The sequence below is a fragment of the Clostridium brassicae genome (assembly GCF_026738875.1).
GTDB classification, from domain to species: Bacteria; Bacillota; Clostridia; order Clostridiales; family Clostridiaceae; genus Clostridium_H; species Clostridium_H brassicae.
In genome coordinates this window covers 56,309-113,979 of record NZ_JAPQFJ010000012.1, presented here as the reverse complement: position 1 = coordinate 113,979, position 57,671 = coordinate 56,309, and the positions used below count along the sequence as shown (strand labels likewise).

Annotated in this window: 38 protein-coding genes and 1 pseudogene; 33 read left to right on the top strand and 6 right to left on the bottom strand. The window is 28.5% G+C overall.

Translation table 11 applies throughout. The features are described 5' to 3' along the window. The first annotated feature begins 148 nt into the window (after positions 1–148). From OW729_RS12210 to OW729_RS12145, 14 genes and pseudogenes are all read left to right on the top strand, one after another. Complete coding sequence (locus tag OW729_RS12210) at positions 149–1,453, top strand: efflux RND transporter periplasmic adaptor subunit (RefSeq protein WP_268061801.1); 1,305 nt, start codon at positions 149–151, stop codon at positions 1,451–1,453. Then, complete coding sequence (locus OW729_RS12205; RefSeq protein ID WP_268061800.1) at positions 1,450–4,551, top strand: efflux RND transporter permease subunit; 3,102 nt, start codon at positions 1,450–1,452, stop codon at positions 4,549–4,551. Before OW729_RS12210 ends, OW729_RS12205 begins: the two co-directional genes overlap by 4 nt. 142 nt (positions 4,552–4,693) lie before the next feature. After that, the gene (locus tag OW729_RS12200; protein WP_268061826.1) at positions 4,694–6,151 is read left to right on the top strand and encodes an MBOAT family O-acyltransferase; all 1,458 of its coding nucleotides are present in this window, start codon (positions 4,694–4,696) and stop codon (positions 6,149–6,151) included. Positions 6,152–6,262: 111 nt separating this feature from the next. Then, on the top strand, positions 6,263–7,312 hold the full coding sequence (locus OW729_RS12195) for a hypothetical protein (RefSeq protein WP_268061799.1): 1,050 nt from the start codon (positions 6,263–6,265) through the stop codon (positions 7,310–7,312). A gap of 302 nt (positions 7,313–7,614) precedes the next feature. Further along, positions 7,615–12,015 (top strand): DUF5050 domain-containing protein, encoded by a 4,401-nt coding sequence (locus tag OW729_RS12190; protein ID WP_268061798.1) that lies wholly within the window; start codon positions 7,615–7,617, stop codon positions 12,013–12,015. Positions 12,016–12,337: 322 nt separating this feature from the next. Beyond that, on the top strand, positions 12,338–13,198 hold the full coding sequence (locus OW729_RS12185) for an SLAP domain-containing protein (RefSeq protein WP_268061797.1): 861 nt from the start codon (positions 12,338–12,340) through the stop codon (positions 13,196–13,198). Next, the gene (locus OW729_RS12180; RefSeq protein ID WP_268061796.1) at positions 13,188–13,889 is read left to right on the top strand and encodes a hypothetical protein; all 702 of its coding nucleotides are present in this window, start codon (positions 13,188–13,190) and stop codon (positions 13,887–13,889) included. The genes OW729_RS12185 and OW729_RS12180 overlap by 11 nt, the downstream gene beginning before the upstream one ends. A gap of 114 nt (positions 13,890–14,003) precedes the next feature. Continuing rightward, complete coding sequence (locus OW729_RS12175) at positions 14,004–14,495, top strand: hypothetical protein (protein ID WP_268061795.1); 492 nt, start codon at positions 14,004–14,006, stop codon at positions 14,493–14,495. Positions 14,496–14,717: 222 nt separating this feature from the next. After that, positions 14,718–16,691: a glycoside hydrolase family 10 protein gene (locus OW729_RS12170; protein ID WP_268061794.1), complete on the top strand. Its 1,974-nt coding sequence runs from the start codon at positions 14,718–14,720 to the stop codon at positions 16,689–16,691. Between the two features lie 727 nt (positions 16,692–17,418). Next, positions 17,419–18,639: a hypothetical protein gene (locus tag OW729_RS12165; RefSeq protein WP_268061793.1), complete on the top strand. Its 1,221-nt coding sequence runs from the start codon at positions 17,419–17,421 to the stop codon at positions 18,637–18,639. A 63-nt stretch (positions 18,640–18,702) separates the two neighbouring features. After that, positions 18,703–22,860: an Ig-like domain-containing protein gene (locus OW729_RS12160; protein ID WP_268061792.1), complete on the top strand. Its 4,158-nt coding sequence runs from the start codon at positions 18,703–18,705 to the stop codon at positions 22,858–22,860. Between the two features lie 1,281 nt (positions 22,861–24,141). Further along, positions 24,142–24,402 (top strand): hypothetical protein, encoded by a 261-nt coding sequence (locus OW729_RS12155; protein WP_268061791.1) that lies wholly within the window; start codon positions 24,142–24,144, stop codon positions 24,400–24,402. Positions 24,403–24,578: 176 nt separating this feature from the next. Next, the gene (locus OW729_RS12150) at positions 24,579–28,076 is read left to right on the top strand and encodes an immunoglobulin-like domain-containing protein (RefSeq protein WP_268061790.1); all 3,498 of its coding nucleotides are present in this window, start codon (positions 24,579–24,581) and stop codon (positions 28,074–28,076) included. Positions 28,077–28,206: 130 nt separating this feature from the next. Continuing rightward, positions 28,207–28,299 (top strand): annotated as a pseudogene (locus OW729_RS12145) (AAA family ATPase); the annotation flags it as partial. A 361-nt stretch (positions 28,300–28,660) separates the two neighbouring features. Here the strand turns inward: OW729_RS12145 and OW729_RS12140 are convergent. After that, positions 28,661–29,575: a chemotaxis protein gene (locus OW729_RS12140; protein WP_268061788.1), complete on the bottom strand. Its 915-nt coding sequence runs from the start codon at positions 29,573–29,575 to the stop codon at positions 28,661–28,663. Positions 29,576–30,034: 459 nt separating this feature from the next. Here OW729_RS12140 and OW729_RS12135 point away from each other — a divergent pair, with 459 nt between their 5' ends. Continuing rightward, the gene (locus OW729_RS12135; protein WP_268061787.1) at positions 30,035–31,699 is read left to right on the top strand and encodes a SulP family inorganic anion transporter; all 1,665 of its coding nucleotides are present in this window, start codon (positions 30,035–30,037) and stop codon (positions 31,697–31,699) included. Positions 31,700–31,721: 22 nt separating this feature from the next. Here the strand turns inward: OW729_RS12135 and OW729_RS12130 are convergent, their stop codons facing one another. Continuing rightward, positions 31,722–31,847: a hypothetical protein gene (locus tag OW729_RS12130; protein WP_268061786.1), complete on the bottom strand. Its 126-nt coding sequence runs from the start codon at positions 31,845–31,847 to the stop codon at positions 31,722–31,724. Positions 31,848–32,042: 195 nt separating this feature from the next. Then, on the bottom strand, positions 32,043–33,923 hold the full coding sequence (locus OW729_RS12125; protein ID WP_268061785.1) for a hypothetical protein: 1,881 nt from the start codon (positions 33,921–33,923) through the stop codon (positions 32,043–32,045). Positions 33,924–33,942: 19 nt separating this feature from the next. Here OW729_RS12125 and OW729_RS12120 point away from each other — a divergent pair, with 19 nt between their 5' ends. From OW729_RS12120 to OW729_RS12100, 5 genes are all read left to right on the top strand, one after another. Beyond that, on the top strand, positions 33,943–34,188 hold the full coding sequence (locus OW729_RS12120; protein WP_268061784.1) for a hypothetical protein: 246 nt from the start codon (positions 33,943–33,945) through the stop codon (positions 34,186–34,188). A gap of 1,184 nt (positions 34,189–35,372) precedes the next feature. Continuing rightward, the gene (locus OW729_RS12115) at positions 35,373–37,235 is read left to right on the top strand and encodes a PAS domain S-box protein (RefSeq protein ID WP_268061783.1); all 1,863 of its coding nucleotides are present in this window, start codon (positions 35,373–35,375) and stop codon (positions 37,233–37,235) included. 223 nt (positions 37,236–37,458) lie between these two features. After that, a complete protein-coding gene (locus tag OW729_RS12110) occupies positions 37,459–37,839 on the top strand; it encodes an ATP-binding protein (RefSeq protein ID WP_268061782.1) in 381 nt (126 codons plus the stop codon). A 50-nt stretch (positions 37,840–37,889) separates the two neighbouring features. After that, entirely contained in the window at positions 37,890–39,881 is a 1,992-nt protein-coding gene (locus OW729_RS12105; RefSeq protein ID WP_268061781.1) for a methyl-accepting chemotaxis protein, read from the top strand. 201 nt (positions 39,882–40,082) lie between these two features. Then, positions 40,083–40,361, top strand: coding sequence for an STAS domain-containing protein (locus OW729_RS12100; RefSeq protein ID WP_268061780.1), 279 nt, complete (start codon positions 40,083–40,085; stop codon positions 40,359–40,361). A 136-nt stretch (positions 40,362–40,497) separates the two neighbouring features. Here OW729_RS12100 and OW729_RS12095 read toward each other — a convergent pair whose 3' ends face one another. After that, on the bottom strand, positions 40,498–41,319 hold the full coding sequence (locus tag OW729_RS12095; protein ID WP_268061779.1) for a hypothetical protein: 822 nt from the start codon (positions 41,317–41,319) through the stop codon (positions 40,498–40,500). A gap of 67 nt (positions 41,320–41,386) precedes the next feature. Then, positions 41,387–42,247, bottom strand: a complete 861-nt coding sequence (gene xerA, locus OW729_RS12090) for a site-specific tyrosine recombinase/integron integrase (protein WP_268061778.1) — start codon at positions 42,245–42,247, stop codon at positions 41,387–41,389. Between the two features lie 737 nt (positions 42,248–42,984). Here xerA and OW729_RS12085 point away from each other — a divergent pair. The 10 genes from OW729_RS12085 to OW729_RS12040 all read left to right on the top strand — a co-directional run bounded on the left by OW729_RS12085 (position 42,985) and on the right by OW729_RS12040 (position 52,732). Further along, a complete protein-coding gene (locus OW729_RS12085; protein ID WP_268061777.1) occupies positions 42,985–44,577 on the top strand; it encodes a S41 family peptidase in 1,593 nt (530 codons plus the stop codon). Positions 44,578–44,936: 359 nt separating this feature from the next. Then, positions 44,937–45,098, top strand: a complete 162-nt coding sequence (locus OW729_RS12080; protein ID WP_268061776.1) for a hypothetical protein — start codon at positions 44,937–44,939, stop codon at positions 45,096–45,098. 78 nt (positions 45,099–45,176) lie between these two features. Continuing rightward, the gene (locus OW729_RS12075; RefSeq protein ID WP_268061775.1) at positions 45,177–45,728 is read left to right on the top strand and encodes a manganese efflux pump MntP; all 552 of its coding nucleotides are present in this window, start codon (positions 45,177–45,179) and stop codon (positions 45,726–45,728) included. A 70-nt stretch (positions 45,729–45,798) separates the two neighbouring features. Continuing rightward, positions 45,799–46,185, top strand: a complete 387-nt coding sequence (locus OW729_RS12070; RefSeq protein ID WP_268061774.1) for a single-stranded DNA-binding protein — start codon at positions 45,799–45,801, stop codon at positions 46,183–46,185. 292 nt (positions 46,186–46,477) lie between these two features. Beyond that, positions 46,478–46,942, top strand: a complete 465-nt coding sequence (locus OW729_RS12065; protein WP_268061772.1) for a Fur family transcriptional regulator — start codon at positions 46,478–46,480, stop codon at positions 46,940–46,942. Between the two features lie 250 nt (positions 46,943–47,192). Next, the gene (locus OW729_RS12060) at positions 47,193–47,588 is read left to right on the top strand and encodes a DUF6762 family protein (protein WP_268061771.1); all 396 of its coding nucleotides are present in this window, start codon (positions 47,193–47,195) and stop codon (positions 47,586–47,588) included. Positions 47,589–47,690: 102 nt separating this feature from the next. After that, positions 47,691–49,490: an oligoendopeptidase F gene (gene pepF / locus OW729_RS12055; protein WP_268061770.1), complete on the top strand. Its 1,800-nt coding sequence runs from the start codon at positions 47,691–47,693 to the stop codon at positions 49,488–49,490. Between the two features lie 33 nt (positions 49,491–49,523). After that, a complete protein-coding gene (locus OW729_RS12050; RefSeq protein ID WP_268061769.1) occupies positions 49,524–50,582 on the top strand; it encodes an HD-GYP domain-containing protein in 1,059 nt (352 codons plus the stop codon). 265 nt (positions 50,583–50,847) lie between these two features. Continuing rightward, on the top strand, positions 50,848–51,810 hold the full coding sequence (locus OW729_RS12045) for a rhomboid family intramembrane serine protease (RefSeq protein ID WP_268061768.1): 963 nt from the start codon (positions 50,848–50,850) through the stop codon (positions 51,808–51,810). 214 nt (positions 51,811–52,024) lie between these two features. After that, positions 52,025–52,732, top strand: coding sequence for a beta/alpha barrel domain-containing protein (locus tag OW729_RS12040; RefSeq protein ID WP_268061767.1), 708 nt, complete (start codon positions 52,025–52,027; stop codon positions 52,730–52,732). Positions 52,733–53,170: 438 nt separating this feature from the next. Here OW729_RS12040 and OW729_RS12035 read toward each other — a convergent pair whose 3' ends face one another. Further along, the gene (locus OW729_RS12035; protein WP_268061766.1) at positions 53,171–54,913 is read right to left on the bottom strand and encodes an ATP-dependent metallopeptidase FtsH/Yme1/Tma family protein; all 1,743 of its coding nucleotides are present in this window, start codon (positions 54,911–54,913) and stop codon (positions 53,171–53,173) included. Between the two features lie 316 nt (positions 54,914–55,229). On the opposite strand from OW729_RS12035, the gene OW729_RS12030 reads away from it, so the two are divergent. Genes OW729_RS12030 through OW729_RS12020 form a run of 3 tightly spaced genes read left to right on the top strand, consistent with a single transcriptional unit; the run spans position 55,230 to position 57,295 of the window. Next, on the top strand, positions 55,230–55,403 hold the full coding sequence (locus OW729_RS12030; protein ID WP_268061765.1) for a hypothetical protein: 174 nt from the start codon (positions 55,230–55,232) through the stop codon (positions 55,401–55,403). A 48-nt stretch (positions 55,404–55,451) separates the two neighbouring features. Then, positions 55,452–56,495, top strand: coding sequence for a YkvA family protein (locus OW729_RS12025; protein ID WP_268061764.1), 1,044 nt, complete (start codon positions 55,452–55,454; stop codon positions 56,493–56,495). A gap of 29 nt (positions 56,496–56,524) precedes the next feature. Continuing rightward, positions 56,525–57,295 carry a ribonuclease H family protein gene (locus OW729_RS12020; RefSeq protein WP_268061763.1) on the top strand — a complete coding sequence of 257 codons (771 nt, stop codon included), beginning with the start codon at positions 56,525–56,527 and terminating at the stop codon, positions 57,293–57,295. Positions 57,296–57,671 lie beyond the last annotated feature (376 nt).

Genomic DNA, 57,671 nt, shown 5'->3' with positions numbered 1-57,671 from the left:
GATCGTGACATAATCTTAAGAGATTATTATAAAGTAATTAAATGAATTATTAGGAAAAATTGTGATCTGTCCCCATGAAATTGATAGATCATAATAAAAAATATGGTATAATAACTTATTAAATACTCTAATCTAAGGAGGAACTTATATGAGAAAAAAAACATTTAAAGTGTTAATTTATCTAGTGTTGGCAGCAATATTTTTTACTTCTTGTGGAACTAAAAAAGATGCTACTGATACTTTACAAAGTCAAAAAGAGTACATACCTGTAGAAATAGGGGTGGCTAAAAAAGACGTTATTTTTAATTCAACTATAGTTACAGGAAAAATAGCTGGAAAAAATGATATAGCTGTATCACCTAAATTTGCAGGTAAAATTATAGATATGCCTATAAAGGTTGGAGATGTAGTTAGTGAAGGGCAGGTTCTAATGGTATTAGATCAAAGTGATGCAAATGAAAGAGTTAAACAAGCAAAAGCAAGTTTAGAAGGTGCAGAAACTGGTGTTGAACAAGCAAAATTTGGGGTAAATCAAGCAAATGACGTGGTAACTTCAGCAAAAGCTAATTATGATTTGGCAAAAGCAAATTATGATTTAAATTATGAAAAAATTCAGAATGCAAAGGTTAACTTGGAAAGAAGTAAAAAATTATATGAACTTGGAATTATATCAAAGGCTGAATATGAACAAGCTGAACTTGCGGCATCAGATAAGTCTATAAAAACACTTGAAGCTCAGCTATACCAAGCAGAAAAAGCTTATAAGCAATCAGAAAATAGTATTAATCAAGCTAATATTGCCATTAAACAATCAGAGTCAGGATATAATCAAGCTAAGGCAGCATATGAACAAGCTTTAAAAGGTGTACAAGATATGATTGTTACATCACCTGCAAGTGGAGTAATTTATAATATAAATGTAGAAAAAGGGGAAATGGCATCTAATGCTCAGCCAGCTATAACTATAATTTCTTTGGATAAGGTTTATGTAAAAGCTGATGTAACAGAGAAGCTTATAAATAAGTTTAAAAGTGGAAGTTCAATAGAATTAACAGTACCAGCAGTAGCTGATAAAAAAATCACTGGTAAGATTTCTTTTATAAATCCAGTTGCTAACCCTCAAACTAATTTATATTCTATAGAAATAGAGATTAACAATAAAAATCATAAAATTAAGCCAGGTATGTTTGCTAAGGTTGAATTTAATACAGATTATAAAAAAGATGTGTTGGTAGTGAAGAGTGAAGCCATTATTGCAAATGATGGTGATCCTATTGTGTATGTTGAAAGTAATGGAAAAGCTATTGAGAAAAAGGTAGAGTTAGGATTAGATAACGGACAGTATGTTGAAATTAAAAAAGGATTAAATATTAATGAAAGAATAATCGAAAAAGGTCAAAATTACGTTAAAAATGGTACAGTAGTAAAGGTTGTTGGAGGTAATAAGAAATGAATTTAGCTAAAATATCTGTTAAAAGACCAGTGACTATATTTATGGCTGTACTTGTAGTTATATTACTTGGGGTGGTGTCACTTACAAATTTATCTGTAGACTTACTTCCAGATATAAATATACCTATAGCAGTTGTATCAACAGGATATCCTAATGTTGGACCAGAAGAAGTAGAAAAACTAGTCACTAAGCCTATAGAACAATCTATTGAAACTACACCCAATATTAAAAATGTAAAATCAATAAATTCTGAAGGATCTTCTGTAGTTATAGCTGAATTTAATTCAGGTACAGACATGGACTTTGCAACTTTAGATATGAGAGAAAAAATTGATATGGCTAAAAGACTTTTACCTAAAGGGTCAGAGGAACCTATGGTTTTAAAAATAGATCCTAATGCTCAAGCGGTTATGATGATAAGTATAACTGGAGGTAAAAATTTATCACAACTTCAAAGTTTTGTAGAAAATAATATACAGCCAGAAATTGAAAGAGTAGCTGGAGTAGCTTCTGCCAAAGTTAGTGGAGGACTTCAGAATGAGATAACAGTATCATTAAACCAAGAAAAGTTAGAAGGGTATAAATTAAGTATAGATTATATATCTGATATTTTAACAGCAGAAAACTTAAATTTACCTGGGGGAAAAGTAAATAAAGGAAGTCAAGATTTATTAGTTAGAACTATGGGTGAATTCAAATCAATACAAGATATAGAAGATATATCGATACCTTTAAAAACAGGAGGAGTAGTTTTACTAAAGGATATTGCAACAGTTCAATTAGGAAATAAAGAACAAAATTTAATAGCTATAGATAATGGGAAAAATTGTATTAGTATAAATATTCAAAAACAATCAGATTCAAATACAGTTCAAGTTTCTAAAAAAGTAAAAAAACAAATTGAAATTTTACAGGGAAAATACCCTGATACAAAGATAAAAGTTTTGTTTGATCAAGCAGATTATATAAATAGTTCTATAAAAAATGTTGAAAATACTGCTGTATTAGGTGGAATACTTGCCGTTTTAATTTTATTTGTATTTTTGAGAAATATAAAAAGTACTCTTATAATCGGTACAGCTATACCAATTTCAATAATAGCAACTTTTGTACTTTTATATTTTGCAGATATTACATTAAATTTAATGACATTAGGAGGACTTGCTCTTGGTGTAGGTATGCTTGTGGATAATGCTATAGTTGTTTTAGAAAACATTTATAGATTTATTCAAGAGGGACGTACAAGAAAAGAAGCGGCAGTTAATGGTGCAAGTGAAGTAGGAGCTTCGGTAATAGCATCTACATTGACTACAGTAGCTGTTTTTCTTCCAATAGCATTTACTTCAGGAATTACAGGGGAACTTTTTAAGGATTTAGCATTGACTGTTGTATTTTCTCTTGTAGCTTCATTAGTTGTATCTCTTACTTTTATCCCTATGTTAGCTTCTATTTTATTAAATGAAAGTAAAATAATACATGAAAATGATATTATGTCTGATGAAAATAAGAAAGTTAAAATAAATGGAATTTTTCATAGAGTAGAGTCTAGATATAGAAAGATTTTAGATTGGAGCCTATCTAACAGAAAGAAAACAATTTTTGTGGGTATGGTTATATTCATTATAAGTATGGTATGTTTAAGTAAAGTTGGAGCTGAATTTTTCCCGGAATCAGATCAAGGTATGTTTACTATAAATGTAGAACTACCGGATGGGGCTAGTATTAATGATACTAGAGATATAGTTAATAGAATAGAAAAGAAATCTGAGAAGATTAAAGAAATAGACACTTTTTTTGTTAATATAGGCGAAGGAGATATGTCTTCTGGTAGTGGAAACAAAAAGAATACAGCACAAGTAATTGTAAAATTAAAACCATTAAAAGAAAGAGAATTAGATGTTAAGCAAATAATGGACAAACTAAGAAAGGAAAGTAAAGATATTGCAGGAGCAAAAATAAGTTTTAAAAACAGTAGTGGCATGAGTGTAAGTGGTTCAGCACCTATTTCTATAGAAATAAAGGGTGAGAATTTAGATACATTAAAAGAGATATCAAATAAATTTAAAAACACTATAGAGTCTGTAGCAGGAACAAGAGAAGTCGAGAGTAGTTTAGGTGATGGTAAACCAGAACTTAGGATTAAACTAAATAGAAAAATTGCATCTCAATATAATCTTACAGCCTCACAGATTTCATCACAGATACATGGAACTATATCAGGTAAAACTGCTACAACATATAAATATAAAGATGAAGATATAGATGTAGTGGTAAAAGGTGATGAAATATATAAGCAAAGCGTAACTAATCTTAAAAATATTATGATTCAATCACCCACAGGAGCAAATATACCTTTAAATCTAGTAGCAGATGTAGAAATTAAAAGAGGACCAGCAGCTATAAATAGAAATGATCAAGTTAGAGTTGTAAGTGTTACAAGTCAAATTTTAGGCAGAGATTTAAAAAGTGTTGCTAAAGATGTAGAAAGTAAATTACAAAAAATTAAGATGCCATCAGGTTATACTTATAATATAGGCGGGGAAAATGAAGATATGCAAGAAGCGTTTATAGATTTATCAAAGGCTTTAGTTGCAGCAATAATACTAGTATATATGGTGCTTGCTGGACAGTTTGAATCTTTATTAAATCCTTTTGTAATTATGTTTTCAGTTCCGTTAGCTTTAGCTGGAGGTGCATTAGGACTATTTTTTACAGAAAGAAGCTTATGTGTACCAGCTTTTATAGGAGTAATAATACTTGCTGGTATAGTAGTTAATAATGCTATAGTTTTAATAGATTACATAAATATTAGAAGAAAAAGAGGAGAGGATAGGAGAGAAGCGGTATTAGCAGCAGGACCTATAAGATTAAGACCTATACTTATGACTGCATCTACCACTATTTTAGGTCTTGCACCTATGGCGTTTGGAATAGGTGATGGAGCCGAAATTCAAGCTCCTATGGCTACTGTTGTTATAGGAGGACTTCTTTTCTCAACAATACTAACACTTATATATATACCTGTTCTTTATACTATTTTTGAAGATTTAAAAAATAAAATTATAAAAAAAGAAAAACAAGTAATTGTTAAAAATTAATAAGAATTGTGACACATCCTATAATGATTCCCCTATAATTCACCTGTGTATGGTAGAAATATGGGGGAATATGAGATTAATTGAAACTATTAAAATTAAATGGTATTATATTTATGGATTTAAGTTACAAGGTGGTGCAGTTATGTTATTTAATTCTTTTAAATTTATTATATTTTTTCCAATAGTAGTATTTATATATTTTATTATTTCACATAGATATAGATGGATACTTTTGCTTGGGGCTAGTTACTATTTTTATATGTGTTGGAATCCTAAATATATAGTTCTAATACTTACTACTACTTTAATATCTTATCTATCAGGTATATGGATAGAAGGCACTCAGAATACAAAAAAGAAGAAAATATATTTAAATTTTAGTATCTTATCGAATATTGCAATTTTGTTTTTATTTAAGTATTTTAACTTCTTTAATGATTCTTTTAGACAAGTGTTTACTCATTTTAATTTAAACTATACAGTGCCTAGTTTTAAGTTGCTACTTCCTGTTGGAATATCGTTTTATACATTTCAAAGTTTAAGTTATTCTATAGATGTATATAGAGGAACTAAAAAAGCAGAAAAACATTTTGGGATTTTTGCTCTTTATGTTTCATTCTTTCCTCAATTAGTAGCAGGACCTATAGAAAGGTCGGATAGATTATTACCTCAATTTTATGAAAAACATAAATTCGATTATAAGAGAGTTACAGATGGCCTAAAACTTATGGGAATGGGATATTTTAAAAAAGTAGTAATAGCTGATAGATTAGCTATTTTAGTAAATACTGTTTATAATAACCCAAGTTCATATAAAGGAGTACCTTTAATAGTTGCTTCTATATTTTTTGCTTTCCAAATTTATTGTGATTTTTCAGGATACTCTGATATTGCAGTAGGTTCAGCTAAAGTTATAGGGTTTGAACTTATGGAAAATTTCAAAAGACCGTATTTTTCAAAATCTATAAGTGAGTTTTGGAGAAGATGGCATATATCTTTATCCACTTGGTTTAGAGACTATTTATATATACCACTAGGAGGAAATAGGGTTAGTAAAGGAAGATATTTTTTAAATAACTTAATTACTTTTTTAGTTAGTGGATTATGGCATGGAGCTAGCTGGACATTTGTAGTTTGGGGAGGACTTCATGGAGTATATTTAATAATAGGTTCTATTACTAAAAGCACTAGAGAAAAACTTGCAGAAGGCATAGGTCTTGAAAAAATTCCTAAAATTTATAAATTAATTAAAGTTTTAATTACATTTATATTAGTAGATTTTGCATGGATTTTCTTTAGAGCGAATTCAATCTCAGATGCTTTATATATTATTAAGAATTTATTTAATGGTTTAGGTGATGTACAAGGGCTAAAAAACATTCTTTTAAATCTAGGGTTAGATAAAGTTTCATTTATTGTTGGAGTAATTGCTATAGTAGTTATGGAAATAGCTCATTTAATTGAAGAAAGGCAAAGTCTTATAAAGTTTATTAGAGAAAAACCGGCGTTAATTAGATGGACTTTCTACTACGCATTGATACTAACTATAATGATTTTCGGAGTTTTTGAACAATCACAATTTATCTATTTCCAATTCTAAAAAACAATATTTTAGGTTTGATCCAATTGTATGATTACATAATTCAATACTGGGCTTTTATTTTTAATTTTAAATTGTGCAATTTCTTCAATTGGAAAACGAGGTGTATTTATGAGGAAATTTATAAAAAAACTATTTTTCTTATTGCCTATACTAGTAATATTAATTTGTACAAATTATTTTATTGATCCTGGCAATATATTTTATAAACATGGTGTTTATGAAAAAGGGATTGCTGAATTATTAATCAAAAATAAGAATGTTGAGAATTTAACTAATTATGATGAAAGATTACTTCAAAAATTTTATGTAGATAAAATCAGTGATTCTAAAAATTTAGTAGTTCTGGGTTCGAGTAGAAGTATGCAAATAGATTCAGATATTTTAAAAGAAAAAAATATGTTTAATAGTAGTGTATCGGGAGCTGCCCTCGAAGATATAATGGCTGTATACGGAATATATAGAGAGAAGAATCATATACCTAAAAGAATTATAATAGGTCTTGATCCATGGATATTAAACAAAAATAACAATCAAAACAGGTGGAAATCTATAAATAATAGCTACTTTTATATTCAAAATGAAATAGGAATTCAGGATAAAACTAACAAAAAATTAGATGAAAAATATTTAGAATTAGTATCATTATCCTATTTTCAAAGCGCACTAGATAGTATTACTAAAGCTAGTAATGTGACATATAGTTCAACGGATAAAAATTATTCTAAGACAAACATGAAAAGATCAGATGGAAGTTTAGTGTATAATGAAGAAATTAGAAATAGAACAGTACAAGAAGCCAAAAAGCTTTCAATAAATTATGTATCTGAAAAACCAATATATTGCCTTGGAAATTTTGATAAAATAGATGATTCTTATAAAAAACAATTTGAAAAATTTATAAATTTAATCCAGAGAGATGGGGTTGAAATAGAATTTTTCTTATCACCATATCATCCCTATGTTTATAAACAATTAATGAATTCTTCTGAATATAGAATTGTAGATAAAGTAGAAAAATATTTTATACAATTTGCAGAAAGCAAGAAAATTAAAGTATATGGTTCTTATGATCCTGTTACTATAGGGTGTACTGAAGATGATTTTTATGATGGAATGCACATAAAAACTTCAGCTGTGAAAAAAATATTCAATGGTTAAATGGCTTTATAAGCTTTTTAAGATACAGTTTAATAAATTATTGAGTACACATGATTTTGAAAATATTAAGGTTTGTCTTGAATTGTTAGCAGGTTTTGTAGTGGTGGACATACAATATGATATAAATTATAATGAATGTATTCAATAGAAAAAATGAACTGAATATAAATAAAATAGTATAAATAACAAATTTAAGTATAACATTTTTTTATATTATTACGAAGATAGTATTAGAATGGTTAGACATTGACAAACCAAGATTAATAATTAAGGTGATGAAAAATCAAATGGGGGGAAGAGTTTTGAAAGAGAGTTATAGGAAGGGAGCTGCGGCGTTAGCTGTTTTAGCCACCCTTATGTGGATTCCTAATGTTAGTTTAGGAGTTACTAAAGATAAAGATGATGACAGTAAGTATGAGGTTAGATATAGCAAAATTCCTGTAGAAGAGAGGAAATCATGGAAGATAAAATTCAATAAAGAGTTAGACTCAGGAAGTATAAATAGCACAAATATAATAATTGAAGATGAAAAAGGAAATAGTGTAAGTGCAGATATTTCTTTGGACAAGGATGATAAGCAAAAAAAGACTGTACTGGTTAAGCCTTATTCAAGCCTTAAACAAGGTGAAAAATACCATATGATAATAAAAGGTGATGTTAAATCTAAAAATGGTAGAAAGATAAGAAAGCCTGTAAAAGTCTATTTCAATACAAAGAATGTGTTTGCAGGATTACCTTGTGAAGAAGGGTTAATTATTGTAGGGGATATTGCTTATTCTATAGACTATTTAGCTCAAAATGCAAAACTTAGAAATGAAATAATAAATGAAGAGTATTATATTTATTATTGTTATAGCCCAACAGAACAAAAAATTAAAGATATATTTAAAGACGAAGAGTTGAAAAGTAAGGATGTAAATAGGCGTTATGATACAATGACATATATTAATGAAAATGGAGATAAGGCTATATATGAATGGAGTTATAAGAACTCAGAATATGAACTACTTACTCCAGGAGTAGATGTTAATATAACCGCAAATTCAAATGCGAAAGTTGTAACTGTTAAAGTAAACAAGGTTAGAGGCGTTGATGATGCTACATACTTTAAATTAAGTTCTAGTAACGATATGAAAAAAATAGGGGAAACTTTTGTATTTACATCTGCGAATATGAGTGAAAAAATATATATTTTAAATTCTAACAAAAACATAGTAGCTACAGGAAGATTACTTGTATCCTTTAGTAATAGTGGATATAAAACTCTTAAGATAATTACAGATAGCAATAAAGGAAATACAACAGGTAATATAAATAATAATGGATATGCTGCAGAAGATAATGATGGATATTTATTCTACAATAATACAGGAGACAAAAACAGTCTATATAAATTAGATACTAATGGTATGTTTAATAATGCTATTGCTTATGATAATGCTCAGTATATAAATGTACTTGATGAGTGGGTTTATTACTCAAATTACTCTGATAAAGGAAAATTATATAGAATAAAAACAGATGGCACAGGGAAACAAAAACTAGCTGATGATATGGCAGCTTATACTACAGTTTCAGGAGATTGGATATACTATTCTAATCATTCAGATGGAGGAAAATTATATAAGATTAGGCCTAATGGTAAGGATAGACGTCAAGTAAATTCTGCTCTTAACCACGAAGTTGCTTATATAAATGTATTAGGAAGTTGGATTTATTATACAGATAAAACTGATAAACATACACCTTATGTTACTAATTTAGAAGGTAGTTATGTTTCTAAATTAAGTGAACAATGGGCAGATTCAATACAAGTTGTTGGAGATTGGATATACTATACATCAAGCACAGGGGTTTTAAGTAAAGTTAAAAAAGATGGAAGTGGAGAGATAATTCCTATTCAAGGACAAACAAGAGAGTTTGATAAGGGATTTCACTTAAATGTAGTAGGAAGTTGGATATACTATAGTAACTATCTTGATGGTGGAAAGTTGTATAGAGTAAGAACTGATGGAAGTGGAGAAAAATTAAAACTTACCAATGAAACTGTAGGATATATTAATATTGTAGCAGATTATATTTATTACACATCAAGTGGAAAATTATATAGACTTCCTATTGATGCTGATGGGAAAATAAAAGGCGAATTAGTTACTAAAGGGTCCGGTGATAACAAAATAATTCAAATGGATGATTTAAAAGTAACTGTTCCATATTATGATGTAGATATGAAACTTTCAGATATAGAAAATAAATATCTTCCTAAAAAAGTTCCTGGAATTAAAGATGATAATACTATGAATCAATTTTCTGTTACTTGGGATAGAGATAAAGTAACTGTAAAAAATGGAATTAGAGTTTATACAGGAGACATAATTGGATACAATAGAAAAGTTAAATTAGAACTTGAAATTCCATCTGAAATGCTTAATGAAACTAATACCATAACAATATACAACAACCCAGATAAGTCAAATGACATAATTGAAATTAAGAATATAGCTAGTAACGATAGATTATCTGTTCCTAAAAAGTTAATCGTAGGGGATATAGTTAATGTATATGACAGTGAAGATTCTACTAGATCATTATCAAAAGCTACAGTTGTAAATGATGGGAAATATAATAAAGCTGTTTTACAAAGGCTTGACTTAGATACTTTCCCAGACAAAAATGTATGGATTAGTGTTATAAGAAAAGACAAGTCTGAAAGTAGACGTACGAAGGTTAAGCTTACAACTATTCCTTTGATAAGAGAAGTAAAAGATGTTGATGACATTGGGCTTGGTAAGAAGATAAGTGGAAAGCAATATGGAGTTGATGGAAGGGACTTTAAGATTTGTGATTGGGAGTCAGTATCTGATTTAAATTCTAGAGATTATGATATATTTATACTTCCATCAAGAAATAAACTTGACTTAAGCACTAAAAATACTACAAATGGTATTAAAAATTTTGATAGTATATCTTCAGGAAGGTCCACTTGGCAAGGTTCAAGAGGACAAGATAACGATAGTAAGCAAAACCAGCTTAAAGGTGGAAAATATGATATTTTTGTAGCAGGGGAGTATACTACAACTGGTGGAGAAGATGCTAGAGGAAAACGTCCAGATGTTATAGGATATGTATCTAGTAAACCAGCTACAATAGATGTAAAGGAAGAAGTATTACCAAATCAACCAAGTATAAAAGCGCAAAAAGTTAATAGTATGGGAGTAATCACTTTAGATAAAGCACCAGCTCCAGGAGAGACTGTTTGGTTAATACCATCAGATAAAGTGGACAGAGTTGTAGGGTATACAGAAGAAGACAAGGCTTCAAGACCATGGCCTAGTTTTGCAGATGGAGAGGCTACTTTCTTAACAGGAGATGGTACTAGTAAAATAATCACAACTCCAAGAGGAGACGATCCAAGAAATCCAAGTTATCAAGATAAAACTTACAGATTAATTGCAGTTAATAATGTAGGAGCATCACCTATATCAGCTAATATGGTTACAGTTGATAATCAACCGCCAGTAATTGTAGATAAAGAAAGATTAGTTACTATACTTCATCCAGAAGATAGGTTAGGAATAAAAGTCAAAGAAAATGCTGATTTATATATAGTAAGACATGAAGATGATTATGGTAGTAAAGAGAATTTGGAAAATGCTGTTAAATTAAAAACAGGTAAAGTTAAGAAGTTTGTAGGAGGTAACTACAATTATCTTGATTTTTCTGGATTAAAAGCTGGAAAGAATAATGTAGTACCTAACTATAGAATAGTTGCTGTGGATGAAGCTGGAAACATAGCTGAACCTATTGACTTAACTATATATGTAAATATAGATAATTTAAATGCTTTAGTTGAAACTGCAGACAACCATATTAGACAACATGATTTAACTGAAACGCAACAGGCTCAATTAGAGGTAACATTAAGAAAAGCTAAAGATACTTTAGATGATTATGAGAATTTAACACAAAGAAGTATTGATATGATGACAGCAGAGCTTAGAAAAACTCTATTACAAGTTGGTATTGTACCACCATCTTCTTCAGTAGGAGAAATAGTTGAAGCAGAAACGAATGGCTTATATTTAATGGATATGGATGGAAAAGAAGTAGTAGATAAAGAAAATATTATAGAAAATTTAAAACTTGTATCTCAAGGAAGATTTGATAGACTAGTTAGAATTGAATGGCAAACTTCTGATTCTAGTGTTATAAATATTTCGGGTGAAGTTGGCAAGGTTAATAGAATGGTTGACAAAGATTCTGTAGTTACTTTAACGGCCAAAGTTACTAAGGAAGGGGTATCTAAACAAAAACAATTTAGAGTATTAGTTAAAGGAATAAAGTTGAAACCTTATTTAAGAAAAGCAGATGGAGCAGATGGAAAGATATTTATAGACTTTAATGGTTCTGAAGAAGAAGAAAGAGCAACTAAGTACAAAATAGTTTTTGTAAAGAAAGATGAAAATTATAAAGGAATTACTCCAGAAGAAGCTAATGCAAAACAAGGCATAGATGTTAATAAGACAGGGGCGGGATTATATTCTCAAGAAATAAACATAGCTGATGCTACTACCAAAGATGTTAATGGTGAATCATTAGTAGTAGACCAAGTTTATAAGGTATTTATATTAGCAGAAGGTAAGAATATAGAAGGCAATGATATATACTCCTTATCTGATGGAAAAGAAGTTACAATAAAGTAAAGCTAATATGAAGTTTTGGTAGAATGTAAAAATTAACATTTTGTTAAAATAATCTTCAAGTAAAACTGATAAATATAAAAAGCTAATGGATATTTTAAATTGTCCTTAGCTTTTTATATTTGATTTATTGGGAATTTATATGGAAACAAACGTATTATTAAGTAATTATTGATATAATAAATATTTAAGATTTCACATATAGGTTGTAAAAATAGGAAGTGGATTACAGAAAAAGTATTATTAAATGTATATCAAATATGATATACTTATGATGTACATTATTAGAAATTGGCTAACTTAATAAATGCGGAGGGAAAATATCATGAAGGATAATTCAAAACAAGGCAAAATAGTAGATACAGAAATCTCAATTCATCCATCTATGGAAGATAGAATTTCCAAATTTCAAAAAGAATGTTTAGTTGAAGAAGCAGAAGCACTTCCACCTATAAAAGAGGGCGAGGTTGATGTAAATACAGATTTTATATTTGATTTAGGAGACAAGTATGAGGTAAGTGTTTTTATAAGAAACGGATTACCAAAACCAGTGAACTTAGAGAAAATTCCTTTTAAGGTGGTAAATAAAAAAGAAGAAGTTCTAGGAAGTAAAATATTTGATTTAAGAGAAATGGGACAAATTCCTCCAAGGACAGTAAGACCATGGAAAGTATATTTTGATAAGGAAGATATTAAACTTGGAGAAAATGATCTTAAAGATTTAAGAATTATTTTCGATACTAGATTAAAAGCAGAAAGAACAATTAATGTTACTTTTGAAAATCTTCCACTAGGAATTAAGGGAGAACATAGAAGAAAGTACGAAAAATTCCTTCAAAGTCTTCCTTTACTAAGGTTAGGGCAAGTTTCTATGACTGCATATAAGGTAGAAAAAACAAAAGATGATGGGATTGCTGTTGAGGTAGTAATAAGAAATGGCAGAGCTAATGGTATAGATGTGGAGAGAATACCTCTATCAATTTATGATTCAAAAGAAAATTTAGTTGCCTCAGGTATATTTTATTTAAAAGATGTAAAGGTTAGTCCTTTTAAAGCTAGAATATACTCATTTACTTTTTCAAAAGATGAATTAATAAGAGAAGACATAAGATTAAATGAGTGGAGAGTAGATTTTAGATTAAACAAAAATATTTCTGCAGGAGATGAAGTGGGACATGAAAAATAATAACACAAATAAAAAGAATAAAGCAGCTAAGATTATAATTTTTATAGTTGCGTTAACTATGATAATAAGTACTTTTGCAACTTTCTTTGCAGGCAAAGGTGGTAAAAAAGATAACACTAAACAAGTTACAGAAGAAAGTTTAAAAAACGATAAAAACAATAATAAATCTCAACCAGCTAATAATGATAAATCTAAAGCAGCAGCTGATAATAAAGCAAACTCACAAATAACAGATGGACTAAAAAAGGCTATGGCAAGTGCTGAAGTTAAAGTTGATAAGAATAAGGTTATAAGTAATATTAAGGTAAATGAAGATGTAAATAAAATACAAGCTGATAAAGTAGTAGAAGAGTATTTAAAAAGTATTAAAGAAAAATACAAAGGAAAAGATATACAAATTAATGTAATAAGTAAAGGAAAAAATGTTACAACCTCTAATGTGTACGATAATATAAAACAACCAAGTGATGCAACTTTACCAACAATGTCTTTAAGAATAGAACCAGCTATTACAAATATGGACAGGCATGTTGTTGTAACTCTTAATACTAAAACTCCAGAAAAATATACAGTAAAAGTTTTAGGAAAGGCGTGTAGATATGCTAAGACTAAAGGGTTTTTCCATACAGTAGTAACTACAACAGATGAAGCTGCTATTAAAAAAGGTATTCAAGTTGTTTTAAATAAATAGAATGTGCTTTAAAATATTTGCTGTTTAAAATTTATTTTAAAATTGTAAATGTAAGGTTTATAAGTAATAAATGAAATAAACAAATAAATATATGAATGAAAGGGTGGTATATTAATGAAGAAAAAAATATTAACTTGTTTAGCTGTTGCTGGACTTATTACTATGGGTTCAACAGTTAATACATATGCAAAGACAGATGCTTATCTAATAAAGGATTCTAAATCTGGTGTTTTATATCAATATGATTTAGAAACCTTAAAAAATAGCTTTTTAGATTACACAGAGTATGGAAAAGCACCTTTCTATGAAGAATTTATAGGTAAAATCCAATCATTTGGTGGAACTTATGCTTATCATGATAGTACAAAAAAATATGTAAGTTTTGAAACTGTAAGTGAGGCATTTTTAAATGCTCAAGAACAAGGAAAAGGTTTTTCACTTGGAGATTATACAGAATCATCTGAAGCAAAAGCTATGACTGGTATACCAGAAACTGTAAAAAATCTTAAAGTAACAGATGGTAAAGCAGTATATGAAGATATGAAAACTGATGGATCATCTACTCCAGAGGAATCAGAGGATTTAGAAGTAATAAGCATAGAGTAGCTATTGTTTAGTTAGGTATTAGTTATAGATTAGATACCTAAAAAAGCAGCTAATGAAAATTTAAATTTTCATTAGCTGCTTTTTTATAGTGATTAGGATTAAAAACAAGAAATCTAGGGCGGTTATCAAAAAAAGTAGAATAATATATATAATAGTAGAAAAATTTGATATAATTACATATATTGAAAAAATTCATATAATAATGTAGTGGGGGATGACAAAGTGAAAAAATTTATGAAGCGGGGACTTCCAAAGATTATGTTTATGTTACTATTACTTTTAGGTGTAGAAGCAAAAGCTGCAGATAACCCTATAGTAGATAAAGATAAAATCTGGAAAATAGTTTTTAGTAGTGAAATACGGTATGATGAAAGAACAGTAAACTCAATAAAAGTTTTAAATGAAAAATCAGAAAAAGTGGATGTGAGAATTGAATTTGGAAAAGATAAAAAAACTATTTTAGTTAAGCCACCAGTAAGAGGATATGTTGAAGGAGAAAGTTATACTTTAAATGTAGGAAAAGAGATATACTCAAAAGAAGGCAATAAACATTTAGGGACAAATAAAAAATTTAAATTCTCAATAAAAGCTAAGAATCCTTTTCAAGATATGATTACCATAAAATCTGGAGATGAAATAAAAGCAGAAAAAGATAAACAATATGTATTCAATAGAATAGATAAACTTTTAAGTTCAGAGGAAAAAACAGCAAATGATAGTGGATGGAATTTAAAGATTTTTAAATATAATAAATTAAAAGATGTAAGAGTAGCTATAGAAAATAAGGAAGAAGCAAAAGAATTAAAACTTCCAGCAAAACTAGATGGGTGGTTAGGAGTTTATATTGGATATCTTAGTGATACAGAAGAATTTAAAGTAAGCTGTAATAACAAAGAAGGGGTATTTAAAAATTATAGTAAAACAGATAGAGCAACAAATATTAATGAAACTTTTATGTTTGCAGATGATTTTAAAGATGGAGTTGTAACAATTAGTCCCATTAAAGGTAAAAAGGCTAATATAACATATATAAAAATCGTATCATTAAATGAAGAGCAAATTAAAATATATAATGAAAAAGATGAAAATAAACAATATCCAAGAGTTGTGTATGATGATGATGGATATACAGATTTTTTTCTAGAAAGATTTCCAAATGTATCTAGTTTGTCAGAATTTCCTGTAAATTTAGTTTCAAAAGCAAATGTAGGAGAGTTAAATTGGACATTAGGAACTACAGGCTTATTGAATTACAATAGCTTATATGCAGGTAAGGCTTTTGAGGATTTTCAAAAATATGAGTATGATGTAAGAGAAGGAGATAAAAAGGCAAGAGATCAAATACTAAATATACTTGATTCTGGAAAATCTCCTTTAGAGATAATCGCAAATAAAAGTAAAAATTTAAACCTTAAAGTTAATGCATGTTTAAGAATGAATGCTTTTTATAGTGAAGGATTTACTAAATTTTTAAATGGAGCGATGTATAAAGAATATGAAGATTGTCTTCAAAATGAGGGAGCCAATCTAAGTTATTATTATCCTAAATATAGAAATTATATTTTAAATGTACTAAAAGAAGCTTCTAAGCCAAGTAATGTGAGTGGAATTACTTTAGATTTTTGTAGATACCCACAAGTTATGGGAAGCGAAGCTACATATGAAGAAAAAGTAAGTATAATGAATTATTTTATGAGAAAAGTTAGAGAAGAAATTCCGAATAAAAAAATAACTGTAAGAATCCCATATTTAAATCATAAATCTTATGGTCTTGATGTGGAAAATTGGTTTAAAGAAGGATTAGTAGACAGGATAGTACCTTCAGTTATAAGTTATGAAGAGTTTTATAATTTAGACAAATATGTAGATATGGTAAAAGGAACAAATGTAGAGTTATATATAGGAATTTCTGCTAATTTATCAGGAGGAGATCCTACTCCAGAAACAGAAGATGATATAGAGAATGGAAAATTTATAATGAACAGATACTTATCTCAAGAAGAGTATTTGTATAGAGCATATGAAGCATATAAAAATGGAGCGGATGGAGTATTTTTATTTAATACATTAAACAATTTAGATGTAGCTAAAGATGATGTCCCATCAAAATTAAAATATTTAGGAAATAAGACTGCTGTTGAAAAATGGTACAAGCTTGAATATCCTGCATATAGAGTAAACTATAAAATTGATTAGAGTAAAATTCTGCTTTGAGTCAAAAGATATCTAGTAAAAATAGTATTAATAACAAAAAAATTCATTTAAAATAAGAAAAAATTTGATTTAAAACAATAATTTTTAATAAATTCCAAACATATTTTCTTATAAATTATAAAAAAATTCACTAAAGGGCATAAGAATATTTTAAAAGTTACGAAAATAGAATATAAGGAAATAAAGCATAAGGAAATGATATATAATAAAATGGACAAGTATAGATATGTAGTTATATATAACTACATATGGAAATTATACTGGAAATATAAAAAATATACCATAGTCTATTGCATTTTATAATGAAATAGTTTAAAATCAATTCGATAAGGAAAAATTTATGAAAAGGTAATTTTATATAGTTATATATATAAAATATTTTTACTTATGTGTATGCTTGGACAATTAAAATGAAACCTATTCTAACATTTACCATGGATGAATTATTGATTTTTTGTTGATAAATAGGACAAAAACCTATATAATGATAATTATAGTAAACATGGTAATACATCATAAATTTGTTATAATGATAAATTTTAGTTTACTTAATAAAAAATTATATCAATATAAATTAATTATTGAATTGTAACATGAAGGAAACATGTATCACTATTTATATGTTTCCCCATTTTACATAAATTATTCACTTATTAAGTTAATAATTAAAAATTATAAAAATAAAATATCAAAATGGGAGGGAACAAAAGTGATTAAAAGAAAAATGAGTTTACTTCTAGCAGCTGCAATAGTTGCAACAGGAGTAGGAATGGCGAAACCAGCATTTGCTGATCAAGCTAAAACAACATTACCTGCTATAACTTATATAGCACCACAACACACTCTTGCAACTGATAATGTACCATTTACTTTTGCATTAGAGGCAGCAAATTATGAAGGGGATGTTCAATACAGAATATTCGTTCAAAAAGATGGAGGAGCTTGGACAGAGTTAACTAATGGATATACTGAAGCAGTAAATGCTAAAGTTCCTTATATACCATCTGTAGCTAAAAACTTAGAAGCAGGAAAATATAAAGCTTCTATATGGGTAAAAAGAGCAGAAGTTAAAGAAGGCGCTAATAAGAATGTAACAGGATCTTACGATACTTATTACGTTAAAAACTTCTCAATAGGAACTGCAGAGTCATTAAAAGAAAGAGCTGACTTAAGTGGTTTAGGAATAAAAGATACTTATAAAGTAGGAGAAAAAGTTACTATATCTGGAAAAGAAGGATATCAATATAAATTACACATTTATGATCCATCAGCACCAGTAAGAAGAGAAGGTTGGACAATAGATAAAACTTATGAAACAGCTACAGATACTTCTTATACATTCACAAAACCAGGAAAATATTTAGTAGATGTTTGGGGAATGACTTCAAATCCATCAGAAGCTATTAAAACACAAGGTTATGATGGATGGATGTTAAAAGTTGTTACAGTTGAAGATAAGACTACAGAAGAAGTAACAGCTAAAGTTGAAATCAAAGATGCATTTGACCAATTCAACAAAACAGTAGTAGTTACTTTAGAAGGAACAGATCATCCTGAAAACTACAAAGTAGTAAGTAAAGTATCAGGAAAAGAATTAAAATACTATGAAACTTCTAAAACATTCAAAGAAGTAGTAGCAAGCACATTAGCTGAAGAAGCTGCAAAAGCTGAAAACTACACTATAGTAAACACTAAAGTTGATGTTCCAGCAGTAAAAGATGTTAAAGTTACAGATGCATTTGATCAATTCAATAAAACTGTAGCAGTTACTTTAGATACTGATAAACCTGAAAACTTTAAAGTAGTAAGTAAAGTATCAGGAAAAGAATTAAAATACTATGAAACTTCTAAAACATTTAAAGAAGTAGTAGCAAGCACATTAGCTGAAGAAGCTGGAAAAGCTGAAAACTACACTGTAGAAGTTAAATAGTTAAAATAAAAGGCAATATAAAATAAAAACTTAAACTCAAATATTAGGGAGGTAAAAATAGTTATGACTAAACAAAAAAAAGTTGTTAGTGTTCTTTCAACATCAGCAATATCAGGATTAGTTGCATCAGCATTAATGACATCTCAAGCGTTTGCAGCAGTAGATGCATACACAGTAAAAGTTGGTGGAGATGTATACCAATATAGTAAAACAGAATTAATGGAGTCTTACTTAGATTCTACAGAAGGAACTAAAGCACCATTATTCGAAGATTTCCAAGCTAAATTAACAGAAGCAAAATCTGTATATGCTTACCATGATGATAAAAATGGATATGTTACAGCTCAATCAGTTTTCGATAAATATTTAGAAAACGAAAAAGGCTTTAACTTAGATGAATTCACAGAATCTAAGGAAGCTAAAGTTGTAGAAGTTCCTACAGTTAAAAAGGCTGTTGTTAAAGACGGAGAAATCAAATACGAAGATCAAAACAACAACACTGGAGAAGATGACAAAGTTAAAGTTACATCAGTAAGTGCTATTAACCTTAAACAATTAAAAATAGAATTTGCTAGCCCAGTAACTGATTCAGATCTTAAAAAAGATATAGAAGATGTAGATAACTATACTTTAGAAGATAAAGATGGCGATGAAGTAGATTCAGATATGATTAAAGAAATTAAACTTGATGATAACAAAAAATCAGCTACTCTTACATTCGCAGATAAAGTAGATAGTAAAGGTAAGTATTTAATAGAAAACCGTGAAAAATATAGTTTAGTAATAGATGAAGATGTAACTGGAGAAGAATATAGGAAAGAGTTAGTGTTTGAAGACAAAGATTTACCTGAAGTAGAAAAAGTTGAAGCTGTTGGTGTTGATACAATCAAAGTTACATTCTCAGAACCAATTAGACCAAACAATATTGATAAAATATCTGATGATAGCACTATTGCACCAATATTAGATGATGATGACTTTGAAATCAATGATGGAGATTTATCAATAAGCAGGGTTGAACTTGTTAACAATAATAAAGAAGCTAATATCATAGTTGGAACTGATTTTAAAGATGGAGATAAATTAAAAGTAAGAGTTAAATCTTCAGTAACAGATTATGCAGGTCTTGCAACAATGTCTCCAAATAAAGAAACAACAGTTAAAGAAGATAAAAAAATTCCACAAGTAGTAGGATTTAAAGATGTTGATACTGAAGACATTAATTCAGTTACTTATGAAAAAGTTACTTTAATATTTGATAAAGATATTAAATTCAAGAATATGGACAATAGCAAAATAGATAATGCTAAAGATTTAGAAAATTACTATCATACTAGTGATAAAACATCTAACAGAGCTAAATTAGTTAAAGTTGATGGTAAAGAATTAACTCTTTACTTTGAAGATGATAGTTTTACTAATGGAACAACTAATATTTATATAAAATCAGGAGCTATTGAAAGTAGATGGGAAGTAGAAAATGAAAAAATTTCTACTAGAATTGAAAAAGAAGTAGATAATACAGCTCCAGAAGTTAGAAAAGTTGAACAACATGAAGACTATAATAACAAAATAAAAATAAAATTCTCTGAAAAAGTTAAATGTTCTAAAGACACAGATGATGGTTCTGCTACAAAGAAGAAAAATTATACATTGAAGGATTCAGACGGTAAAGAATGGAAGATAGATAAAGTTGAAAGAGATGGCACTAGCGAAAAAGAATTCATCATAACTACAATTAAAGATTTAGATGCTGATTTAAAATATAAATTAACTGTAGAAAATATAGAAGATAAAGCAGGAAATGCTATTAAGAAAGTTACAAAAGATCTTGATGTTAAAGACAATGATGGTGTAGCTGAAGGAGATATAAAAGTTAAAGTATATTCAGCTGGAAGTAGTAGCCAAAAAGTAGTTGTTGACTTTGATAACAAGATGCTAATGGATGGTAGTAGATATTCTGCTAAAGATCTAAGCAAATATACATTAGTTGCTAAACAAAAAGTAGTAACAGGAAAAGATAAAGATGGTAATGACATAATTACAGAAGTTCTAGCTGACGTATTTGATGGAAAATCATCTATAAATATGTCAGATATGTATAAAGCAGATATCAAATCAGCTAAAAATGATAAAGCTGTAGAAATAACTCTTCCAAGTAAAAAAGAGAAAAACGAATTAAAAGATAAACAATATCATTTAGGTGATTTATCAACAGATAAGATTAATAATGATGATGTAGTTTTATATCTTCAAGTTGATAGAGTTGAAGATGCTAATAAGAATGTAACTGAAAGAAATTACTCAATAAAAATTAATAAAACTGATTTCTTAGGCAAAGGTGAAGAGGGTTCTATAGCCTTTGATGATGATGATGATTTTAAACCACAAATACAATCACCAGAAGACATATTCTTTGGATTTGAAGATAAGGTTGATTTTGATGTTAAAGATATGAGAGTTATAACTGCTCCTGATTTAGACACTGCACAAAAAGCTGCCGATTCATTCGCTGGTGTAAAAGATGACAAAGATGCTGAAAGTAAGGTAACACAATTGTCTATAGCTTCTCATAAAAAAGGTACAAACGATGGTAATACAACTGTTAAATTAACTATGGATAAGAAACATGCCAATGCTAAATATGATGATGATGATTTTGATCACATATTTAACTATAATGGAACATTCTCAGGAAACGGACAAAAAGTTTACATTTTTGCAGTTCCTAATAAGACAGTTGGAAATACACCTGTTACATCTACTAAGAATGACTATGATGAGACTTTACAAATAGGTGCAAAAGGATTAGTTTATGTAGAAGATAAATTAGCTCCTGCTATAGTAGATAATAATATACTTATTGATACAGCTAAGCAAGGTCTTAAAGATGGTAAGAGAGCTACAAATGACGATGAATTAGTACAATACTGGCAAAAAGGAACAAATGCTGCTATAGTATTAACATTTGAAGAAGAGATTGATGGAACAACTTTATCAAGATCAACATTTGAATTAAATGATGATGATTTCTGTGATGCTAAGATAGATTCTATTAAAGCTTATAATAACAAAGTTGTTATCATGTTAAGTGAAGTTAAAGATGGTAATGATTCAGTTAATATAGGAGACGGATTTGAAATACTTCAAAAAGCTCCATTTGAAGATATACATGAAAATAAAGCAGAAGATATGAAACTTCAAGTTGGAGATTTTGATAAGTTAACAGGAACTGAGATGACTAATATACTTGGTTCAGATGCAACTGAAGATATGAAAAATGAAGAGAAAGATGAATCTAATCAAAAAATAGCTGATGCTAAAAAGGCAATTACAGCATTAAGTCTTACTTGGGATACTGACCTAAATACAACAATAACTAAAGCTAATGAAGCAATAACTAAAGCTAAAGAAGAAAATAAATTAGCAAAAGATGTAACAGCAGTAGCTGAAGCAGGAATAGATGCTAATGCAGGTAATGCTGTTATTAAAATCACATATGGTACACAAGAAGATAAATCAATAGTAATTGCTGCACCAGTAACAGCAGCACCAATATTAGCAAATGGAGTAAGTTTTGCAGATGCAATTGGAAGTGGAAAAGATGGCAATACAGTAATTACACTAGGAGCACCAAGTGTAGCAGGAAACACATTTGTATACAAAATCTCAGATGATGCTAATGCAGTGCCAACACCGAATGTTGGAGATGATTTAAGTACATGGACAGCAGTAGCAAATGGAGCTGAAATTACAGCTGCTAACGGAAAACACATAGGTGTAGCAGAAGTGGATGCAAGCAAGAAAGCAGTACAATTTAGCGATGCTACAGCAGTAACAGTTGACTATACAGTAGCAACAAAAGCAGTTAAGACAGCAGATGCTGATTTAAAATCAAATGTTGCATTTGACACAGCTACTAAAATAGTTCTTAATGGTGAAGATGTTGCATTAACTAAAGTTAAAGCATTAGGAACAGCTTATGATGCAAAAGCTAAAAAAGATACTCTTGCAGCAACACTTTTAGAAGATATCAATGCAGTACCAAGTTTAAGTGGTAAATTCACAGTAACATTGAATGGAGATAAATTAGTTATTAGTTCAGTAGATACTGGTGCAACAGAAAAAGTTGATTTAACTGGATCAGATGTAACAACAGGAGCAACATTACTTGGATTTACAACATTAGATGCTGTAAATGGAACAAACGCAGCTAACTAATAAAAGTGCGAAACGTTGACCTATAAGCAATATGTGAAAAGGTCGGAAAGAATAATTACAGGAGAGAGGATTAACAATCCTTTCTCCGTGTGATATAAACTTTCTAACTGTTACATTGAATAGATAGGTGAAATTCCTATTCAAGGAAACAGCTACTCCTTGTGCTTAATCCTCCTGCAATAATGGATTCTGCTAATATTCATTGTTGAAGCCAGGTGAAGTCGTAATACGTGAGAGTCGTATGCGGAGTTCTTTAAAAGGCTATCATGGTGAGAACCACTAATCCATCATAAAGCGGTAAATAATATGTCTATGCTGTTAAATAAAATAAACCGTTAGCTTGGTATAGGACAGTAGTGGTGAAATACACTACTGCAAGAAGAATAATTGGCTGTTAAACTTCTTGAGTATTTATCGTCAGTGGACACCTAAAGTAGTCAAAAATAGGGATAGATGTAGTGGAACGTTTGATGCTGTATATAAAGAGGTGTAGTAGCACCAGTGACTTATATACGGGCTCAGCGGGTTCATAGTAGCAATGACACTCAGCCGAAGATTAGAGTTTGGGAAGGCTCTAAAACACCTTTATGGTAACATAAGGGAAGGACAAAACTGAGTTAGCGAAGGAACCTAGTCGGTAATATGAAGTTAAATTGGAAGTTATAAACAGGGTTCTTTGTTTCAGGTGGAATTTTTATTCCATCTGAAAATTAGAAACCGTTATCCAGGGTCATGCCATTCTTTACTCCCACTTTAAAGAAGACGGGAGTATTAGAATGGTTAGACATCGGATGTAAATGTAATAATAAATGAGGATAGGATAGCAAGTACTGTTATCCTTCCCTAATTTAAATAAATGAACGGAATTAAACAATAGACATTTGAGAACTGATATATATATTTTAAATCATTTCAAAAATTCATTTTAAAACTAATCAAATCAAACTTCATAAAATAACCAGATCATATCACTGGTTGAAAAACTTAATAATTCATTTCTAAAAGAACTAATCATTTTATTATGGTTAGTTCTTTTTTTGCGCTAAAAATTATTTTAAAATTAATTTACATATATTGTAAAAACGTTTTCATTATGCTATACTTTATTTGTAAATATTTTACAAATAAATATTTTACACTATTTTAACTTCCCAAAACTTCCTATTATCGATGGAACGCCGTATGCGGTGAAAGTCGCACGTACGGTGTAGACCGGTCGAAAACCTTGTGAAATTTATATGAGGTTAGACACGGAATGGTGAAAATCAAGAACTTAATGTAGTGGACAAGCTTAATTCTGAGCTTGTTGAACCAAAGATACCAGGAGCTTACTATATAGCTGTTAAGTTAAATGATGGACTAGATTATAACAATTACACTGCAAAAATTAAGAACACATCAACAGAATTAGTGTATGACGATAGTGTTAAAAAATTCTTTTATGATGACTATAAAACATCACCATCAAGTGTAACTATTGTTATAATTGAAAAATCAAGTGGAAAAACTCAAGAAGTTATTTTAAATAAAGTAATTTTATAAAACACAAATGAACTTTTGATTTTTAAATAGTTGGAATATTCTTTAAATTATTAAAAACAGCATGTTTACTAGTTATAAGTTCAGATGGAACTTATAATAATTCCATCTGAACTAGCTTATATTGAGATTTTATGTTTTTTATTATTTTATACTTATATTAGAACGGAGGATTTTTTATGTTTAAAAAGAAACTTACAGCTATAATTACAGCTGCATTAATTTTAGGAAGTTCTATTCCAGTTTTAGCGCAGCCTAAATATGTATATTTAAAATCACAATCTAGTGAAGAAACTATTTATATAAACTATAAAGATTATATAAAAGGTTATGCTAGTAGAAATAAAAACTTTTTAGAAACAATGAAAAAATATAATATATCAGCTATAAGTGTGAAAACTCCAAAAGGTCATCATGTTATTGACTTTAATGGTTATGTAAACGAATACAAAAGTAATAATGTTGAAAACGTAGATGATTATTCAGATAAAGAGAATAGTAAAAAATATACACTACCAGAAAAAGTTAAAGAGCTACATAAGGATGGAAGTATAAGCTCTGAAGAGGTAGTACCTCCAGATAATAAAAAAGATGATTCTACACCAATTTTAGAAGCAAGACAAAAGAATGATGGAGAAATTGTCACTATTAAAGGTACAGTGACTTCAGTTATAGGTAACAATGCTTTTGTTCAAGATGAAACTGGTGGAATTTATATTTATTTAGGTCCTACAGCTAATCCTAATTTGGTTTCTGGAAATGAAGTTAAAGTAACAGGTCCTCTTAACACTTACAATAATTTAAAACAAATATCAAATCCAAAGGACAATCCAACAGCAGTTAATATAACTTTGGAAAGTAATAATAACAAGTTGCCTGATGCAAAAACTACTACTATAAGTGGTATAAAAGAAGAATATCAAGGAACTCGTGTAAATATTAAAAACTTAACTGTATTATCTGTAAGTAATCCAGAAAAAAATGGCTCTTACAATGTTGTAGTAAAAGATGAAACAGGAAGTATCTCTATTAGAGTTGATAATAATTTAAATCCTAAAATACCTGCTTCTGAATTTAAAGTTGGTTCTATTATAGACGTAACTTCTTGTTTAAGTAGATTTAAAACAGATCTTCAATTAATGATTAGTAACATAAATGAAATGAAAATTATATCAGAGGGAACTGGTGAAATACCTTCACAAGATGGCGTTGCAATAAATAAAATACAAGGTAAATCTCATAAGTCACCTTTAGAAGGACAGAATGTTTCAAAGGTAAAAGGTATAGTTACAGCAATATCTAAGGATAGGTATCAAAATGGATTCTTTATGCAAAATCCTAATCCAGATAATGATCCTGCTACATCAGAAGGTATCTTTGTAGCAGATAAGGATACAAAGGTTAAGGTAGGAGATGAAGTTGCTGTAGATGGTATTGTTAAGGAGATTGTAAATGGTCTTCAAGAGGATTGTGTACCTGAAACAGTAATACAGGCTTCTAATGTTAAAACTAACTCTAATGGTAATAAATTACCAGAACCTATTAAAATTAGTTTTAATGAAATGCTAGCTAAGAATATCGATAATGATAATATGACTTCTTTTGATATTGATGAAGATGCCATTGATTATTATGAGAGCCTTGAAGGAATGTTAGTTGAAATAGAAAAACCAGTTATTGTTGGTGCAGATGAGAGATATGGGGAGATTTGTGTTTTAGCAAACGATGGTGAATTTTCATCTCATCAAAGAACAAAATACGGTGGAATAAAAGCTTATAAAGATGATTTTAATCCTGAAATAATAACAATCGATGATGTATTAAAACCAATAGTAGATAATAAAACTAAAAAATTCTATGATCCAAACTTCAAAGTAAGTGTTGGAGATAAATTTAATACTAGTGTAGTTGGTGTTATGAGCTCAGGCTTTGGAAAATATAAAGTGTTTAATATAGATAAGTTGCCAGAAATAACTCATGGAAATTATGAAAAAGAAATAACTTCTATAAAAAAAGATGAAAGTAAATTAACTGTAGCTAGTTTTAATGTAGAAAATCTAAGTAAATACTCTGGAGATAGGTTACAAAAAATAGCTGAGTCTATAGTAGCTAATCTTAAGTCTCCTGATATAGTAGGATTATCCGAAATATTAGATAATGATGGAGAAACTAAATCAGATGTAGTAGATGCGTCACAGACTTATGAAGCTTTAATTAATGCAATACGTAAGGCTGGAGGTCCAGAATATGTTTATACAGATATAGCACCTATTAATGGTCAAGATGGAGGTGTACCAGGAGGAAATATAAGAGTTGGGTTTATATATGTTAAAGATAAGATAACTCTTGTAGATAAATCTAAAGGGGATGCTACAACATCAGTTAAAATGACAGAGGATGGCTTATCAGTGAACCCTGGAAGAATCTGTCCAAATGATTCTGCATTTAGAAGCAGTAGAAAACCTCTTGTAGCTCAGTTTAAATATAATGGACAAGATGTGTTTGTAATAGGAAATCACTTAAACTCAAAACGTGGAGATGGTTCTTTATTTGGAATGATTCAACCACCAGTTAGAGGTAGTGAGCCTCAAAGACACAAACAAGCAAAATTAATAAATGATTTTGTAAAAGAAATCTTAAATAAACAACCAGATGCAAATGTTATTGCTCTAGGTGACATGAATGACTATGAATTTTCAGAGACTATTGATATTATAAAAGGAAATGAAATGCAAAATGCAGTAGATAAGCTTAGCTTAAATGAGAGATATTCCTATGTTTATAACGGAAATTCTCAAGTTTTAGATAACTTGTTGGTCTCTAATAATATTTATGATAAAACTGAAGTTGATATGGTTCATATAAATTCTCAATCAACCTTTGAAAAATTAAGTGACCACGATCCTATATTGGTTCAAATTGAATTAGGAAAACAACAACAATTGACTGACGAAGAAGCAGTAGATGCAGCAATTAAAAATATTAAACTAGGTGATACTAGTAAGGTTACAGAAAATTTAACTTTACCTACAAAAGGTATATATGAAACTACTATACAATGGGAATCTAACAAACCAGAAGTTGTTTCAAATGAAGGGGTTGTTATAAGACCAGAAAATGGACAAGGAAATACAGATGTTACCTTAACTGCTACTGTAAGTAAAGGCAAAGTTACAAAATCTCAAGAATTTAAATTAACTGTTTTAGAGAAACAAAAAGAAGAAGTTAATGTAGAAAAAGAGTTAGTTAAATTAGACATTGGAATTCCAGAAGGTTGGCAAGCAGCAGATATACCTACTCCAGACCTTAGCAAAGATAAATATTTAAAATTAATTCAAAGTACATCCTGCTTAATAACTCCTACAATGGATTTTACTGCTTATGATAATAAAACTTTGACTTTTGACGCTAGAACCTTCGGAGGAGTTGAGCAAACTAGTAATGAAATAACAATGTCAATATCTTTAGATGATGGAGCTACTTGGGAAGAAGTTAAAAAAGTTAGCCCAGCAGATAAGAATATGAATAATCAAATTATAGATTTAACTAAATATACTGGAGATAAAGTTAAAGTTAAATTTGAAACTAAGAGTGCAATTAATAATAAAGGAGTTGGAATAGCTAATATAATTATAAAAGGCAAGAAGGCAGTAGTAGCTCCTGTAGTTAATGAATAAATCTTCATTAAAAAAACCTATATTTTACTGTTTGAAGTTAATAAATCCTATATTATCTATATGTATATTATTTATCTGTTAAATCGTAAAATTAAATAAATAGAGTAAAGTTAGGAGTGTGAATATAATTATGAAAAGAATACCCTATGTGATTTCTAATTTTGAAGTTTTAAGAGAAAAAAATTATCTTTATGTAGATAAAACTGTTTATATAGAATTATTAAAAGTTGATTTCACTTAGAATTTTAGTTTTAATGGCAAATTTATTTTAGATTGTGTTTTTAAATTGTTGATTTCATTATAAATAAGAAATTACGATTCTTATTTATTAAAACTGAATAATAAATAACTATAAATATAAAAATTATGAGGCGAATGTAAAGGATATATTGCGTCAAAGCTATTAGAGCAAGCAGCTAGTGATTCTTGTTTTGAAAATTTGTCATTAGGTTAAGAAAAATTCTTGTTTGAGCCTTAGCGAGTTTGAATTTTTTAGTAATGACAAATTTTCAAAACTTAGAATTACTTTGCAAAGTTCTAGGCTTATAGCAAAGTATCCTTTACCGCAACCTCTTTTCTTTATCTTACATTCTAGACTTCACATCCGCTACATACTCGTCTATTAAATCTACTAAACCTCCAACTTCAGGTTTGCTCAATTGAGCATCTGCTCCTACAGATTCTCCTTTATGTTTTAAATCACCTGTAATTAATGAAGAGAATATTATAACAGGAAGATTCTTTAAAATAGGATGTTCTTTTATTTTTCTTGTAAGAGTATGTCCATCCATTTGAGGCATTTCAATATCTGTGATAAGAGTTTGAACATCTTCAAGGAAGTTTTCTTGCTTTTTATCAACTAAATCAAGAAGATAGTCTAAAACTTGTTTACCATCATTAAAAATTGTGAAGTCCTTAAACCCAGCCTTAGTTAAAGTATCTTTTAATAGTTTTCTTATCAAAGCAGAATCATCTGCTAATATTATTTTAACATTAGATCTATCCTTATAATTGACTTCTTGAAGTCTATCTTCATTAATACCTGTAGTTGGACTAATGTCTGTAACTATTTTTTCAAAATCTAATAATAATACTATTCTATCTTTAAAAATAATATTTCCTGTAACTAGTGAATTTTCTGATAAATCATCCGGTTTCATTATTTCATCCCATTTAATACGACGAACCCCAGTTATATTGTCAATGTTAAAAGCTACTTTTAGGTTATTAAATTCACATATAATTACTTTGGATTTTTTAAAGTCATGTTTTTTACCATCTAAAATATAGTGTAAATCTACTAATGTTATAATTTCTTGCCTACAGAGTATTAAGCCAGCTATAGCAGGATGAGTTTGTGGAAGTTTAGTTAAATTATCTACGTCTACTACTTCCTTGACTTTTATTACGTTAATAGCATAATGCTTATTATTTACTATAAATTCAAGTATCTCTAATTCACCTGTACCAGATTCTAATAATATACTATGATTGTTCATAATTATCTCCTTTCGCATGTCTAATGCAAAACATTATTATTGAATATTTCGAATAAAAAAAACATTACTTTATCTTAATTTTAGATTAAATCTACAGTTTAAACAAGGCATGGTTTATTTAAGTTTATAATTAAGCAAAACCTATCAGACTCAACTAAGAATCTGATAGGTTTCTCATTGGGAAAGATCAAAGAGCAATCTTATATTAATTCTCGTAGTTTTTATGAGAAGTTTTAGTGTTTTATTTAATTATTTTTATTTTTAGCTTAAGAAATCCAATGTAATAAGGATAACTAATAGAATTTAACTTATAAACGGTTAAAAACTACTTCTTAAAATGTTAAATGTCCTTGTAATAAACTTAGAATAGGAATATAATCAATAAGGTTGTCTCAATTAAAGGAATTGTTTTTACTTAAGAAAACATTTTATAACATAATAAAAGAGGAGATGAAATAGTTGCTAGTACCTAAGTTATTTACTTGTATGAAAGGATATACAAAAGAACAATTTATAAAAGAAATTATAGCTGGGTTTATTGTAGCTGTAATAGCATTACCACTTTCTATTGCACTTGCAATAGCATCAGGAGTGTCACCTGAAAAAGGATTGTATACAGCAATCATAGGTGGGTTTATAGTATCTTTTTTCGGTGGAAGTAGAGTTCAAATTGGTGGTCCAACAGGGGCCTTTATAATAATAGTTTATGGTATTGTACAAAAATATGGGATAACAGGTCTTACAGTTGCTACTATGATGGCAGGTGTATTTTTAATTATTATGGGAATATTTAAGTTTGGTCATGCAATAAAGTATATACCCTACCCTATTACTACAGGATTTACTAGTGGTATTGCTGTGTGTATATTTTCAACTCAAATTAAAGACTTGTTTGGATTAAGTATACAAACTGTTACAGCTCAATTTATTCCTAAGTGGGCTTCTTATATAAGCCATGCAAATACAATAAATTTGCAAGCTACATTTATAGGAATTTTATCTATTGCAATTATATTATTATGGCCTAAAATTAATAAAAAAGTTCCAGGAACACTTATAGCTTTAATTGTAACAACCTTGATTACTATATTCTTTAAATTAAACATAGAAACTATAGGAAGCCGATTTGGAAATATATCATCAAAGCTTCCAACAATAGCAGTTCATAATATTAATATGTCTATGATAAATGAATTAATGCTTCCTGCTATTACTATTGCTATACTAGCAGCTATAGAGTCTCTCCTGTCAGCAGTAGTGGCAGATGGAATGATTGGCGGAAATCATCGTTCTAATATGGAGCTTGTTGCTGAAGGATTAGCTAATTTATTCTCTGGGCTGTTTGGAGGGATTCCTGTTACTGGAGCTATAGCAAGAACAGCTGCTAACGTAAAAAATGGAGGAAGAACTCCTATAACAGGTATTTTTCATGCTGTATTTTTATTGCTTATAATGATGTTATTTATGCCTTGCGTAAAGCTAGTACCTATGACCTCGCTAGCAGCTATACTTATCGTTGTATCGTACAATATGGGAGATTGGAAGGTATTTAAAAGGCTTAAAAGAGCACCAAAGAGTGATGCTGTAGTATTTTTAATATCATTTTTCCTAACTGTTTTATTGGATTTGGTTGTTGCTATAGGAATTGGTGTGGTTGTAGCTTCATTTTTATTTATGAAGAGAATGGCAGATTACGCTGAAGTAAAATGTCTTGTTAATGAGGAAGATGATGAGGACTATATGCAGCTTATAAATAAGATAGAAAAACCTGATGAAATATCTTTTTATGAAATTAAAGGCCCTTTCTTTTTTGCAGCAGCAAGTAAATTTGTAGGTGTAACTAAGGGATTGAAGGAAAAGCATAATGTTCTTATTTTAAAGATGAGTAAAGTTTCAACTATAGATGCAACAGGGTATCATGAGCTTGAGAATTTATATGAGATATGTAAAAATCAAAATACTGAACTTATTATATTAAAGCTTAAAAACCCTATGTTTAAAGTGCTAGAGAAGTACGGTTACACAAAGAAACTTGGCAAGAAAAATTTCTGCAATAGTATTGAAACGGCTATAGATAGAACTAATTATTTACTTAGTTTAAAAACTGATGGAGGCGTTGCTTAAGAAGCTATTTACCATCTTTTTTCTACTTCCACTGCATAAGAGCTTTATATTTATCTGTTTTGTTTATAGCTTTAACATAATATACTGTTGCTGAATTTTCATTTATATTTTCTAATTTAATTGGACATGGTTTTTTATTAAAAGACATAGGAGTAACCGACTAGTCGGTTACTCCTATAATTTTTAAATGTCATTTATTGATATGATTAGTTTTATATGATATTTTTATATGCCTTTTTGAAATGTTTTAATTTGCAACTTAAATTTGTTTAAAGTCCGCTCGTTTATTTAATTCATAGAAGGATAATCTTTGAACTATACTTCTAGATTATTGTTATACTTATTATGGTTGAGCAATTACAATTGTTGAATCTGTTACAGCACCACTTGTGATTGTAATAACAACTTTACCTGCATTTGCATCTGTTCCTTCTGCAGCTGTTGCTGTTACACCAGCTGGTAATGTAGCTCCACCTATTGCTGTAGTTGCATCAGTTATTGTTGTTGCTAAATCAGTATTCCATGCAATACCTAATCCTTGAATTGTTGCTTTAGCTTCTGCTACTTTACCAGCATCACTTTGTACAAATGTTGCTGTTGTGATACTTGCTGTATCGTTAGCTGCATTTAAGCTTATAGCTACAGAGAAGTTTGCTCCATCTGCAGTTACTGTTGCAGTTGTATCCCCTTTAAGTCCGTCAACTACAGCTTGTACTGCTGCTAATTTTTGTGCTGCATCATTTGTATCTGCTACTTCTAAGTTAGTATAAGTTCCACCTGCTATTGCTGTTTTAGCTGCTGCTACCTTTTGTGCATCTGCTACAGCTTGTTGTGCTGCATCTATAGCAGTTTGATCTTTTATTTCTACTTCTGCATTAACTACAGCTTTATTAGCATCAGCAGCAGTATCGAATACTTCATTAGAACCTGTTGTGATTCCTAATCCTATAAAGTCATCTACTGAAGAATAGTCAGTTGAATTATCATCTGTATCAACTACTACTTGGATTGTATTAGGAGCTATAAGAGTAGCGCTTACTACATCTACATCACTATCATCAGTTTTGAATGTATATTCATTGATGTTAGCATTAGTTAAGTTTTCTTGGAATACTAATTGGATAGTTGCTGTTTTAGTAGTTGAATCAAATGCAACTATTTTTACTGCATCTTCAAAGTCACTTCTGTCATCCATTGGTACATCATATTTAACTGTTGATGTTGGATCTCCACCAGCTGTTTCTTCTAATTTAGCTAATGCAGGAGCTATTTCATCTTTAAGTTTCCATGTTTGATTTGGAGTTATAGTGTCTCCATAAGTGTTCTTAGATTCAACAGTTGCTTTTGTTGTAACTGCAACATCATGTCCTTTATATTGTCCATTATATGATAATTGATCTTCTTCTTTTAAAGTATAAGTTACTATTGTTTTTCCATTTTCTCTAGTAATATTTGTAGAAGCTGGTGTTATAATAGCGTCAGCACTATCTGGTGTGAAAACATCTCCTGCAAAAGTACCATATTTTATTTGGATATCGTTTTTATCAAAAGTAAGTTCTTCATCAAATACTAGTTTTATAGTTTCTTGATCTACCGCCATTGGTTTATCGTTGTCTGAATCTAATCCTATATTATTAGCATTTGCTACAATTGTTTTTGTTAAGATATCACTTATATTTTCATTAGTATCTTTTACTTTGTTTATTGTTAAATTAAAAGTTCCATTTGAAAAATCAAATCTATCATCATTAGTTGCTGCATCACTTCCTGGAAGTTTGATTTCTACTTTGTGAGCATCTTCTACTACTTTTATGTCAACATCATCATAGTCAGATAAGTTGATAGTAGTTGTCCCATCTGTTAAATCGTAGTTTTCAAGGTTATTAATAGCGTATCTGCTTCCATCAGCTAGCATTTTTCTATCAAAATCAATGATTAATTTTTGGCTGCTGCTACCTGCATCGTAGTATGTTGCTTTTACATCTGAAACTGAATTAGTTTCTTTAGCTTGGAACGTTTTGCTAACATCAGCAACTTTGTTTCCAGCTTTATCTTCAACATCTTCAATAGCTACTTTATATGAATCTCCATCTTCTAAATCTTTTGATAAAGTTAATGTAACTTCGTCTTTATCTGTTAAGTCAGCACTAGATATACGTACGTTATTTCCATCTTTGTCTGTAACAGTATAGTTATCTTTGTCTTCAGCTGATGTTTCATCCATATCTTCTGAGAAGTTTATAATGATTTTTCTGTTAGAATCATCGTCTTGTTTAACTTCTTTAACTTCTGGTCTAACTAGGTCTTTAGTTATAGTAGCTTTTACATTTAAATCATCATTAGTTTTGTCCCATAAATCTTCTAATGCATCAGCATCTACGTATATATATGCAGTTTCTGGTAGTAAATTGTCTGATGAGAATTTTATAGTAACTTCATTTCCGTCTATTGTAACGCTTTCAGCTGTATTTTTGCTTGAAGTGTGGTAGAATTTAGTTTTATCTATTGGAGTTTCGTTAGCTTCAACATCTTTATTGAATATTAAAGTTATTTCGCTATCTTTAGCATCTTTATATCCAACTATAGCTAAAGCTTCTGAGTTAATATTTACATTTACTTCATGAGTACTCTTCTTTAATGAATATCCAGCAAAGTCTTCTGCTTCTGGTTTAGCATCAACTATTACTTTTTCTCCATCTTTTAAATCACTGTAAAGAACGATGTTTAATTCTGTTCCATTGTTTATAGAAACTACTTTATCGATTGAGTAATTTCCATCGTTAACTTCAAATGCATCTTTTAAGTCAGAACCACTTTTAGCAACTACTGGTTCACTTAATTTTACTTTTATTGTTCTTATACCAGCAATTTCTGCTGATTTAACTTCTGGAATTTCAAAATCAGATACAGTGAATTCTTTCTTTACTTCTTCGCCTGTAATATCTTTATCTAAAACTAATTCATAACTAGCTTGGTTTTGATAATCGTCTTCTTCAGTACCAACTTTTGAATGGTCAACTGTTAATATAGCTTCATTTGAACCTTCGTCTACATTAACTGCTGCAAAAACGTCTTCAATTTCGTTACCTTTACTGTTGTTTAAAGTATAGTTACTTAAATCTGTTACGTTATCTTTAACATCACCTGTTAATTTGTTACTGAATGTTACTCTAATTTGTGCACTGTTAATAGCACTTATATTTCCAAAAAATATCCCATTAAAAGGTAACGAAGAAATGGCTATATAGCTTGTCCAAAAGAGTGTTACAAAAAATTACAAGTGTAAAATAAATATTATTAAATTAATGTAATTTATAATGTTTTGCAAAAACATATTGAATATTTAATATTATAAAAATATTGTTTACAAGAAAAAATATTTTTATAATAAAGTAAACCCAAAATATTTTATTTTTAGAAAAATATATATATTAATTATTGACTTATGAATAAAAAATAAACATTTATAGGAAATTTGTTATATTTTTTACATATAAACTACCAGATTTCAAAAGAACTTGGTAGTTTTTTTGCGTGTTGTATTTTTAAGTTATGCTACATATTTAATAACTTAACGATTTATTAAAAAATAGTTTATTTTTTAATAATATATTCTATAATAAAGAAAAAAATGGTATTATTAAAGGAGAATTTTGTCAAAGAGGTGTTTTTTATGTCACATACAGATAAACAAATCTGTAATACGTCTAATAAAAAAGTTGATTTAAAAAAGATATATAATCTATTTAATTTAAACAGACAATATACAAATTTATTATCTACAGAAAATGTGTATATGTTTATTGTTGATCCTAAAGATGGCTTTATATTAATGGCAAATAAAGGGGCAAGAAATTTTTATGGGATTAATTTGGGGGATATGGATAATTTAAGTATAAAGTATTTTTATGAAGAACCGGAATATATACTAATGAACATATTAAAAAAATCCAAAAAAATCCATTGCTATCCATCTGTTTTAAAAAAGAAAAATTCAAAGGGTGAGGTTAAATTTATAAGAAATGTATCAGGTCCTTTAGAGATTGAAAATTATAAATATGTTTATTTTTTTTCAAGAGATATTACTGAAGAAATTAATTTGCAAAATGAGGTAAAAAATAGCAGAAATAAATTTTTAGAATATTCCAAACTTTTGGAAGGTGTTTTATATGGTATTCCAGATATAATTGGAGTTTATAAAAGAGATAGAACTGTTTTGATGTATAACAAAGCAGGGTATGATTTTTTTGGAAAATGTGAGAATGAGTTAAAAGGAATAAAGTGTTATGAAGTTTTTCAAGAAGATAATGTGTGCGCAAATTGCAGATTATCAGATGTTATAAGAGAAAAAAAGCTTATAAGGTATGAAAGATTTGTAAGTAAAATGAATAAATATATAGATTGTATATATAATCCTGTATTAGATGATAACGGGGAAGTTATTTTTGTAATAGAGCAGTTAAGAGATATTACAGAAGAAAAAATTCTTCAAATGAATTTAAAAGAGAGCGAAGAAAAATATAAGAAAATAGTTGAGTTATCTTTAGATGGAATAGCTATAACAAAAGGGACTAAAATAGTTTTTGCCAATTCGAAAATTGCTAATATATTAGGAAAAGACTTAAGTGAAATAATAGATAAGCATATTGACGATATTATTTTACAAGATGAATTATGCAGAATAAAGAGAAACATAAAAAATATGTTAAACAGGAAAATATCTAAAATCTCTTTTGATTATAAATTTATCAATGAAGAAAATGAAACTACTTATGTAGAGGTAATATCTTCTTGTATAACATATAAAGGAGAAAACGCAATTTTGTCAGTGGTAAGAGATATTACAAAAATGAAAAGAGATTTGAATAGAGCTGCAGATATACAAAAAGATTCTTTGATGAAAAAGTTTCCGTTAGAGGACAAAATGTCTGTAGATTATATATATATACCTGCAAAAACCGTAAGTGGCGATTTTTTTGATTTTCAGCAAATAAATAAAGAATTTGTTGTAGGTATATTGTTTGATGTTAGTGGTAAAGGATTTTCAGCTGCTCTCAATGTTTCAGCATTTAAAGTTCTTTTTAATGAAGCAGCAATGAATTTAGAAGATCCTAGTAAGATAATGGATTATTTAAATAAAAAGGTCACAAATTACTTAGGTGACAACTATGTAGCAGCTTCATGTTTTAGTTTGGATTTTAAAAATATGGAAATGAAGATAGTAGGTGGAGGAATAAGTAATTTTGCATATTTAAATAAAGAAAGTAAAAAAATAAGAGAATTAATTGTGAAAGGACCTTTTTTAGGAATGTTTGAAGAAAATATGTTTGATGAAAAAACGTTAAAGTTTTCAAAAGGAGATAAAATATTTTTATTTACTGATGGAATGGATCCTGTTTTTATGAACTTAGATGCTGTAGACAAGCTTATTTCTACTTCTAATTTAAAAGAATTTAGAGAGGTTTTAGATGGATATCTAGATGATTTTAAAGTACCTAAAGATGACAGTACATTAATTTCAATAGAAATTGAATAGATTTAAGGCAATTTAATTAGGAATAAATAGGGTTTAAATAAATGTTTAATAGGCTACATTTATTTTAAATAAATAAGATTAGTCATTTTAGATGGAGTTTTTATTTTATCTGAAGCTTAAAAAATACTATCCAAAGTGGTAGTGCCACTTAACTAATAGTCTACATTTGTGGAATTATTAGTGTTTCAGACATGGATAAATAATAGGAATGAAGGGGATGAGGATGAGAGAAGTAGTTTTATATGGATTAAAAGAATATACAGAAGCTATAACTAGTCTAATTGAAGAATTGGATTTATGGAAAGAGGAATTTGACATAAAGTTAATCCTTACTGAAGCTTTGACTAATGCTTTTAAACATGGGAATGGAGGTGATTCTTCAAAACCAATATGCTTAAAATATATTTATTTAGACAAGTGTCTTAAAATACAAGTTGAAGATAGTGGACAAAATCAAGACTTTATAGAAATACCAGATACTATTTCAGAAGAGAGTATTTTAGAAGCAACAGGAAGAGGTCTTTTTATAATAAACTCTTTAGCTGATAAAGTAGAATTTGAGAATAGTACACTAACCATATGGAAAAAAATACAAAATGATTAAGTAGGTATTTTAAACAAATAAACTTGCGATAAAGGAGGCATAAACAAGATATGAAGAGCTTAAAAACTAAAATTATAGTATTATTATTTACCCTTATATCTATCCCTTTAATTTTATTAGGTGGAATCTCCTATTTAAAAACTTCAAATTCTATTCAAAAAGTTACAGAAGATAATTTAAAAGAAGTATCTTCAAAAACAGCTGATGTCATAAATGAAAAAACTTATTCAGCCAGGGATTTTATTAAGATTATTAGTGTAAATCCTAAATTAGCTGAAGGATGTTTAAGTGCTAATAATTTAGCTTTAAAACAAGAAGCACATGAGTTTTTAAAATCTGTAGGGAAACAAAATAAAAATATATTGAATTTATATTTGGTAGATTTAAATTGTAGAATTATATTAAGTAATGAGAATGTAAATGAAAATGTAGATTTAAGTAGTAGAAACTATGTAAAAGAGGCACTCCAAGGTAAAATTACTAATGGTGGAGTTGTTCTTAATATGAAAACGGGCAAGCCAGTAATATCAATTGCTGTACCTATGAAGTTAAATCATAAAATTGTTGGTGCATTAGTAGGAAGCATAGATTTTGCTGATATTTCTGAATATGTAAAGAATATAAAAGTTGGAGAAGGGGGATATATGTACATATTAGACCAATATGGTAAATTCTTATATCATCCTAATAAAGATAAGATTCTTAAGGACAGTATCCAAACGTCCGGGGAAATAGGAGAAATTTTTAATAAATTAGGTTCTTCAAAAGAAATAAGTGGTAGTTACAATTATGACGGAACTAAGAAATTTGGTCACTTTGAAAAAGCAGACGGAATGATATTGGGGATAACTGCTAATTACAATGAGTATATGGCTCCAGCATTGCAAATAAGAACTTTGACTATTATTCTTGCAACTTTATTTTTAATTATAGCTTCTATTATAGCTTATTTATTAGCTAAGAGAAATATAATTAATCCTATAATTCAATTAGAAAAATTAATGAAAGAAGCGGGAGAAGGCGATTTAACCGTTAAAGCTGAAATTAAGACAGGAGATGAAATAGAGGAACTAGGTGTTTCTTTTAACAGTATGATAGAGAATCAAAATGAAATTGTGAACAGCATAATAAAGGGTTCTGAGGAGTTGATGAAAGCTTCTGAAGAAATAGCAGCTTCAAGTGAAGAAATAAGTTCATCTACTGAAGAAATTACAGCTAGTATAGAGGAAGTGTCTATGGATGCTAGCAAACAAAATAAAATTATAGTAGAAACTTCAGAAGTATTAGTGCAACTATCTAGTTTGGTACAGCTTGCTCAGAATAAAGCTTTAGGAAGTGAATCTAACTCTGAAAATGCTAAAAGTGCAGCGGATGTAGGAAGAAATAAGGTTAATTTAACAGTAAAATCTATGGAGGATATAACTTTATCTACATCAAAAACAGCTGATATACTTAAAATTGTAGAAGAATTATCAAAGAAGGTAGAAGGGATAACTGAAACTATAAATGCAATAACAGAGCAAACGAATCTTTTAGCTTTAAATGCAGCTATAGAAGCAGCAAGGGCAGGAGAGCATGGAAAAGGTTTTGCTGTTGTTGCAGATGAAGTTAGAAAATTATCAGAAGAGTCAGGTAAGGGAGCCGCAGAAATCGGAACCTTAATCAAAGAAATGGTTAATGAAATAAGTAAAGCAGTAAATTCTATGGAGAGTAGTAAAAAAGTAGTGGAAAAGGGAGTACAGGTTGTAAATGAAACTGATGAAACTTTCTTGAAAATTATAGACGCTGTAGATAAGATATCTAAGGATATAAATAAAATAGTAGAAATAACTAGAGATGAAGTTGCAAGTTCTGAACAAATAATAGAACTTATAGATTCTGTTGCAACTATATCAGAAACTACAGCTTCCAATAGTAATCAAGTTGCAGTAGCTGCTGAGGAACAAGGTAAAGCAACAGAAACTTTAGCATCAATTGCGGAGGAATCTAACGCTATGGCTTTCGGTTTAGGAAAACTTGTAGAAAAGTTTAAGGTTTCTTAAAAAATATAAAGAATATATCTTTAAGTATGCTTATTTTAAAAACATTTATTTAAACCATTACATTAAGGAAATCGATCTTTAAAATAGAGAATTTTTTTAGTATTAAGACAAATTATATAATTGAATAAAATATTTAAATTTATATTGAATATTAAATTTTCTAATATAAAAATGTATTATATTTTGAGGGGATGAGAAATCATGGAAGAAATGTGTATAAATATACCTAAACATTTTGCAGTAGAAGAAGCAGGAGATTTTAGAGAAAAAATATATTTTTCAATTCAAGAAGGGAAAAAACATTTTGTTCTAGATTTTTCAGAATGTTTTTTTGTGGATAGTACAGGCCTTGGAGTCTTAGTTTCTGCATATAAAAAATGTAAGGAACTAAACGGGGAATTAATACTTAAAAATATTAATCCAGATGTTATGAGAGTGTTCAAATTAACAAGATTAGATAGTATTTTCAATATAATATAAGTTTGTTTTCCTATTAAATTTAATAATGTAAAAAGACACATTTTGTACTATTAGTAGTGCTAATGTATATTTTAAACTATGTGAAATCAACAATTTATTAAAATATAGCTAAATATAAAAACAAAAATGCCTTGTTTTATGATGAAAACAAGGCATTTACTTCATTTTCGTAACCATATTTTTTTAGAAACTCTATTATGGCTACTTCAAATATTTCTCTTTGGCTTATATTTTTTTCATTACTAAATTCTTTTATAAGTTCTGCTAGATTGTGAGACATACATAGTGATTTAGTAATAGTTATCCCTCCGACTACATAACGAGGAATGGTTCCTCCATTGTTAATAGAGAGAATTTCTGCTATTTTGTCTTTGTTTCTCTCAATCATTTCAAACATAGGTGTAAGTCTTTCTAATTTTTCTGCAGTGGAAAGGGTATCTAGTTTATGATTTTGCGATGGCATATATGAATTAAATATTTCAGGTTCCATTTTATCTTCAAATTCTATTTCATTCTCTACAAATTCTGGCTTTGAACATTCTCCTTTTAGTAAAGAATAGTTTTGTTTTTCGCTAGACCATACATAACCTTTATTTTTCATATAAAGGGCCATAGCTCTATGGTCTTTCATACCTACTTTTTTTGCAACTTCCATAGGTTCATATCCAGCTTCGAATAAAGAAATTATCTTTTCTACTTTAAAGGGAGAAGAAGATATATCATCTTTAAAATCATTTTCTGGTTTAGAAACATAATTTTGTTTATGAGGATTCCATAAATATCCGCGTCTTCTCATAAACATATCTAATGTTCTATAGTTTTTATGATTAAATTCTTTTGCTAAATCGTCTCTGGTTTTGCCACAAAACAAACTTTTTATTATATATTTATCATCGTATACAGCTTTTATGTTTGCGGCTATTTCGTCTCTTGAAGCATCTTCTATATAATGAGACACAAATTTCACTCCTTTTCTTTAGTTGCCATTTAAAGGTCTGTTTTAATAAATGTGAAAATCCCAATAATCACAAAAGGTTTATTGATCTATCAAGGTCTTCCATATTAGCATGAGTGTATATGGAAGTTACTTTTAAATTAGAGTGACCTAATAGTTTTTGAACATAAACTAAATTAACTCCGTTTTTTATGAGATTAGATGCAAAACTATGTCGAAGTATATGGGCTGTAACATGTTTTTTCCATCCTAAGTTTTTTACTGTATCTCTCAAAACAGAGTTTACATAAGTTGAACTTAGGTGCCCAGTTTTTTTAGTTGCAAATAAATAATCACTGTCTATATCTTCTCTTTCATGGTTTATATAGGTTTCGAGAATAGGAAGAAGATTTTGATTTATAGGTATATCTCTATTTTTATTACCTTTTCCTCCTATAACGTGTATAACCTTATTTTTTATATCTAGATCATCTAATTTTAAATTTAAACATTCACTTATTCTAAGGCCTGTGTAGTAGAGGGTTTTTATGACCAATTTTATTAAAGGATGTTCTACTGCGTCCATTAATTGAAAGGCCTCTTCTGTTGATAGGTAAGTACGTTCTTTTTTTTGGATTTTAATTGGTTCTACTGCTACAGCTAAGTTGAACTTACACATTTTATTTTTATATGTATAGTTCCAAAAAGAACGAAGAGTGTAGAGGTTTCTACTTCTTGTGGAAGTTTGAAGATTTCTCTCTTTTAAATGATAAAGATAATCTTCTATATCCGTTACTTGTACCTCATTTAAATATAAGGGGCAATTGTATTTTTTTTCAAGAAACTCATCGAAATTAGCAAGATCTATAGAATAAGATCTTATTGTTTCTTTACTTTTATCTGTCATTACAAGGTAATGAATAAATTTTTCCATAGCTTCTTTAAGCAGCAATTTTATTGCTCCTTTCTTTCAACAATTATATAATTAAGTTTATTTCGTTATTATGTAAAGTTATGGTTTTGTGCCATTATAATATCAAGATTTCTTTTAAATGTCAAAACATAACATACCTATTTTTTCTGCATTAACTATATTTTTTCACAAATAATGCTCACTTATTCACTAATTTTTAAATTCAGGTAAAAAATAAAAAAAACGACAAAAGATAACAGTAGATTATATTAAATGGAAAAAATAATTTTTAAAATTAAATTATAATAAAATACACATAAACTATGTGAAAATATAATTGTAGTAATAAAGAGCTTTTTCATTAATTAAATAATGTGTTGGTATGTAAAATTATAACAATATATTTATAAGGATTTATGAAATTTTATAAGTATATTTCTAATTTCAACAAAGCTAGATGTGGTTATATTGTAAATATATTGTTTACTTGTAATTTATATTAGTAAAAAGTAAAATAAATGTATAAAAGTGTGTAAGAAAGGGCTTTATAAGATAAGGACAATATAATAATAAACCAGATTATTTTAGGATTGCTATTATAAAAATTTCAGATTAAGCAGCTTTAATTATTTAAGAGGACATTTAAGTAACAAGATTTTGATTAAAGATTCGAATATAGTTATAGATAAAACAAACTATTTAAGGAGAATAAAATCTTAAAATTTACTAATGAAGCTTTAGTAATAAAGGGAAATAACAATTTTTAGGAGGAAGATATGAAACAAGAGAAGAATTTAATAAAAAAACTTATGGGAAAATGGGGACAGGTCACCACAACTTTTGTAACTGCATTTTTACTTATTTTTAATTTTTCATTTGTAAGTGTTTCTGCAGGAGAACTTAATGAAGGAGCTATCATACAGCAGACATATAAACAAATTCATAAGTTAGAAAGAGTAAAGGGACCTAATATTGTTGATGGAGAGAGTTCTAATATTAAGTTAGTGGGAGAAGAAAATACATCTTTAAATAATGATATTTATGCCTTAGAAGAAGTAAAGTATATACTAAGTAATTATTATTTACATGATGTATCTGACAAAGTTCAGAACGCTAATTCTATAGATGAATTAATAAAATCTTTACAAGATCCTTATACATCTTACTTTACTAAACAAGAGTATGATGACTTTGTAAATGGAATAGATAATAAATTCTATGGAATAGGTATATATATGGATATGGTAGAAGAAGGATTAAAAGTTGTATCAACCGTAGAAAATTCACCAGCACAAGAGGTAGGTCTTAAAGCAGGAGATATAATAGTTAAAATAGGAGATTTAATAGTAAAAGGAAAGACACAAGAAGAAATTTCAAATTCTTTAAGAGGAGAAGCAGGTACTACGGTAAACTTGGAAGTAAAAAGAGAAAATCAAATTTTGAATTTAGAAGTGACAAGAAAAGCTATATCAACACCAACTGTTTTAGGAAATGTCTTAAAGGGAAAGATAGGATATGTAAGAATTTCTTCTTTTGGTGAAAACACAGGAAAAGAATTTAAGAATGTTTTAAATGATTTAGAAAGTAAGGATGTAGAAAGCTATATTGTGGATTTAAGGTTTAATGGAGGAGGATATATAACATCTGCTCTTGATATAGGAGGATATTTTGTAGGAGAAAATCCTGTAGTATTAATGGAAAATAAACAAGGAGTTGTAGATTCTCATAATGGATATAAACAAGATAAAATTGTGCAGAAACCTGTAATATTCCTTATTAATGAATACAGTGCTAGTGCTTCAGAAATATTATCTGCAGCAGTAAAAGACTACGGAAAAGCATTTTTTATGGGAAAAACTACTTTTGGAAAAGGCGTTGCTCAAAGTATGATTCCTTTAAGTAGCGGAGGTGTTTTAAAATTTACAACACATGAATTTTTCTCACCAAAGGGAAATAAAATTCATCATAAAGGGATTACCCCAGACTTTGAAGTTGATAATGAAGAAGATGTGTTGGACACAGCAAGACTTCTTTTAGATGATAGTAATGGAGAAAAAATATCGAAGATTAAGAGTAAAAAACTTAATGAAATAATTAAGAAATCAGGGGAGAAAATTATAAAAGTAAAATTCAATAAAGAGTTAGATGTAAATACTGTTAAAGAGCAAAATATAGAATTAGTAGCACAAGGAGTAGGAGAAAATATTCCAATTAACCTTAAAGTAGATAAATCTAATATAGTTGTTACATCAAGTAAAGATTTTGAAAATGGAAAAAACTATTATCTTCTTGTAAATGATAAGATAAAAAGCAAAGATGGGAGAAGCTTAACTGCAGGAGAAGTAGTTAAAATAGTAGTTAATCAGTAATTAACTATTAGTGATTAAAGTAATTCCAATAATATATTAGGAAGTCATAGATGAGTCAGTAATTTAGTGTTACTGGCTCTTTTATATTCTTAAATAATTAGAAAATAGTGAAATTAGTTTATAAAATGCACAAATTAAATAATATAATTTGTATGTAAAAATCAATTAAATGTTATAATTTACAAAAAAACCATATATGATAGTAGTGAAGGATAATAGTGAGAACAAGACAAGTAAAAATTAAAATTATAAATATGGGTTAAAGTTAGGTATTTGAGAAGAAGGGTAAGTTATAAGAAGAACAAATCAAACAATAGGATATTAATAATTAATTTTAAAAGTGAGGGGTATAAATATAAATGAATTCATGGAAGGATAAAACCAAGGATTTATTTCAAAAATTCAGTGTTCTTATGAAGAATAATAGATATTTATGGGGGGTACTAATTGCAGCCTCATTAGGAATTGTTTTCTACTTAAGTTATAGGGTTACTTTGAAAAATATACTATTAAATAAGTAACTGTTTACTATATGAATAATGTGAGGGGAATTTTCATATTATAATGTATAAATTTATACATTATAAGGGGAATGTTATATGACCATGTATTCACTTTTTTTTATAGCTTTAGCCCTCGCATTAGATGCATTTGGAGTTGCTTTGAGTATAGGGATAAATAAGGGAATAAGATTTAAGAATAAGCTATATTTTTCTATATCATTTGGATTTTTTCAATTTTTTTTCTCTTTTATAGGAGCTTATGCAGGAGTTCTATTTAATAAATATATATTTACCTTTCCTAATATAATTGGAGGAGTTATAATAGCTATTGTTGGAATATTTATGCTTAAAGAAGGTATGGATGAGAAAGAGGAAAATATTCTATTAGAAAAGAAAATGTATTTTATACTAGGCATGTCTGTTAGTATAGATGCAGCTGTTATAGGATTTACTATTTTAAACAATATAGCTAACAATTTAATATTATCGCTAAATACTATTTTTATAGGAATTGTATCATTTATCATGTCTGGAGTAGCTTTTTTCATTGCCAAATATCTTAGAAAAATCAAAGTTATAGCAAAGTATGCTGATTATGTTGGTGGAGCGATTCTAATACTATTTGGATTAAAAATGATATTTTTCTAGTTGTTGTGATTAAGAAGATTCAATGTGGATATACTCCTAAATAAACATATAGTTTATTGGAGGAATATGTATGAATAAGGTTATGTTTATTGGTAGAATAACAAAGGATGTTGAACTAAAACATATAAAGGAAAATGATAAATATGTCACTAATTTTACTATAGCTGTAGAAAGACCCTTTACCAATTTAAAAGGGGATAGAATAGTAGACTTTATACCTATAGTAGCTTGGGATAAAAATGCAGAAAATATTGCTAAATATACTAAGAAGGGAAGCTTGATAAGTGTAATAGGAAGGCTTCAAATGACTTCTTTTGAAGGTAAGGATGGAGTAAGAAAATATCTAAGTCAAGTGGTTGCTCAGGAAGTACAGTTTTTACAATGGAGAAAAGACGATAAAAAAGAGGAAAATAAAGAAGAAAATAAAGAAGAAAATAAAGAAAAAGAAGCAATTTAAGTTATAGTTACATATGTATATAGAATTCAATTGGTACAGTGTTAAGCTGTACCATATTTTTGTTTTAAATTTTATCACAACAGAGAAAACTATGTTATAATTGTGATGAGTTATATTTGGAAATAATATTGGTGTTAATATACAAATATAACTCATTATTAAATTAGGCATGTTTTGATAAACTACTGATTTAGCATAATTTAATAAATATAAATAAGGTAATTAAGAAGAGATTTGAATAAATATGAAAAAATCAGCATTTAATTAAATAGAGATTGTCATAGGTGATATTATGGATGTAGAAAAAACTTTAAAAGAAAATAAAATGAGAGTTACTAAGAATAGAATATCTATTTTGAAAATTTTAGATGAAAGTGATACAGGTGTTACAGCAGAGTATATTTTTAAAGAAGTTAGAGAAAAAAAAGAAAAAATAGATCTATCTACTATATACAGGACTTTAGAAATTTTATATGAAAAAGATATTTTAAATAAATTTGATATAGGCGAAGGAAGGTATAATTATATTTTAAAAAATAAGTGTCATAAGCATACTATATGTTGTCACCTATGTCATAAAAAAATACAAATAGACTGTCCCTTATTTCAAGTTGAAGAAATAATAAAAAGTAAAACAGGATTTACCTTTGTAGAAAAAGAGATAAAACTTAAATGCATTTGTGAAGAATGTAGAGAAAATGAAACTTTAGATAATGTAAATAGTAAAGAAGAATGGGAAATATTAAAGTCAGAGTAGTTACTATTAATTAGGTAGGTACAATTAAATGAATTAGTGAGCAAATACTAGTAATTAATTATGATTTATTAGTTTACAAAATAATCATAAAATTTTATTTAATTATTAAAGATTAGCTGATAAAATAAATTATTAGACAAAAGATGAAAAATTTGGTTGCAAAAGTTATAGATTAAACACTATGTGTTATTAAAAATCAGTAAAACATGAAAAAATAGTATTGCAAAATTATGAGAAAGAGGGTATTAAGATGGAGTTTTCATCATTAGTGTTAATGGAAGTAGATAAAGATAATAAATTTATAAGAGAGATTGGAAGCTATGAAGTAAGTGAGGGAGCAGAATATATTACAAAATTTTTTTGTAAGGAAGGAAAGATAAACTTATATTTTGATACAGGAAAAGATGTAGAAGAGTGGGAATATAGCGCTATATATGATTTATTTGATTTAAAAACGTTTGAAGAAAAAGGATATAAAATCGAAGAAAAGGATGATGAATATAATCCAACATGGATTGTAGAATTTGACTATATTGAAGAACATATGGAAATGGTAGAAAAATTAAGAGAAATATGTAATATTATACATTTAGAGGTAAAGAAATCCTTTGAAGAGTCCGAAAATAAGAAAGAGGATTATGTTTAAATGAAGCTTTTCACAAGAAAAGCTTCATTGTTTCAAATAAGGAGATTCATGGCAAAATAAGGATAGTAGAATTTTATTATATTGAAGATTGGAGAGGATAGTGTGAATGCAGTTAAAGATCTTAAAAACAGAGAGGAGATATCAAAGCAATATAAATGGGATATAAGTAAAGTATATACTAGTATAGAACAATGGGAAGCTGACTTTGAATTGCTAAAAAAAGAAGCCTTAAAACTTAAAGAATATAAAGGAAAATTAAATGAAGGAAAAGAGCTTCTTGCATTTTTAAAGCTGGATGAAGAAATTTCAAGATTAGCAGATAAACTTGCAGTATATGCTTTTTTAAGATCAGATGAAGATACTACTAATACTATTTTTCAAGCTTTAAAAAATAAGATAGAGTCTTATTTAGCAGAACTTATGGCTGTAAGTTCATTTTTTGTCCCAGAAATTCTATCTTATGATGAAGGAACTATTGAAAAAGCTATTCAAGAAGTGCCAGAACTTAATATGTACAAATTTATGCTTGAAAAAATATTAAAAAAGAAACCTCACACTTTGAGTAGTGAAATGGAGGAGCTTTTAGCTTCAGTTTCAGATTGTTTAAATGCACCAGGAAATATTTTTGGAATGCTTACTAATGCAGATTTAACATTCCCTAATATAAGAGATGAAGAAGGAAAAGAAGTTGTACTTACAGAAGGAAGTTATTCTAAATATATAAAATCAAAAGATAGAAAAGTCAGAGAAGATGCTTTTAAAGCTTTATTTGGGACTTATGAAAAGTACAAAAATACTTTAGCAACATCATTGACATCATCCATTAAGAATTTTTCTTTTGTAGCAAAAACTCGTAAATACAACAATTCACTGAAAAGTTCTTTAGAGCCAAATGACATTCCCGAATCAGTGTACGATAGTGCTATAGAAACCATAAATAAAAATATAGAAAGTCTCCATAGATATGTTAGGATAAAGAAAAAGTTATTGGGATTAAATGAAATTCATATGTATGATCTTTATGTTCCAGTGATAGATACTCCTAAAACTAATATAGAATTTGAAGAAGGAGTTAAAATAGTAAAAAATGCGTTAAAACCCCTTGGAGAAGAATACCTTGAGATTTTCAGTGAAGGAATAGATAACAAATGGATAGATATTTATCAAAATAAAGGAAAAAGAAGTGGAGCCTATTCTTGGGGGTGTTATGATACTATGCCTTATGTGCTTTTAAATTATAACAATGAACTTAATGATGTATCTACTCTTGCTCACGAAATGGGTCATTCTATACATTCATATTATTCAAGAAGAGAGCAACCTTATATTTATGCACAGTATACTTTGTTTTGTGCGGAGGTAGCATCAACTGTTAATGAATGTCTTCTTATAAATTACTTAATAGAAAATGAAAAGGATGAACGAAAAAGACTTTATCTTATAAATACTCAATTAGAACAAATAAGAACTACTGTTTTTAGACAAATTATGTTTGCTGAATTTGAAAAAATTACTCATGAGAAAATTGACAAGGGTGAACCATTAACATCAAAAGATTTATGCAGTATATATCATGAACTTAATATAAGATACTTTGGTAAAGATATGATCATAGATAAAGAAATAGATATGGAATGGTCTAGAATTCCACATTTTTATAGTGATTTTTATGTGTATCAGTATGCTACAGGGTATTCTGCTGCTAATTCTTTTGTTAAGAGTATTTTAGCTTTAGGAGATAAATCTGTAGAAAAATATAAAGGTTTCTTAAAAAGTGGTGGCTCTGATTATCCTATAAATATTTTAAAAAATGCTGGGGTTGATATGGCAACTTCTAAACCAATAGAGGACACTATAGATAGATTTAATGAACTTTTGGATATGTTGGAAAATACTCTTTAAAATTAGATTATAAAGAGTAAGGGGGGGTATGACATGAGGCTTGAATTCATAAATAGAGTTAAAGAAAATGATATTCTTGGAAAAAACATCCTCACCAACGATGGAAATATACTCTTAAGAGCTGGCATTAAGTTGACTAATAAATATATATCAAAGCTACGAGAACTTGGAGTACTCTATGTATACGTAGAAGATGAAAGGTTAAACGATGTTATGGTAGAGGATGAAAGACTTCTAAAGATAAAGCAAATATATATGAAAAGCATGTCAAATATAGTCAAAAGTTTAAATATGGAACATAGGGTAGAAACAAGAGATTCCCTTAGAGTTGTAGAGAACTTAGTTGAGTATATAATTGATTGTGGAGATGTTGATAAAAGTTTAACTGATATAAAAACTTATGATAATTATACTTATGTACATTGTATAGATACTTGCATAATGGCAACTTTTCTTGGAATTTCGATGAATTATAGTGAAAGCGAACTTAAGGAATTAGCTATTGGTGCAGTTCTTCATGATATAGGAAAAACTAAGGTTCCTTATAAAATTATAAATAAAAGAGAACCTCTTACAAAAGAAGAAATGCAAGAGATAAGAAATCATCCTATTTATGGAAAAGAAATATTGGAAAAGAATATGCAGATTTCTATGGATATAATTAAAGCTGTAGAACAACATCATGAAAGAGTTGATGGAAGTGGATATCCAAATGGGTTAAAAGGATATGAAATTTCTAGATTTGCGAGAATAGTATCTATATGTGATGTTTATGATGCTGTAAGTAATAATAGAGTTTATAGAAAAAAGATGCCACCTAATGAAGCTTATGAACTTATTTTAGGTGGAAGTGGTACTTTATTTGATGAGGAGATTGTAAAAAACTTTAAGAACATTTTTGCTATATATCCTTTAGGGTGTTGTGTGAAACTTTCAAATAATATAGAAGGATATGTAATAAAGCAAAATAAAGGATTTCCAGATAGACCCGTCATAAGAGTTCTTTATAATAGTATGACTAGAGAGCCTATATCTTTTTATGAAATTGATTTGTTAAAACACTTAGACATAGTAATTGAAGGCATAGTATAGGATATGTTTCAAGACAGTTTTATTTTACATAGTTTATATTAAATTGATAGGTTATTAAATGATTTATAATTAAAAAGCATTTAATAACCTAGTTAAAATTTAGGGCTTCTAAGAATTAATCGTTTGTATAAGTCTATTAAATTAGATTTAAAAATAATATAATATCAAAAAAAGAAGAAGAGTGCTGAGTAGAGTCTGAATAAAAGTTTTAAAATCAACATAGATTAAAAACGTAGCCTCTTATTTTTAAAAGTCGGAGGATGTTATGAAAAGAGAGGATTTTCAAAAGTTTCTTATAAAAAAGCTTTCAGATAATTACATGTATCATATTACAGAGATTTATTCAAAAGATAATACAGAAAGTTTTTGGGGGCTAGAAAAAAGGATAAATGAAAGAAATATATGTTTAGTTTTCTTGAATAAAGATAATATTAATAATGTGGAAGAACAAAAATACGATGGATTTATAAAAATACTTATTCTGGAAGATGTAGATGTAAGAACTCCGCTTACAGTAAGAAATGAAGAGATAAATAATGTAATAATACTTGATAAAGAGAAAAATAGTATTGTTTATTGTCCACAGGAATTAAGTGAAATAGGGGGACAAATATATAGCATACTTAATTATAGATTAGAAATAGAGAAAAGGAAAAAGGATAAGTCTTTTATAACTAATTTATTAATAGGAATAAATATAGTTTTATATATAATAACGGCTGTTCTTTCTAAGAATATTTTCGATAGCGATATAAGGGTACTAGTGTTTTTGGGAGCTAAGGTTAATGAGCTTATAAGCCAAGGTGAATACTATAGATTGTTTACAGCTATGTTTCTTCATGGAGGACTCATGCACCTTGTATTAAATATGTATGCTTTATATGCTTTAGGACCATTGGTTGAAAAGGTATATGGAAAAATAAAATATTTGATTATATATTTCATAGCTGGGATGATTTCTTCTGTTTTTAGTTACCTATTTTCAAGTGGAGTTTCTATAGGGGCATCAGGAGCTATTTTTGGACTTCTTGGAGCTTCTTTAATCTTTGGAGTTAAGATGAGGGATAAGGTTGGAAAAGGAATGGTTAGAAATATAATTTATGTTATTGGAATAAATGTATTTATTGGAGTAGCTATGCCTAATATAGATAACTTTGGACATATGGGAGGACTGATTGGAGGAATTATAATATCATTTATATTATGGAAAGACAATATGTTTAATTAATAAAAAATAAGTGATTTTAAATAAGTTGACTTATAGATTAAGTTATACGGAGACATATTAAATAAGCACATGAATTTTATCATTTACTAAATTAAAAATCTATCTTTTCGCAAATTTTAAAAGAAATTAATATATTAAGGATAAATAATATATTGTATTAAGAGAGACATGAATATATAATTATATTATTATTCTTTCATTGTAGGAGGATAGCATGAAGAAGAACATACCCGAAATAAATGGAATTTTAAGAAGTAATATGATTAAAGTACCTGAAGCTATAAGAGAAGCAAGTGGAATAATAGTTTTAGGAAAAAGAATTAAATCTTTAGTTTTTAGTACGGATGTAGCTGTCATAAGAAATACTAATGCAGATGCAATAATGGCGGTATACCCTTTTACTCCCCAACCAGTTATAACGCAGGCACTTATGATCGGTTCAGATAAGCCTGTTTTTTGTGGCGTTGGCGGTGGAATAACTACAGGTAAGAGAGTTGTAAACTTGGCTCTTGATGCTGAATTTAAAGGGTGTTTTGGAATAGTACTGAATAATCCAACATCAAATCAAGTTGTTGCAAGGGTTAGAAAAACTATAGACATTCCTGTTATAATTACAATAGTATCTGAGAAAGAAGATATTCAAGCAAGGATAGATGCGGGAGCTGATATTTTAAATGTTTCTGGTGGAAAAGATACTGCTAAAATAGTAAGAATGATAAGAGAACAGCTTCCAAGAATACCTATAATAGCTACTGGTGGACCAACTGATGAAAGTATTAGAGAAACTATAGAAGCAGGAGCAAATGCTATTACATATACTCCACAAACGACAGGAGACATTTTTGCTACAATTATGGATAGATATAGAGAATCTTATGATCAGCTTGGAAAGTTAGGACCTCATATAGGACTTATTAAATAAGACTTACTACAATAATATTGCAGTGCAATATTATTGTAGAGATTAGCGAATAGTAAAGGAGGGATTTCCTCCTAGTGTCAGAAAATCTTTGAATTAAGTAAAAGAATAAGCTCATAATGAAAAATTAAATTTTCATTATGAGCTTTGTTGTTAATCTAAATAAAAGAGCTAGTAAGCTCTTAAAAGCGGTAGCTTATGGGAGTCACCTCTTAACTTAAGATTAAAAGATAGTTGCTATAAAATACTGAATAAACATACATACTACCACTGAAAGTCTGAAAAACGGTTTAGTTTAAAGATTTTATGACTTCAGGAGGAAAAATCATACTTTAGTATTCCTCTTCTCCTAAATATGAATGTTAGACTATATTAACTATAAAAAATCTATTTATATGCCGTTATTCATTACATCGCAACATTTTTCTATTATGCAAATCATTAATTTAATAATCTATTTATATCTGAGTCATATATGGTTTCTTTTTCTATCAATTCTTGAGAAAGTTGATCTAAATAGAATTTATTCTCATATAGTAGATTTTTTACTTCCTTATAAAGTTCATCAATTGTAGTTTTGCATTCATTTACAATATCAATTTTATTGGACTTAGATACTTCGCCCATTTCTGATAGAGTTAGCAGACCTAAGGAATGTCCCATTCCATAGGCAGTTACCATACTTCTTATTATATTTGTAGAGTTTTTTAAGTCACTATAAGCACCAGTAGTAATTTTGTCTTTTCCAAAAATTATTTCCTCGGCAGCTCTTCCACCTAAAAGAACCATTATTCTTTTTTTCAAGTAGTCTTTATTTTGATACATTTGGTCTTGAGGAATACTTAAGGTATATCCACCAGCTCCATTAGTGCTAGGAATAATAGTAACCTTTGAAACTTTTTCTTCAGGAAGTACTTTTGCAGATATAAGAGCATGTCCAGCTTCATGATAAGCAGTGATTTTTTTATCAGATTCTTTTATGTGCTCTCTATTTAATTTTTCATATCCAGCTAAAACAATAGAATAAGCTTTGTCAAAATGTATATTTTTTATATTTTCACTATTTTCTTTACAAGCAAGTATTGCAGCTTCATTAACTAAATGTTCTAGTTTTGCTCCGGAAAATAAAGATGTTTTTTGTGCCAATTCTTTTACATCTATATTTTTAGCAGGTTTATTTTTTAAATGCAAGGATAGTATTTTTTCTCTTGCTGATACATCTGGAAGGGAAATTTCTATATGTCTATCAAATCTTCCAGGTCTTAATAAAGCGGTATCAAGCATGTCTAATCTATTAGTAGCAGCCATAACAACAATACCTTCTTTTTCATTAAAACCTGACATTTCTGTTAAAAGAGCATTTAAAGTTTGATCTCTTTCATCAGAACCCCCTGTGGTTTTAGAACTGTCCCTTTTTTTCCCTATAGCATCAATTTCATCTATAAATATTACAGCTTTGCCATGAGCTTTAGCTTTTTTAAATAATTGTCTTATTCTACTAGCCCCAACTCCCACATATACTTGAATAAAGTCTGAACCGGACATAGCATAAAAAGGGACACCTGCCTCACCAGCAACAGCTTTTGCAAGAAGTGTTTTACCTGTCCCAGGTTCACCATAAAGAATTATACCTTTAGGCATACGAGCACCATAAGAAGCATATTTCTCAGGGTTTTTTAGAAAGTCTACAATATCTTTTACACTTTCCTTTGCTTCTTCATTTCCTGCAACATTTTGAAAGTTATATCCTATATCTTCTACGGCACTTGCATCAAGAGAATCTACTGATCTCATGCTTTTAGAAGTCACTTTAGAATTTTTTACAGCAAGAAAGATAAAAGATCCAATAGAAGCAACCAATAAAACAAAAGGAAGCACTTCAAAAGGGCTTGCATAAGATTGTTCTGCAACCTTTACTCCTTTTTGAAGCATAGTTTCTTTGAATTTATCACTTCTAGGATTATCAGTTTCGTATATTTTTCCATCTTTGGTTTTCACCTTAAGTTTTGGGGAATCTGTATAATAAACTACAGATATCTTGTTTGAATTTACATCGTTTAAAAAATCTTTATACTCTTTTGAACCCTTTGGTTGATAAGCTATGCCTGTTGTAATTATTAATATAATGGATAGTAAAGTAGTCAATATTGGAAGTAAAAGGTATTTGTTTTTTATTTTATTCACGTTATCACCCTTTCTAGATTTATACCACAGCTACCCTACAAGTAACTTAATAAGATCACTAGTAATAATAATTTCCATTTCTAAGCATAATTATTATGTCAACTTGATTCAAATTATAATAAATTTATGAGTTTATGTCCAATGAAAATCATAAATTTTTCTAATGTAATTTATGTAAAAGTAGGAACGGTTCTTATTAGTAACCAATAGCCAGTAATTAGTTTCTAATGATTAGATAAGCTTATAAAATTATAAAATAAGGGACGATTCTTAAAAATAGGCTTAATAATTAAGGTGAATTTGGGGGGAGCTAGAGGTGCTTCTTGTTAAAATACTTACTACATTAATAAGGGATTTACATTATTTAGGAAGTTGCGAATGTTTTATTTGTAAGTCATTAAGAGTGATTAAGTGGAAAGCTTTGATAAATGTTGTTTTAGGGCAATTTATTGTGTATACTTTAGATATATTGTTAAATAATTCAATATAATAATTAATTACTACTTAAATGTATTTTTAATTGGACAAGGGGGCAAAAATGAATATTTCTAATATAAAGGTTAAACTAACAGAAAAAGATTTAATAGGAATGATAGATGAAAATTTAAAAATAGATGGTTTCAAAATTGATGAAATTAATATAAAAAATTTTCTACAGATAAGAGGACATTATAACAAAGGCTTAAAAATAAATTTTTTAGCTTCTCTTTATTTAAAAGGTATAGAGAATAATATATTGAAGTTAGGACTTGCAAATATAAAACTAGGGAAAATACCTATATGGTCAAAGCTTGTTAATTTTGCTTTAAGAAAGGTTTTGAAAAAATTTCAGTTTATGGGTATAAGTTTAAAGGATGAGGTTGTATGTTTAGATTTCTATAAGCTTTTAAAGTATATACCTGCTGTAGAATTTATATTGAAAGATATAGTTTTATTTAAAGAATATATGGAAGTTGAAGTTGAAAACTTGGTTTATATAGAAGGTAAGAAGGCATTATCTTTAGAAGAAATAAAAAATGAAATAAAGAATGATATAAAGAGTGATATTGATAATAATAAATCTATATTTAATGAAAAAAAGACTTGTGAAGATGAAATTTATAATATAAATAAAACTAAGGATGAATATTCTAAAGTAAGAGATAAAGCTAAGGACAAGCTACCAGAAGGGTGTGAAAAATATAAAGATTATATATTGTTGATTCCAGATATAGTAGCTTTGCTGTATAGAATTATGATAGATGAAAGAGTCAAAACTAAGACGAAAGTAGTTATTGGAGCTGCAATAACATATTTAGCTCTTCCTGTAGATATTATACCCGACTTTATACCTGTTATAGGGAAGATAGATGATATTGGAATAGTATTTTTGGCTTTGGATAAAATCATAGATGATATACCAGAAAATATTATTTTAGAACATTGGCAAGGAAAGGATGATATCATAATAAAAGCTAAAGAAATTAAAAAAGCATCTTTCAATATTATAGGAAGGCAGAAAACAATAAGCATTTTAAGTGGAGTGTTTGTTTTTTCTAAAAAAATTATACATAGAAGAAAAAATAAAAATAAAACAAAATAAATGAATTTAGTAAGTTTAGGAGTGGAAAGATGGCAAAAAAGAAATTATATGCTATAAAAGAGGGGTTTGATTTTGAAGACAATATTAAAATAGAAGATAAAATAGTAGATTCATGGGATAAATGTCTGAAATATGTTAAGGGTGTTAAAGGCGCAAAATATAAGAGCTTTACTTCTTTAGAAGAAGCTGAAAACTATTTAGATATGGGAAGTTCTTTTTTGAAAAAAGATGAGGACAATTATCCAAAGGATAAGGTTCATGCATATGTAGATGGAAGTTTCAACCAAACCAGTGGAAAATATTCTTACGGTTTAGTTGTAGTAAAAGATGATGTAATACTTCATATTGAAAATGGTTGTGGCAAGGACGACTCTAATAAATCGATAAGGCAGATTGCAGGAGAATTAAAAGGTTCTATTAAGGCTTTAGAATACGCAGGATCTAATGATATTAAAGATTTAGTTATATTTCACGATTATGTAGGTGTTTGTTATCATGCCACAGGTTTTTGGCAGAGAAAAGAAGAGTCATCTAAAAAATATTATGAAGAGTTTAATTGGTTAACTAAGTCAAAAAATATAAATGTTACTTTTGTTAAAGTAGATAGCCATACTGGAGATTTATATAATGAGATTGTAGATGAATTTGCAAAAAAAGCAGTTAGTATACCTTTAAATGGTTCTACTAAAAAATTATTAAAGAATAGAAATTTAAAAGTAAAAACTGATGAACTAAAAAATATGATTATAGAATTAATAGGAGAAGATTTAGCTTCAAATATAATAGTAAAGAATGTTTAATATTTTAAAATTTGCACAACCTATTATATATAAAGCAGCTAATAAACAAAATTCTTAGTTTCAGGTGTTTTTGTTACAACTGAAGATTAGAAGCCGTTATCCAGGGTCGTAATTATTCTTTATTGCCATTAAAAATGAGAATATTAGAAGAAGTAGACATCGGATAAACAGGATTCTTGATTTCAGATGTTTTTGTTACAACTGAAAATTAGAAGCCGTTATCCAGGGGCGTAGTTATTCTTTATTGTCATTAAAAATGAGAATATTAGAAGAAGTAGACATCGGATAAACAGGATTCTTGATTTCAGATGTTTTTGTTACAACTGAAAATTAGAAGCCGTTATCCAGGGGCGTAGTTATTCTTTATTGTCATTAA

Bases quoted from the DNA above. Each gene is read 5' to 3' on its own strand.
- OW729_RS12210 (WP_268061801.1), top strand. From the start codon at position 149: ATGAGAAAAAAAACATTTAAAGTGTTAATTTATCTAGTGTTGGCAGCA.
- OW729_RS12205 (WP_268061800.1), top strand. From the start codon at position 1,450: ATGAATTTAGCTAAAATATCTGTTAAAAGACCAGTGACTATATTTATG.
- OW729_RS12200 (WP_268061826.1), top strand. From the start codon at position 4,694: ATGTTATTTAATTCTTTTAAATTTATTATATTTTTTCCAATAGTAGTA.
- OW729_RS12195 (WP_268061799.1), top strand. From the start codon at position 6,263: ATGAGGAAATTTATAAAAAAACTATTTTTCTTATTGCCTATACTAGTA.
- OW729_RS12185 (WP_268061797.1), top strand. From the start codon at position 12,338: ATGAAGGATAATTCAAAACAAGGCAAAATAGTAGATACAGAAATCTCA.
- OW729_RS12180 (WP_268061796.1), top strand. From the start codon at position 13,188: ATGAAAAATAATAACACAAATAAAAAGAATAAAGCAGCTAAGATTATA.
- OW729_RS12175 (WP_268061795.1), top strand. From the start codon at position 14,004: ATGAAGAAAAAAATATTAACTTGTTTAGCTGTTGCTGGACTTATTACT.
- OW729_RS12160 (WP_268061792.1), top strand. From the start codon at position 18,703: ATGACTAAACAAAAAAAAGTTGTTAGTGTTCTTTCAACATCAGCAATA.
- OW729_RS12150 (WP_268061790.1), top strand. From the start codon at position 24,579: ATGTTTAAAAAGAAACTTACAGCTATAATTACAGCTGCATTAATTTTA.
- OW729_RS12140 (WP_268061788.1), bottom strand. From the start codon at position 29,575: ATGAACAATCATAGTATATTATTAGAATCTGGTACAGGTGAATTAGAG.
- OW729_RS12130 (WP_268061786.1), bottom strand. From the start codon at position 31,847: ATGTCTTTTAATAAAAAACCATGTCCAATTAAATTAGAAAATATAAAT.
- OW729_RS12125 (WP_268061785.1), bottom strand. From the start codon at position 33,923: ATGGATGAAACATCAGCTGAAGACAAAGATAACTATACTGTTACAGAC.
- OW729_RS12120 (WP_268061784.1), top strand. From the start codon at position 33,943: ATGATTTTTCTGTTAGAATCATCGTCTTGTTTAACTTCTTTAACTTCT.
- OW729_RS12115 (WP_268061783.1), top strand. From the start codon at position 35,373: ATGTCACATACAGATAAACAAATCTGTAATACGTCTAATAAAAAAGTT.
- OW729_RS12110 (WP_268061782.1), top strand. From the start codon at position 37,459: ATGAGAGAAGTAGTTTTATATGGATTAAAAGAATATACAGAAGCTATA.
- OW729_RS12105 (WP_268061781.1), top strand. From the start codon at position 37,890: ATGAAGAGCTTAAAAACTAAAATTATAGTATTATTATTTACCCTTATA.
- OW729_RS12100 (WP_268061780.1), top strand. From the start codon at position 40,083: ATGGAAGAAATGTGTATAAATATACCTAAACATTTTGCAGTAGAAGAA.
- OW729_RS12085 (WP_268061777.1), top strand. From the start codon at position 42,985: ATGAAACAAGAGAAGAATTTAATAAAAAAACTTATGGGAAAATGGGGA.
- OW729_RS12080 (WP_268061776.1), top strand. From the start codon at position 44,937: ATGAATTCATGGAAGGATAAAACCAAGGATTTATTTCAAAAATTCAGT.
- OW729_RS12075 (WP_268061775.1), top strand. From the start codon at position 45,177: ATGACCATGTATTCACTTTTTTTTATAGCTTTAGCCCTCGCATTAGAT.
- OW729_RS12070 (WP_268061774.1), top strand. From the start codon at position 45,799: ATGAATAAGGTTATGTTTATTGGTAGAATAACAAAGGATGTTGAACTA.
- OW729_RS12065 (WP_268061772.1), top strand. From the start codon at position 46,478: ATGGATGTAGAAAAAACTTTAAAAGAAAATAAAATGAGAGTTACTAAG.
- OW729_RS12060 (WP_268061771.1), top strand. From the start codon at position 47,193: ATGGAGTTTTCATCATTAGTGTTAATGGAAGTAGATAAAGATAATAAA.
- OW729_RS12050 (WP_268061769.1), top strand. From the start codon at position 49,524: ATGAGGCTTGAATTCATAAATAGAGTTAAAGAAAATGATATTCTTGGA.
- OW729_RS12045 (WP_268061768.1), top strand. From the start codon at position 50,848: ATGAAAAGAGAGGATTTTCAAAAGTTTCTTATAAAAAAGCTTTCAGAT.
- OW729_RS12040 (WP_268061767.1), top strand. From the start codon at position 52,025: ATGAAGAAGAACATACCCGAAATAAATGGAATTTTAAGAAGTAATATG.
- OW729_RS12025 (WP_268061764.1), top strand. From the start codon at position 55,452: ATGAATATTTCTAATATAAAGGTTAAACTAACAGAAAAAGATTTAATA.
- OW729_RS12020 (WP_268061763.1), top strand. From the start codon at position 56,525: ATGGCAAAAAAGAAATTATATGCTATAAAAGAGGGGTTTGATTTTGAA.